The 55,481-nt window shown below is 63.8% G+C and carries 53 protein-coding genes and 1 tRNA gene (1 of these 54 only partly in view); 32 read left to right on the top strand and 22 right to left on the bottom strand.

Translation table 11 applies throughout. The features are described from left to right. The 7 genes from lgt to ACEN8I_RS10835 form a co-directional block, all read left to right on the top strand. On the top strand, positions 1-466 hold the 3' portion of the coding sequence (gene lgt / locus ACEN8I_RS10805) for a prolipoprotein diacylglyceryl transferase (protein WP_413328420.1). Its footprint begins 350 nt before the window's first position; 466 of the gene's 816 nt are visible here — the last part of the coding sequence; the start codon falls outside the window, past its left edge; its stop codon occupies positions 464-466. 283 nt (positions 467-749) lie between these two features. Continuing rightward, positions 750-1,418, top strand: a complete 669-nt coding sequence (locus ACEN8I_RS10810; protein WP_007870686.1) for a GntR family transcriptional regulator — start codon at positions 750-752, stop codon at positions 1,416-1,418. Continuing rightward, a complete protein-coding gene (locus ACEN8I_RS10815; RefSeq protein ID WP_413328421.1) occupies positions 1,415-2,881 on the top strand; it encodes a malonyl-CoA decarboxylase domain-containing protein in 1,467 nt (488 codons plus the stop codon). The genes ACEN8I_RS10810 and ACEN8I_RS10815 overlap by 4 nt, the downstream gene beginning before the upstream one ends. A gap of 39 nt (positions 2,882-2,920) precedes the next feature. Further along, complete coding sequence (locus tag ACEN8I_RS10820) at positions 2,921-5,047, top strand: alpha/beta hydrolase domain-containing protein (RefSeq protein WP_413328422.1); 2,127 nt, start codon at positions 2,921-2,923, stop codon at positions 5,045-5,047. A 55-nt stretch (positions 5,048-5,102) separates the two neighbouring features. Then, positions 5,103-6,086, top strand: a complete 984-nt coding sequence (locus ACEN8I_RS10825) for a Bug family tripartite tricarboxylate transporter substrate binding protein (protein WP_413328423.1) — start codon at positions 5,103-5,105, stop codon at positions 6,084-6,086. A gap of 7 nt (positions 6,087-6,093) precedes the next feature. Beyond that, complete coding sequence (locus tag ACEN8I_RS10830; RefSeq protein ID WP_413328424.1) at positions 6,094-6,924, top strand: enoyl-CoA hydratase/isomerase family protein; 831 nt, start codon at positions 6,094-6,096, stop codon at positions 6,922-6,924. Continuing rightward, positions 6,911-8,431, top strand: a complete 1,521-nt coding sequence (locus tag ACEN8I_RS10835) for a malonate--CoA ligase (protein ID WP_413328425.1) — start codon at positions 6,911-6,913, stop codon at positions 8,429-8,431. The genes ACEN8I_RS10830 and ACEN8I_RS10835 overlap by 14 nt, the downstream gene beginning before the upstream one ends. An 18-nt stretch (positions 8,432-8,449) precedes the next feature. Here the strand turns inward: ACEN8I_RS10835 and ACEN8I_RS10840 are convergent, their stop codons facing one another. After that, the gene (locus ACEN8I_RS10840; protein WP_413328428.1) at positions 8,450-10,585 is read right to left on the bottom strand and encodes an acyl-CoA dehydrogenase; all 2,136 of its coding nucleotides are present in this window, start codon (positions 10,583-10,585) and stop codon (positions 8,450-8,452) included. A 253-nt stretch (positions 10,586-10,838) separates the two neighbouring features. Between ACEN8I_RS10840 and ACEN8I_RS10845 the strand changes: the two genes are divergently transcribed. From ACEN8I_RS10845 to ACEN8I_RS10860, 4 genes are all read left to right on the top strand, one after another. Further along, positions 10,839-12,002, top strand: coding sequence for an extracellular solute-binding protein (locus ACEN8I_RS10845; protein WP_413328429.1), 1,164 nt, complete (start codon positions 10,839-10,841; stop codon positions 12,000-12,002). Positions 12,003-12,112: 110 nt separating this feature from the next. Then, positions 12,113-13,219 carry an ABC transporter ATP-binding protein gene (locus ACEN8I_RS10850; RefSeq protein ID WP_413328430.1) on the top strand — a complete coding sequence of 369 codons (1,107 nt, stop codon included), beginning with the start codon at positions 12,113-12,115 and terminating at the stop codon, positions 13,217-13,219. 37 nt (positions 13,220-13,256) lie between these two features. After that, the gene (locus tag ACEN8I_RS10855; protein ID WP_413328431.1) at positions 13,257-14,201 is read left to right on the top strand and encodes an ABC transporter permease; all 945 of its coding nucleotides are present in this window, start codon (positions 13,257-13,259) and stop codon (positions 14,199-14,201) included. 1 nt (position 14,202) lies between these two features. Beyond that, a complete protein-coding gene (locus ACEN8I_RS10860) occupies positions 14,203-15,093 on the top strand; it encodes an ABC transporter permease (protein WP_413328432.1) in 891 nt (296 codons plus the stop codon). Here the strand turns inward: ACEN8I_RS10860 and ACEN8I_RS10865 are convergent. After that, positions 15,038-15,985 (bottom strand): DMT family transporter, encoded by a 948-nt coding sequence (locus tag ACEN8I_RS10865; protein WP_413328433.1) that lies wholly within the window; start codon positions 15,983-15,985, stop codon positions 15,038-15,040. The genes ACEN8I_RS10860 and ACEN8I_RS10865 overlap by 56 nt on opposite strands. Positions 15,986-16,125: 140 nt before the next feature. Here ACEN8I_RS10865 and ACEN8I_RS10870 point away from each other — a divergent pair, with 140 nt between their 5' ends. The 12 genes from ACEN8I_RS10870 to ACEN8I_RS10925 all read left to right on the top strand — a co-directional run bounded on the left by ACEN8I_RS10870 (position 16,126) and on the right by ACEN8I_RS10925 (position 27,159). Continuing rightward, on the top strand, positions 16,126-16,539 hold the full coding sequence (locus ACEN8I_RS10870; RefSeq protein WP_413328434.1) for a gamma-glutamylcyclotransferase: 414 nt from the start codon (positions 16,126-16,128) through the stop codon (positions 16,537-16,539). A gap of 352 nt (positions 16,540-16,891) precedes the next feature. Then, complete coding sequence (gene aceA / locus ACEN8I_RS10875; protein WP_413328435.1) at positions 16,892-18,211, top strand: isocitrate lyase; 1,320 nt, start codon at positions 16,892-16,894, stop codon at positions 18,209-18,211. A gap of 168 nt (positions 18,212-18,379) precedes the next feature. Beyond that, a complete protein-coding gene (locus ACEN8I_RS10880; RefSeq protein ID WP_153976329.1) occupies positions 18,380-18,559 on the top strand; it encodes a hypothetical protein in 180 nt (59 codons plus the stop codon). Between the two features lie 282 nt (positions 18,560-18,841). Then, positions 18,842-20,749: a threonine--tRNA ligase gene (thrS, locus tag ACEN8I_RS10885; protein ID WP_413328437.1), complete on the top strand. Its 1,908-nt coding sequence runs from the start codon at positions 18,842-18,844 to the stop codon at positions 20,747-20,749. A 95-nt stretch (positions 20,750-20,844) separates the two neighbouring features. After that, positions 20,845-21,450: a translation initiation factor IF-3 gene (infC, locus tag ACEN8I_RS10890; RefSeq protein WP_413328527.1), complete on the top strand. Its 606-nt coding sequence runs from the start codon at positions 20,845-20,847 to the stop codon at positions 21,448-21,450. 261 nt (positions 21,451-21,711) lie between these two features. Further along, positions 21,712-21,915 carry a 50S ribosomal protein L35 gene (gene rpmI / locus ACEN8I_RS10895; protein WP_007870723.1) on the top strand — a complete coding sequence of 68 codons (204 nt, stop codon included), beginning with the start codon at positions 21,712-21,714 and terminating at the stop codon, positions 21,913-21,915. Positions 21,916-21,940: 25 nt separating this feature from the next. Next, positions 21,941-22,300: a 50S ribosomal protein L20 gene (gene rplT / locus ACEN8I_RS10900; protein WP_007870727.1), complete on the top strand. Its 360-nt coding sequence runs from the start codon at positions 21,941-21,943 to the stop codon at positions 22,298-22,300. A 181-nt stretch (positions 22,301-22,481) separates the two neighbouring features. Then, positions 22,482-23,546: a phenylalanine--tRNA ligase subunit alpha gene (pheS, locus tag ACEN8I_RS10905; protein WP_413328439.1), complete on the top strand. Its 1,065-nt coding sequence runs from the start codon at positions 22,482-22,484 to the stop codon at positions 23,544-23,546. 31 nt (positions 23,547-23,577) lie between these two features. Then, positions 23,578-26,004: a phenylalanine--tRNA ligase subunit beta gene (pheT, locus tag ACEN8I_RS10910; RefSeq protein ID WP_413328440.1), complete on the top strand. Its 2,427-nt coding sequence runs from the start codon at positions 23,578-23,580 to the stop codon at positions 26,002-26,004. Continuing rightward, positions 26,001-26,378: an integration host factor subunit alpha gene (locus ACEN8I_RS10915; RefSeq protein WP_256375431.1), complete on the top strand. Its 378-nt coding sequence runs from the start codon at positions 26,001-26,003 to the stop codon at positions 26,376-26,378. The genes pheT and ACEN8I_RS10915 overlap by 4 nt, the downstream gene beginning before the upstream one ends. 179 nt (positions 26,379-26,557) lie before the next feature. Then, complete coding sequence (locus ACEN8I_RS10920; RefSeq protein WP_413328441.1) at positions 26,558-27,046, top strand: MerR family transcriptional regulator; 489 nt, start codon at positions 26,558-26,560, stop codon at positions 27,044-27,046. A 36-nt stretch (positions 27,047-27,082) separates the two neighbouring features. Then, positions 27,083-27,159: transfer RNA gene (locus ACEN8I_RS10925), tRNA-Pro, on the top strand. A gap of 60 nt (positions 27,160-27,219) precedes the next feature. On the opposite strand, the gene ACEN8I_RS10930 is transcribed toward ACEN8I_RS10925, so the two are convergent. Both ACEN8I_RS10930 and ACEN8I_RS10935 read right to left on the bottom strand, forming a co-directional pair. After that, positions 27,220-27,942 (bottom strand): aspartate/glutamate racemase family protein, encoded by a 723-nt coding sequence (locus tag ACEN8I_RS10930; protein WP_413328442.1) that lies wholly within the window; start codon positions 27,940-27,942, stop codon positions 27,220-27,222. A 121-nt stretch (positions 27,943-28,063) separates the two neighbouring features. Then, positions 28,064-28,855, bottom strand: coding sequence for a LysR family transcriptional regulator (locus ACEN8I_RS10935; protein WP_413328443.1), 792 nt, complete (start codon positions 28,853-28,855; stop codon positions 28,064-28,066). Between the two features lie 52 nt (positions 28,856-28,907). Between ACEN8I_RS10935 and ACEN8I_RS10940 the strand changes: the two genes are divergently transcribed. Next, positions 28,908-29,606, top strand: coding sequence for an aldolase (locus ACEN8I_RS10940; protein WP_413328444.1), 699 nt, complete (start codon positions 28,908-28,910; stop codon positions 29,604-29,606). Here the strand turns inward: ACEN8I_RS10940 and ACEN8I_RS10945 are convergent. The 10 genes from ACEN8I_RS10945 to ACEN8I_RS10990 form a co-directional block, all read right to left on the bottom strand. Next, positions 29,603-30,583, bottom strand: coding sequence for a recombination-associated protein RdgC (locus ACEN8I_RS10945; protein ID WP_413328445.1), 981 nt, complete (start codon positions 30,581-30,583; stop codon positions 29,603-29,605). The genes ACEN8I_RS10940 and ACEN8I_RS10945 overlap by 4 nt on opposite strands. Before the next feature lie 135 nt (positions 30,584-30,718). Beyond that, positions 30,719-31,273, bottom strand: a complete 555-nt coding sequence (locus ACEN8I_RS10950) for an NUDIX hydrolase (RefSeq protein WP_413328446.1) — start codon at positions 31,271-31,273, stop codon at positions 30,719-30,721. A gap of 109 nt (positions 31,274-31,382) precedes the next feature. Then, positions 31,383-32,435, bottom strand: a complete 1,053-nt coding sequence (locus ACEN8I_RS10955) for a TRAP transporter substrate-binding protein (protein ID WP_413328447.1) — start codon at positions 32,433-32,435, stop codon at positions 31,383-31,385. Positions 32,436-32,522: 87 nt separating this feature from the next. After that, positions 32,523-33,842, bottom strand: a complete 1,320-nt coding sequence (locus ACEN8I_RS10960) for a TRAP transporter large permease (RefSeq protein ID WP_413328448.1) — start codon at positions 33,840-33,842, stop codon at positions 32,523-32,525. After that, positions 33,839-34,321, bottom strand: coding sequence for a TRAP transporter small permease (locus ACEN8I_RS10965; RefSeq protein WP_413328449.1), 483 nt, complete (start codon positions 34,319-34,321; stop codon positions 33,839-33,841). Before ACEN8I_RS10965 ends, ACEN8I_RS10960 begins: the two co-directional genes overlap by 4 nt. Before the next feature lie 243 nt (positions 34,322-34,564). Further along, the gene (locus tag ACEN8I_RS10970; protein WP_413328450.1) at positions 34,565-35,260 is read right to left on the bottom strand and encodes a fumarylacetoacetate hydrolase family protein; all 696 of its coding nucleotides are present in this window, start codon (positions 35,258-35,260) and stop codon (positions 34,565-34,567) included. Then, positions 35,257-36,354: a gentisate 1,2-dioxygenase gene (gene gtdA, locus ACEN8I_RS10975; RefSeq protein ID WP_413328451.1), complete on the bottom strand. Its 1,098-nt coding sequence runs from the start codon at positions 36,352-36,354 to the stop codon at positions 35,257-35,259. Before gtdA ends, ACEN8I_RS10970 begins: the two co-directional genes overlap by 4 nt. Before the next feature lie 19 nt (positions 36,355-36,373). Continuing rightward, the gene (locus ACEN8I_RS10980; RefSeq protein WP_413328452.1) at positions 36,374-37,738 is read right to left on the bottom strand and encodes an FAD-dependent oxidoreductase; all 1,365 of its coding nucleotides are present in this window, start codon (positions 37,736-37,738) and stop codon (positions 36,374-36,376) included. Positions 37,739-37,955: 217 nt separating this feature from the next. Further along, complete coding sequence (locus ACEN8I_RS10985) at positions 37,956-38,924, bottom strand: Bug family tripartite tricarboxylate transporter substrate binding protein (RefSeq protein WP_413328453.1); 969 nt, start codon at positions 38,922-38,924, stop codon at positions 37,956-37,958. A 24-nt stretch (positions 38,925-38,948) separates the two neighbouring features. Beyond that, positions 38,949-40,148 carry a 3-hydroxybenzoate 6-monooxygenase gene (locus ACEN8I_RS10990; protein ID WP_413328454.1) on the bottom strand — a complete coding sequence of 400 codons (1,200 nt, stop codon included), beginning with the start codon at positions 40,146-40,148 and terminating at the stop codon, positions 38,949-38,951. A gap of 134 nt (positions 40,149-40,282) precedes the next feature. Here ACEN8I_RS10990 and ACEN8I_RS10995 point away from each other — a divergent pair, with 134 nt between their 5' ends. Further along, entirely contained in the window at positions 40,283-40,726 is a 444-nt protein-coding gene (locus ACEN8I_RS10995; RefSeq protein WP_413328456.1) for a MarR family winged helix-turn-helix transcriptional regulator, read from the top strand. An 88-nt stretch (positions 40,727-40,814) separates the two neighbouring features. Here ACEN8I_RS10995 and ACEN8I_RS11000 read toward each other — a convergent pair whose 3' ends face one another. From ACEN8I_RS11000 to ACEN8I_RS11015, 4 genes are read right to left on the bottom strand one after another with little or no spacing between them, the layout of a single operon-like run. Next, complete coding sequence (locus ACEN8I_RS11000; protein ID WP_413328457.1) at positions 40,815-41,117, bottom strand: antibiotic biosynthesis monooxygenase family protein; 303 nt, start codon at positions 41,115-41,117, stop codon at positions 40,815-40,817. A gap of 28 nt (positions 41,118-41,145) precedes the next feature. Continuing rightward, positions 41,146-41,469, bottom strand: coding sequence for a 2Fe-2S iron-sulfur cluster-binding protein (locus ACEN8I_RS11005; protein WP_413328458.1), 324 nt, complete (start codon positions 41,467-41,469; stop codon positions 41,146-41,148). A gap of 17 nt (positions 41,470-41,486) precedes the next feature. Further along, positions 41,487-42,968, bottom strand: coding sequence for a glutamine synthetase family protein (locus ACEN8I_RS11010; RefSeq protein WP_413328459.1), 1,482 nt, complete (start codon positions 42,966-42,968; stop codon positions 41,487-41,489). Beyond that, positions 42,965-44,380 carry a Rieske 2Fe-2S domain-containing protein gene (locus ACEN8I_RS11015; RefSeq protein ID WP_413328461.1) on the bottom strand — a complete coding sequence of 472 codons (1,416 nt, stop codon included), beginning with the start codon at positions 44,378-44,380 and terminating at the stop codon, positions 42,965-42,967. The genes ACEN8I_RS11010 and ACEN8I_RS11015 overlap by 4 nt, the downstream gene beginning before the upstream one ends. 73 nt (positions 44,381-44,453) lie before the next feature. On the opposite strand from ACEN8I_RS11015, the gene ACEN8I_RS11020 reads away from it, so the two are divergent. Then, the gene (locus ACEN8I_RS11020) at positions 44,454-45,176 is read left to right on the top strand and encodes a GntR family transcriptional regulator (protein WP_413328462.1); all 723 of its coding nucleotides are present in this window, start codon (positions 44,454-44,456) and stop codon (positions 45,174-45,176) included. 3 nt (positions 45,177-45,179) lie between these two features. On the opposite strand, the gene ACEN8I_RS11025 is transcribed toward ACEN8I_RS11020, so the two are convergent. Together ACEN8I_RS11025 and ACEN8I_RS11030 are read right to left on the bottom strand one after the other, a co-directional pair. Beyond that, entirely contained in the window at positions 45,180-46,448 is a 1,269-nt protein-coding gene (locus ACEN8I_RS11025) for an SGNH/GDSL hydrolase family protein (protein ID WP_413328464.1), read from the bottom strand. Positions 46,449-46,459: 11 nt separating this feature from the next. Further along, positions 46,460-47,662 carry an MFS transporter gene (locus ACEN8I_RS11030; RefSeq protein ID WP_413328466.1) on the bottom strand — a complete coding sequence of 401 codons (1,203 nt, stop codon included), beginning with the start codon at positions 47,660-47,662 and terminating at the stop codon, positions 46,460-46,462. A 135-nt stretch (positions 47,663-47,797) separates the two neighbouring features. Here ACEN8I_RS11030 and ACEN8I_RS11035 point away from each other — a divergent pair, with 135 nt between their 5' ends. Both ACEN8I_RS11035 and ACEN8I_RS11040 read left to right on the top strand, forming a co-directional pair. Continuing rightward, positions 47,798-48,742, top strand: a complete 945-nt coding sequence (locus ACEN8I_RS11035; RefSeq protein WP_413328468.1) for a LysR substrate-binding domain-containing protein — start codon at positions 47,798-47,800, stop codon at positions 48,740-48,742. A gap of 126 nt (positions 48,743-48,868) precedes the next feature. Further along, positions 48,869-49,357, top strand: a complete 489-nt coding sequence (locus ACEN8I_RS11040; RefSeq protein ID WP_413328470.1) for a DUF1566 domain-containing protein — start codon at positions 48,869-48,871, stop codon at positions 49,355-49,357. Positions 49,358-49,360: 3 nt separating this feature from the next. Here ACEN8I_RS11040 and ACEN8I_RS11045 read toward each other — a convergent pair whose 3' ends face one another. Then, a complete protein-coding gene (locus ACEN8I_RS11045; RefSeq protein WP_413328471.1) occupies positions 49,361-50,395 on the bottom strand; it encodes an NADP-dependent oxidoreductase in 1,035 nt (344 codons plus the stop codon). A 250-nt stretch (positions 50,396-50,645) separates the two neighbouring features. Here ACEN8I_RS11045 and maiA point away from each other — a divergent pair, with 250 nt between their 5' ends. Both maiA and pgeF read left to right on the top strand, forming a co-directional pair. Further along, positions 50,646-51,284 carry a maleylacetoacetate isomerase gene (gene maiA, locus ACEN8I_RS11050; RefSeq protein WP_413328472.1) on the top strand — a complete coding sequence of 213 codons (639 nt, stop codon included), beginning with the start codon at positions 50,646-50,648 and terminating at the stop codon, positions 51,282-51,284. A 7-nt stretch (positions 51,285-51,291) separates the two neighbouring features. Further along, positions 51,292-52,068 carry a peptidoglycan editing factor PgeF gene (gene pgeF, locus ACEN8I_RS11055; RefSeq protein ID WP_413328474.1) on the top strand — a complete coding sequence of 259 codons (777 nt, stop codon included), beginning with the start codon at positions 51,292-51,294 and terminating at the stop codon, positions 52,066-52,068. A 10-nt stretch (positions 52,069-52,078) separates the two neighbouring features. Here the strand turns inward: pgeF and ACEN8I_RS11060 are convergent, their stop codons facing one another. After that, the gene (locus tag ACEN8I_RS11060; RefSeq protein ID WP_413328476.1) at positions 52,079-52,366 is read right to left on the bottom strand and encodes a hypothetical protein; all 288 of its coding nucleotides are present in this window, start codon (positions 52,364-52,366) and stop codon (positions 52,079-52,081) included. Between the two features lie 106 nt (positions 52,367-52,472). Between ACEN8I_RS11060 and phaC the strand changes: the two genes are divergently transcribed. Beyond that, positions 52,473-54,221 carry a class I poly(R)-hydroxyalkanoic acid synthase gene (phaC, locus tag ACEN8I_RS11065; RefSeq protein ID WP_413328477.1) on the top strand — a complete coding sequence of 583 codons (1,749 nt, stop codon included), beginning with the start codon at positions 52,473-52,475 and terminating at the stop codon, positions 54,219-54,221. A 70-nt stretch (positions 54,222-54,291) separates the two neighbouring features. After that, positions 54,292-55,470 carry an acetyl-CoA C-acetyltransferase gene (locus ACEN8I_RS11070; protein ID WP_413328479.1) on the top strand — a complete coding sequence of 393 codons (1,179 nt, stop codon included), beginning with the start codon at positions 54,292-54,294 and terminating at the stop codon, positions 55,468-55,470. The last annotated feature ends 11 nt before the right edge of the window (positions 55,471-55,481 follow it).

Raw genomic sequence — 55,481 nt, forward strand, 5'->3', positions numbered from 1 at the left:
GTGGTTTGCCCGCTCGCGCCAGCGGCCCTGGCTGCAGGTGATGGATTTTGTGGCGCCTTGTGTGCCCACGGGGCTGGCGGCGGGGCGCGTCGGCAACTTCATCAACGGGGAGCTGTGGGGACGTTTCAGCGACCCGGCTCTGCCCTGGGGCATGGTGTTTCCGGGCAGCGGTTCCCCGCTGCCGCGCCATCCCTCGCAGGTCTACCAGTTCCTGCTCGAAGGCCTGCTGCTGTTCGTGCTGCTGTGGCTATACGCGCGCAAGCCGCGCAAGACGGGCCAAGTCTCCGGCGCCTTCCTGCTGGGCTACGGCGTGTTTCGCTTTATCGCCGAGTTTTTCCGGGAGCCGGACGAGTTCCTCGGCATCCTGGCTCTGGGCATGAGCATGGGCCAGTGGCTTTGCGTTCCCATGATCATCGGTGGTGCCTGGCTCTGGGTGTGGGCGACAAAACGCACTGAGCCGGCCTGAGGCCCGGCAAGACCGCTACAGGGGCGTCGCCAAGTGGGCGGCGCGTGCTGCTCGTGTCCACGACCCGCAACCCGCAACCCGCAACCCGCAACCCCAAGTCTCCGCTAGGGTTTTTCCCTGTCGTTTTCAGGCACAGCCTCTTGATTCAGTTTGGGTTATTTTTCATAATTACACGTAATTATTTGAAATTACCGCTGGGCTGAACGTTAAGGGCCAGGGGCAAAACGGGTGTTCAGCAGGGGTTCGCCGTGCCGGCGGGCCGGGTCAGTCAAAGGGTCATGCCATGCGTCTTGTCCAGAATTCACTGCATCAGGAGGTCGCCGATACCCTGCGCGAGCAAATTTTCGCGGGCCAACTGGCGCCCGGGAGCTTTTTGGACGAGGTTGCGTTGTGTGAGCGGCTGGAAATCTCGCGCACGCCGTTGCGCGAAGCGCTCAAGGTGCTGACTTCGGAGGGGTTGCTGCGCCATGAGCCCCGGCGCGGCTGCTTCGTCAACGAAGTGACCGAAAAGGACCTGGACGACATCTTCCCGGTGATCGCGCTGCTGGAAGGGCGCTGCGCCTACGAAGCGGCCCGCAATGCGACCGACGCCGACCTCGCGGCGCTCACCACCCTGCACGAGCGCCTCAACAGCCATGCGGCGGCCGGCCGCATCAACGACTACTACGCCACCAACTTCGCGATCCACGAAGCGATCATCCTGCTGGCCGACAACCGCTGGCTCGCGCAGGCCATTGCCGACCTGCGCAAGATCCTCAAGCTCGCGCGGCTGCAGCAGCTTCACGCGCCGGGCCGGCTGGCGCAAAGCCTGTCGGAGCACATGACGGTGTTCGCCGCCCTCAAGAGCCGCGACAGCGAAGGCGCCGAGGCCGCCATGCGCACCCACCTGACGCGCCAGCGCGAAGCGCTGCGCGAACTGGCCCGCAACCAGCGCTCCAGGGTGGCAGCATGAGCGCCGCCGAGTGGCTCAGCCGCAACGTCTCGCGCTTTACCAGCGACAAGGGGGGCGCGGGGAATGCGGCGGCGCAAGCCGCCCCTGCGGCGGCCAAAAAACCGGCGCCCGGCGCAAGCCTGCCCGTGCGCAGCACACATGAGCGCCTGCAGGCGACCCTGAGCCAGAAAGACGAGGCGCTGTCGCCGCGCGTGCTGCGCCGCACCTTGCAGGAACTGCAGGCCATCATCGACCCGCGCGTGAGCGAGGTCGAGGGCGGCCGCCGCGCCATGGCCATCGCGGCCTGGTACGAAGGCGCCACGCCAGCGCGCCGGCGCGACCTGTGGATGCTCATGAGCGAGCAGTTCGTCGCCAACCCGCAAAAGGTCAAGGCCGCGCAGGCGCAGTTCGCGGCCGCGGTGGGCACGCCCGAGGAGGCGGTGGCCGAGGTCCGCTACCGGCGCGCCACGGTGTCGCCGCGCCGGCGCCTGCTGCAGCGCTTCAGCGTCTACCCAGGCGGCATCCAGTTCCTGGTCGACATGCGGGCCGAGATGCAGCCCAGCCTCAAGTCCGACAAGCGCCTGCTGGCGCTGGACGTGGAAATGGAATACATGTTTTCCACCTGGTTCGACGTGGGCTTTCTTGACCTGCGTCGCATCACCTGGGATTCGCCGGCCTCGCTGATCGAGAAACTCATCAAGTACGAGGCGGTGCATGACATCAAGGGCTGGGCCGACGTGAAGAACCGGCTCGACAGCGACAGGCGCTGCTACGGCTTTTTCCACCCGCGCCTGCCCGAGGTGCCGCTGATCTTCGTGGAAGTCGCCATGGTCGAGCAGATCGCGGGCGACATCATGCCGCTGCTCGACGAACTGGCCGCGCCTTCGGACCTGAGCCGGGCCACCACGGCCATCTTTTATTCGATCAGCAACACCCAGGCCGGGCTGCGCGGCGTGAGTTTCGGCGACTCCCTGATCAAGCGCGTGGTTGAGACGCTGAAGGATGAGTTTCCCAAGCTCAAGACCTTTGCCACGCTTTCGCCGATTCCGGGTTTTCGCAACTGGCTGGGCAAGAACGCCAGCGCCATGCTTGAAAAGCTGGGCGAAAAGGAACTCACGGCGCTGGGCCGGGCCGTGGGCTTCGAGCCGCCTGGCGCCGGGCACTTGCTCACGGCCGCCGAGAACCCGCTCGCGCTCGGCGAAAAATCGCCGGTGCGCAAAATGCTGCTGCACTGCGCCGCCCATTACCTGGGACGGACCCTGGAAGAGGGCAAACCGCTCGACCCGGTGGCGCGCTTTCACCTGGGCAATGGCGCGCGCATAGAACGCATCAACTGGGCGGGCGATCCGACGCCCAAAGGGCTCAAGCAGTCCTACGGTCTCATGGTGAATTACCTCTATGACCTCAAGCGCCTGGACAAGCATCGCGCCATGCTGGCGGAAGGAAAGGTGGCTGTTTCCAGCGATATTGAATCGCTTTGGTAGTTGTGGCGAGCAGAAGATATCAAAAACGAAGGAGACAACATGAGACCCGTTCATCTGCTGGGGAGGCTGGCGCTTGCGCCGCTGGCCGCCGTGTTTCTGCTGGGGCATTCGGCCCAGGCCCGTGTCACGCGGATCGTGATTGATGAGACCCTTCCGTTGGCGGCAGCCCTTTCTGGTGGGGTGGCCTTTGAACAGCTTGCCGGCCGCGCGTTCGGCGAGCTGGACCCCAAGGCGTCCGGCAATGCCATCATCCAGGACATCGAACTGGGCAAAGAGGCCGATGGCAAGGTGCGTTATGTCGCCACCTTTGTGTTGACCAAGCCGGTTGATCCGGCCAAGGCCAGCGGCCTGATGTGGCATGAGGCGCCCAACCGGGGCCTGCGCCGGCCCAATGTGGTTCGGGAACGTGCGTTGGGTGACATCGACCTGACCAGCGCCTGGCAGGGCGACAACGCCGGCGCCACCAAGCTGCGGGCCACTGCCGCAGTCGAGTTTCCACACTGGCTCAAGGTGCCGGTGGCACGGAATGTCGATGGCTCACCCGTCACCGGCGAGGTGTTTGGCCGCATCGTCAATCGTACCGGCCCAGGGTCGCAGCCGCTGGTCGTGCAAACCAACCCAGTTCCGTACAAGCCGGTGAGCCTGGATACGCGCCAATCGCGCATGATGTCCCGCGTGGCGGAGTCCACCCGCGGTGATGTGACCGGCGAGACGGTGATTCCTTCCACTGACTGGGCTTGGGCCAGGTGCGATGCGGCCAACCCTTTTCCGGGCGTGCCCGATGCAACGCAGATATGCCTGAAGAACGGCTTTGATGCCGGCAAGCTGTACCTGGTGGCATTCAAGGCCGCAGACCCCTACTTGCTGGGCGTGGGCTTTGCCGCCTGGCGCGATATGGGTGTGTTTTTCAAGACGGCCAGGACTGATGACGCCGGTACACCGAATCCGGTTGCTGGCGTGGTGACCCACAGCATCGGCCGGGGCGTCTCGCAGTCCGGCAACTTCCTGCGCGGCTGGTTGCATCTGGGCTTTAACCAGGACGAAGCCGGGCGCCAGGTGCATGACGGCCTCTGGCCCATCATCGCGGGCCGGCGCATTGCGCTGAATTTCCGGTGGGCTCAGCCCGATGGCGTGCTGGAGCTGTACCAGGCCGGCAGTGAAGGACCGCAGTGGTGGGCGCGCGCGGCCGACCCGGTGCGCGGTGGGCCGGCCGGCGGCATTCTTGATCGTTGCGACGCCAGCAAGACCTGCCCGAAGATCATCGAGCACTTTGGCTCGGCCGAGGTCTGGGCCCTGAAACTCACGCCCGAATGGGTGGGCACCGATGCCAGGGCAGACCTGCCTTTGCCTGCCAACGTGCGGCGCTATTACATTGCCAGTTCCAGCCACGGCGGCGGGGCAGGCGGCTTTGATACCAGCCTGCCAGGCGTAGGTCTGCCCACGGCAGGAGCCAGTTGCCCGGGCAACAATTTCGGTACAGGCATATTGCCTGCCAATCCGGTGCCGCATACCGAAACCGTGAACGCACTGCGCATGCACTTTCGCAGCTGGGTGATGCGCGGCACCGAGCCGCCGCCCAGCCGCTGGCCCACCCTGGCGCCGCGTGCGGGCGAGCCGCGCGGCACGCTGGCGCTGGCCACCAAGGAAGGCATCGGCTTTCCCACGCTGCCGCAGCTGCGTCCTACCGTACCCGAGCCGGACTTCATCATGCCGGTGCTCGACTATGACTGGGGCCCCGCGTTCAACCCTGCCGATGGTTCGGGCGTGGCATCCAATGCGCCGCCGCCCATCCGCCAGGTGCTGCCCATGCTGGCGCCACGGGTGGATGCTGACGGCAATGAGCTGGGCGGCGTGCCGGTAGTTTTGCTGGAAGCGCCGCTGGGCACTTACCTGGGCTGGAACATCACGGCTGGCGGCGACCGGCCGTTCCACCAGGGACAGATATGCAATTACGTGGGGGGCATGGTGCCCTTTGCCCGCACGGCGCAGGAGCGCGGCGCCAACGGCGATCCGCGCTTGTCGCTGCAAGAGCGCTACGGCTCGCACGACGGCTATGTGGCCGCCGTGCGCAAGGCGGCCGGAAACGCTCAGGCCCAAGGCTTCCTGCTGGCCGAAGATGCTGCAGGCCTGATCAAGGCTGCCGAAGCCAGCGCGGTGCTGCGATGAAGACAATTTTTACCGAATATCATCCCGTAGTAAAACCCATCAAAGGAGACAAACCATGAGTTCAGTTAACCGGCGCGACGTCCTGCGCATCGCTGCGGCCGGTGTCGCGGCCGCGTCACCCCTGCTGCATGCCCAGTCAGCCTGGCCTACCAAGCCGGTGACGATGATCGTGCCGTTTCCAGCCGGCGGCGGCACTGACGCGTTCGCCCGCCCCCTGTCCGCCCAGTTCGCCAAGCTGACCGGCAAGCAACTCATCATCGACAACCGCGGCGGTGCCGGCGGTACCCTGGGTGCCAGCATCGCCGCCAGGGCGCAGCCCGACGGCTACACGCTGTTCATGGGCGCGGTGCACCACACCATCGCGCCTTCGATGTACCCCAAGCTCGACTACGACATCGAGAAAGATTTCGTGCCGCTGGCCCTGATGGCCAACGTGCCGCAGGTGCTGGTGGTCAACCCCCGCAACATGCCGTTCGCCGATTTCAAGGCCTACATTGAAGCTGTGCGCAAGGCGCCGGGCAAGTACAACTACGGCTCGGCCGGCGCGGGCACTTCGCACCACCTGGCAGGGGAGCTGTTCAAGTTGCAGACCAAGACCTTCATCACCCACATTCCCTATCGCGGCGCCGGCCCGGCCCTGCAGGATTTGATCTCGGGCAACGTCGACATGATGTTTGACGGCCTGGGTTCCTCGGCCAACCACATCAAGGGCGGGCGCATCAAGGCGCTGATGGTGGCCGGCGCCAAGCGCAACCCGGCTTTCCCGGACGTTCCCTGCGCCGGCGAACTGGGCCTGCCCGACTACACGGTGACCACCTGGTACGGCATGTGGACGCCCAAGGGCACGCCGGCCGATGTGCAGGCGCGCATCGTCGAGGACCTGCGCAAGGCCGCCACTACCGATGAACTCAAGGCGATCTGGGCCAATAACGGTGCGGACTTCGGCAACCTCACACCGCAGCAGTTCGGTGCTTTCGTGAGCAGCGAGGTCAAGCGCTGGGCGGCGGTGGTGAAGGCCTCAGGCGCCAAACTCGAATGACCGATTGATGGCTGGAGCTGTTTTACTCGAGGTGAAGGGCTCCCTGGCCTTTGTGACCCTTTCCCATCCGGGCAAGTTCAATGCCATGAGCCGCGCCATGTGGCGCGAGCTGCGCGCGGCCTTCGAACGGCTTCAGCAGGCTGGCGACGTGCGCTGTGTGCTGCTGCGCGGCGAGGGCGGGCATTTTTGCGCGGGAGGCGACATTTCCGAGTACGCCGGCTTCCGGTTTGAAGAATCCGCCCTGCGTGATTTTCACGAACGCGATGTGTGGGGCGGCTTGCGGGCCATGCTCGATTGCGATGTGCCCATGGTCGCGCAGATCGACGGCAACTGCATGGGCGCCGGCCTGGAGATTGCCAGCTGCTGCGATATCCGCATCGCGGGCGACAGCGCGAAGTTCGGCGCGCCCATCGCCAGGCTCGGCTTTCCGATGGCGCCGCGCGAAGCCGCGCTGGTGCTGCGCGCGGCGGGCGAGCTGACCGCGCGCGAAATGCTGCTGTCGGCCGCCGTGCTGGACGCAGCCGAGATGAAGCGGCGCGGCTTCCTCAACCAGGTGCTGCCCGCTGATGAAGCGGGCGCCGCGGCCATGGCCTGCGTGGAGCGCTGCGCCGTCCTGGCACCCGGCGCCGCCAGGCTGAACAAGCAGGCTTTGCGGGCGCTGGCCCAGGCCGGCAGCGAGCAAGCCGTGATGGACCTGGCAGCGAGCGCTTACCGCTACGCTGCGTCGCCCGAACACCGGGAAGGCGTGACGGCCTTTACCGAAAAACGCCAGCCCCGGTTTGACGGCCGGGCCGCTGAATCTATGACCACTGACAGCCTGAGCCATGAAAAACCATAACCTGTTCGCGGCACTGCGAGCCGCCTTTCCTTCCTCGCTGGACGACGTTGCCGTCGAAACCGACAACGGCCTGAACTATTCATGGCGCGACCTCGAACGCGGCACCGCGATGATGGCCAACCTGCTGGCCTCGCTGGGCCTGCCCGCGGGGGCCAGGGTGGCGGTGCAGGTCGAAAAGTCGGTGGAAGCCATGATGCTGTACCTGGCGACCTTGCGCGCCGGTTATGTGTTCCTGCCGCTCAACACCGCCTACCAAAGCGCCGAGATCGAGTACTTCATCGGCAATGCCGAGCCCTCGGTGATGGTGTGCAGCAGCAAGAATTTCGGCTGGGTCAGCAAGATTGCCTTCAAGGCCGGCACGCGCAACGTCTTCACGCTGGACGACGACCGCACGGGCTCGCTGCTGGACCGTGCCGCGCATTGCAGCGACCGGCATGAACCCGTGCAGCGGCAGGCCGACGACCTGGCCGCCATCCTTTACACCAGCGGCACCACGGGCCGCAGCAAGGGCGCCATGCTGACGCACGGCAACATGCTGAGCAACGCGCTGGTGCTCAAGGACTACTGGGGCTGGAAGAAGGGTGACGTGCTGATCCACGCCTTGCCGATTTTTCATGTGCACGGCCTGTTTGTCGCCATCCACGGTGCGCTGATCAACGGCGGCAAGATGATCTGGCTTGCGAAGTTCGACCCCAAGCTGGTGGTCAGCAAGATGCCCGAGGCCACGGTGTTCATGGGCGTGCCCACGCTCTATGTGCGCTTGCTGGCCGAGGCGGGGCTTACGCGTGAGGCCTGCCGCAACATGCGGCTTTTCGTCGCGGGATCGGCCCCCTTGCTGATCGAAACCTTCAACGAATGGAAGGAGCGCACCGGTCACACGATTCTGGAGCGCTACGGCATGTCCGAAACCGTGATGCTGACCTCCAATCCCTACCAGGGCGCCGAGCGGCGCGGCGGCACCGTGGGCTTTGCGCTGCCGGGCGTCAGCCTGCGCGTGCAGGGCGATGACGGGCAGCCCCTGCCGGCCGGCGAGATAGGCGGCATCCAGGTCAAGGGGCCGAATGTCTTCAAGGGCTACTGGCGCATGCCGGAAAAAACCAAAGAAGAGTTCACCGCAGACGGCTATTTCAAGACGGGCGACGTCGGCAAGATTGACGAGCGCGGCTACATCGTCATCGTGGGCCGCAGCAAGGACCTGATCATCAGCGGCGGCTACAACGTCTATCCGGCTGAGATCGAGGGCTATATCAACGACATGCCGGGCGTGGCCGAAAGCGCCCTGGTCGGCGTGCCGCACCCGGATTTTGGAGAGGTGGGCGTGGCCGTCGTGATTGCCAAGCCGGGTGCTTCGCTGGAGGCCGGCCGGATCGTGGGCGAGCTCAAATCGAAGCTGGCCAACTTCAAGATTCCCAAGCAATGTTTTGTGGTCAGCGAGCTGCCGCGCAACACCATGGGCAAGGTACAAAAGAATTTGCTGCGCGAGCAGTACAAGGGCCTGTTCGCCTGAATGTTCGTCAGGGAGGATTCAGGGCGCGAAGTCGTCGACCTGGATCACCTTGTCGGCTGCGCGCAGGTAGGCCAGCGCCAGCTCGGGCCGGCTTGAGGCTTGCGCGGCGTGCTCCATCGATTCGCTGCGGCGCACCGCCTTGTTGAGCGCCACGGTTTCTTCCCCTAGCTGCTCGGCCAGGGCCAGCGCATCCATCAGGTCCCGCAAGCCGCCGCCGGCCGGCGTTGCCAGGTCGGGGCACAGGCGCCGCATGAGCGCATGGTGGGTGCGCAGCAGCCTGGCCAGGTCCAGCAGCTGGACATCCCGCAGCGGTGCCAGCCGCGTGCTGCGGTTGAGCACCAGCGCGCCCACCACACGGCGCAGTGGTGAAGGGAAGTTGGCATAAAGCGCTTCCAGCGCATTGCCGGCCTGGTCAAGCTGCATGCGAATCGCGGCCCTTGCCACCGGCAACATGTCGCCGTCCTTTTCCATCGCATAGCGCCAGGCGCAGGCGCTGGCCATGTAAAGATGGGCCAGCACGTCGCCCAGCCGGGCCGACAGCAATTCCATGCGCTTGAGCTTGCCGCCCAGCAGGCCCATGGCCAGGTCGCAGGTAAGCGCGTACTGGCTGCTCAGGCGGGCGATCAGCCGGGCTTCTTTTTCCAGGCCAGCGGGCGGCGTTCCCAGCAGCGGCGCACCCGCGATGCTGTGCCAGAAGTTGCGCAGCACGTGTCCGCCATGGCCGATCAACGCCTCGCCCAGCGCCTGGGCATCGTCGTCCCGCACCGCCTGCATCTCCTTCATCACGTAAGGGTGGCAGCGCACCGCGCCCTGGCCGAAGATGATCAGCGAGCGGGTCAGGATGTTGGCGCCTTCCACGGTGATGGCAATCGGCGCGCCGCGGTAGGCCACGGACAGCAGGTTGGACGGGCCCTGGATGATGCCCTTGCCGCCCAGGATGTCCATGCCGTGATTGACGGCGCGCCTACCCGCTTCGGTCAAATGCACCTTCAGGATGGCGCTTGCGACGCTGGGCTGTTCGCCGTGGTCCAGCACGGCGGCGGTGTAGCGGCGCGCGGCGTCCGTTGCATAAAGCTCGCAGGCCATGCCGGCGATCACGCCGGCAATCGCGTCGAAGCGCCCGATCGGGAGCCCGAACTGCTCGCGCACCTGGCCGTAGCCATTGGCGACAAAGAGCGCGGTCTGCTGCATGGCCGAGCCCAGTGCCGGTAGCGAAATGGCTCGCCCGGCCGCCAGGCATTCCATGAGCATGCGCCAGCCCTGGCCGACCTGGGCTTCGCCGCCTATGACCCAGTCCATGGGGATGAAGACTTCGCGGCCTTCGATAGGGCCGTTCATGAAAGCCGCGTCCATCGGCCGGTGCCGCCGGCCTATGTCCATGCCGGGCTGCGGCACCGGGATCAGCGCGCAGGTGATGCCCAGCTCGCGCTGGCCTTCGGGCAGGCTTTCGTCGATGGCGTTGAAGGCCAGGCCCACAACGGTGGCCACCGGCGCCAGGGTGATGTAGCGCTTGGAGAAGTTCAGGCTGAAGCCGCGCACCACCCGGCCTTCAAACTCCCGCTCCACTAACAGGCCGCTGTCAGGGATGGAAGCCGCGTCGGAGCCCGCATAGGGCGAGGTCAGCCCGAAGCAGGGCAGGTCGCGGCCGTCGGCCAGGCGCGGCAGGTAGTGCTGCTTCTGGGCATCCGTGCCGTAGCGCAGCAGCAGTTCGGCCGGCCCCAGGGAGTTGGGCACCATGACGGTCACGGCCGCGGAGATATTCAGCGTGGCGATGCGCGTGACCACGGTGGCATGGGCGTGGTGGCTGAAGCCCAGCCCGCCATGTGCCTCGGGAATGATCATGCCGAAGAAGCGGTGTTCGCGCAGGTAAGCCCAGACCCCGGCGGGCAGGTCGCCGGCCTGGTCGATGGCGAAGTCGTCCAGCATGGCACACAGGGTGGTGACTTCTTTGTCCAGAAAGGCTTGTTCCGCAGTGCTGAGCACATTGGGTCCGGCGGCCAGCAGGGCGTCGAAATCGGGCCGGCCGGAGAACAGCCGGCCTTCAAAGCCGACTGTGCCCGCTTCGAGCGCGGCACGCTCTGTGTTGCCCATCACAGGCAATGCCCGGGCAAAGGGTTTCATGGCGGCCCGGCCCAGCCAGCGGGAAAATCCCATGGGATATCTTTCGGAAGGGAAGTGAAAGCTTGTCCCAAAAGCGTACGCGGGGAGGGGAAAGGTACCTAGCGCCTTCGGCCCGTCCTGCTGTAGGCGAATTTGCCGGGCGGCCGGCGGCAAGCTCTGATGCAAAGGCCGCATAAGAGAAAGGTTCCCGTGCTCGCGGCCCTCTTATACAATTGCTCCGGTCTGATTTTTGCTAGTGTTTCCTGGTTTTTACTTCCAAGTTTTTATAAGAGGAGTTGAGGACATTATGAAAAAGCATCTTGGGTATTGGGCGTTTTCGGCCATGCTGGTGGCGGCACTGACCGCCTGCGGTAAAAAAGACGAAGCGCCTGCCGCTGCCGCCCCGGCCGCCGCCGCGAGCGCACCGGCCCCCGTGGCCGCCGAGGAAAAGGTACTCAATGTCTACAACTGGCCCGACTACGTCGCCAAAGACATGGTGGCCAACTTCGAGAAGGAAACCGGCATCAAGGTCAACTACCAGACCTTCGAGAACAACGAGGCCCTGCACGCCAAGCTGGTCGCCGGCAACACCGGTTATGACATCGTCGTGCCCGGCGCCGTGTTCGCCAAGCCGCAGATCGACGGCGGCCTGCTCGCCAAGCTCGACAAAACCAAGATCGCCAACTACGGCAACCTGGACCCGGCCATCATGGAAAAGCTGGGCACCATTGACCCAGGCAATGCCTACCTCGTGCCCTGGGCCTGGAGCTTCACCACGGTTGGCATCAACAAGGCCAAGGTCACCAAGGCCCTGGGTTCCACGCCCATGCCGGAAAACGCCTGGGACCTGGTGTTCAACCCGGTCTACACCGCCAAGCTCAAGTCCTGCGGTATCGCCTACCTCGACTCGCCCACCGAAGTGCTGCCGCCGGCCATGCACTACCTGGGCAAGAACGCATACTCCAACGACCCGGCCGACCACAAGGCGGCGGCCGAGATGCTGGCCAAGGTGCGCCCGCACATCCGCATGTTCTCCAGCACCATGATTGACGACCTGGCCGGCGGCAAGGCCTGCGTGGCCCTGGCCTGGGCCGGCGACATCAACATCGCCCGTGGCCGCGCACTCGAAAACAAGAGCGGCAATGAAGTCGAGGCCCTGCTGCCCAGCACCGGCGGCCTGATCTTCTTTGACACCCTGGCCATTCCCAAGGATGCCAAGCACCCCAACAATGCGCTGGCTTTCATCAACTACTCGCTGCGCCCTGAAGTGTCCGCCTCCCTGACCAACGAGCTGGGCTACGCCACCGCCAACAAGGCCAGCCTGGCCAACGTCAAGCCCGAAATCGCCAAGGACAAGGCGGTGTTCCCCGATCCCGACAACCTGAAGAAAATGGTGTCACCGGCCAGCTTCAGCAATGAAGCCCGCGAATCCATGAGCAATGTGTTCACCGCCTTCAAAAAAGGCAAGTGACGTTTTACTGATCTCTGGCAAGCGCTGATTTCAGTGTGAACCCGGCTGTGCATGCAATGCGTTGTGTGCACAGCTTTTTTTCATTTTGATGAAGGCAGGAAATCCTGTTCATGAATCTACCTCTCTCGGCCGGCGACGGGTTTTTGCGGACCGATCAGCTGGTCAAGCGCTTTGATGGCGTGGCAGCGGTCGATGATGTCTCGCTGTCCATCCACAAGGGTGAAATCTTCGCACTGCTGGGCAGCTCAGGCTGCGGCAAGTCGACCCTGCTGCGCATGCTCGCGGGTTTTGAAAAACCGACCTCCGGCGCGGTCTTCCTGGATGGCGTGGACATCGCGTCCTTCCCGCCCTACGAGCGGCCCATCAACATGATGTTCCAGTCGTATGCGCTGTTTCCGCACCTGACGGTCTGGGACAACATCGCCTTCGGCCTCAAGCGCGAAGGCATGCCCAAACCCGAAATCGAAGCACGCGTGCAGGAGATGCTCAAGCTGGTCCAGCTCGAGGCCTTCGCCAAACGCAAGCCGCACCAGCTCTCGGGCGGCCAGCAGCAGCGTGTGGCCCTGGCGCGCAGCCTGGCCAAACGACCCCAGTTGCTTTTGCTTGACGAACCCCTGGGCGCGCTGGACAAAAAGCTGCGCGAACGCACGCAGTTCGAACTCGTCAACATTCTTGAATCGGTGGGCGTGACCTGCGTCATGGTCACGCACGACCAGGAGGAAGCCATGGCCATGGCTTCCCGCATCGCCGTGATGAGCCACGGCCGCGTGCTGCAGGTCGGCACACCCAAGGAAATCTACGAGCATCCCAATTGCCGCTTTGTGGCCGACTTCATCGGCAACGTCAACATGCTGGAAGGCGAGCTCACGCTGGACGAGGCCGACCGCTGCGAGGTCACCACCGACCAGGGTGTGGTGAGCGTGGGGCACGGCATCAGCGGCACGCTGGGCATGGCGGTGGCCATCGCGGTGCGGCCCGAGAAGATCCATATCGCCAAGGCCCGCCCGTCTGGGGTCAGCAGCAACCTGTTCACCGGCAAGGTGCGCGAGATTGCCTATTTCGGCAGCTACAACACCTTCATCGTGGAAGCGGCCGGAGGGCGTACCCTCAAGATCACCGAGACCAACACCACGCGCCACGACAGCGACACGATCACCTGGGACGACCAGGTCTTCTTCTGGTGGGACGGCTCCGCGCCGGTGGTGCTGACACAGTAGGCGCAGCCCACAGGCCTCAACGATTCAATTCCCGGCGATGAACAACATCCCCTCCTGGCTTCAGCTCAACCTTGGGCGGCGCTTCGTGATTGCCGTGCCTTATGTCTGGCTGCTGCTGTTTTTTGTGCTGCCTTTCCTGATCCTGCTGCGCATCAGCGTGACGGACATGGGAGGCGGCGTCGATCCCTTCGCGCCGCTGATAGAGACGGTGAAGGGCTCCTGGCACGTCCTGCTGCGCTACAACAACTACGCGTCCATCTTTATCGACAACGCGCAGGACGCCGTGGGCGGCTTCGGCAACACCATCTACATGGAGGCCTACAAAACCTCGCTGAAGTACGCCTTGCTGACCACGCTGTCCTGCCTGGTCATAGGCTATCCCTTTGCGTACTTCATCGCGCGCTCGCGGCCCTCGATACGCCCGGCCTTGCTGATGCTGGTGATGCTGCCGTTCTGGACCTCCTTCCTGCTGCGTGTCTATGCCTGGAAGGGCATACTGGCCGACCAGGGTGTGCTCAACAACCTGCTGCTGTCGCTGGGCATCATCCAGGAGCCCATGGTGATGCTTTACACCGACGTCTCCATGCTGGTGGGCATGACCTATGTGTACTGCCCTTTCATGATCCTGCCGCTCTATGCCAACCTGGTGAAGATGGATTTTCGCCTGCTGGAAGCCGCGCACGACCTGGGCGCCAGCGCCTGGAAGGCCTTCTGGCTGATCACCGTGCCGCTCAGCAAGTCGGGCATCGTGGCCGGCTCCATGCTGGTGTTCATTCCCAGCGTCGGCGAGTTCGTGATCCCCTCGCTGCTGGGCGGCGCCGAAAACATCATGATCGGCCGCGTGGTCTGGGACGAGATGTTCAGCAGCAACAACTGGCCGCGTGCGTCGGCGCTCGCGGTGGTGATGATTTTGCTGATCCTGGTGCCGCTGGCTTTTTATTACCGCTCCAGCAGTGATCGCGATGCGCGGGGAGGGCGCTGAAATGAAGCTCAGCCTGAGGGGTTTTTCGCGCTTGGTGGAAAACAATGTGGGCAGGCTCTGGATGGGGGTGGTTTACCTCTTTCTTTACATCCCGCTGTTTTTCCTCATCGTCTTTTCTTTCAACAGCACGCGGCAGGACGGCGTTTTCACCGGCTTTTCCACGCGCTGGTATGAAGCACTACTGGCGGACTCGCGGCTGGTTGAAGGTTTCTTCCTGTCGCTCAAGGTAGCGCTGATCACCGGCACGCTGTCGGTGGTGCTGGGAACCTTTGCAGCCTTTGTGCTGGTGCGTTACCTGCGCTTTACCGGGCGCACGCTGTTTTACGGGCTGGTCAACGCGCCCCTGGTCATGCCCGAGGTCATCATCGGGCTGTCCTTGCTGCTGCTGATGGTGGCGGTGCAACGCGCCGTGGGCTGGCCTGACCGAGGCTTCATCACCATCGTGACCGGCCACACCTTGCTGGGCATGGCCTACGCAACCGTGGTGGTCCAGTCGCGCCTGAGCGAAATGGACCGCACCCTCGAGGAGGCCGCCATGGACCTGGGCTGCCGGCCCATGCAGGTGTTTTTCCTGGTGACCCTGCCCAACATCGCGCCGGCTCTGGTGTCAGCCTGGCTGTTGACCTTCACGCTCTCGTTTGACGACGTAGTGATTTCGGAGTTTTTGTCGGGCCCCGGCGTGACGACCCTGCCGCAGGTGATCTTCAGCTACGCCCGCCGCGGCGTGAACCCGTCGATTTACGCGGCGGCAACGATCCTGATCACGGTGGTGTCGCTGGGCATCATCAGCTACAGCATTTATGTGATGCGCCGGCAAAAGCGCCTGGACCGCGAGATCAGCGCGGCGGCTCGACCGGAGCAGGCTTTTCCAGACCCCGTCCCGGCAAAGTAGCCAGCACCACGCCGGCCAGCGCGATGCCGAAGGCGCCGATCTGGGTGGGGTTCAGTGTTTCGCCCAGCACCATGACACCGACCGCGGCGGCGCTGATGGGCAGCAGCACGGCAAACACGCCGGCCTCGTTGGCCGGAATAGTTTTGAGGCCTGTCATCCACAGCCACACCGTCCAGACACTGGCGGCCAGCGAATAAAACACCAGCAACAGCCAGAGGGAGGGCGCGACCCCGCTGAAGTCAAAACGCCAGGCCGCCCACAGGCCCAGCGGCGTGACGAGCGCAAAACCCCAGAGGTTGATCAGGGCCGAAATGCGTTTGGGGCTCAGCACGCCGGTCAGCTTCTTGCCAATCACTGCATAGAAGGCCTCGCACAGGACCGCGCCCACCAGCAGCAGGTTGCCCAGCCAGGCGTAGCTTGGCGCCAGCTCGGTTTGCGGCGCCGCGGCGGCGTGCCCCGCTGATGGATTCTTGGCCAGCGACACCAGCGCGATGCCGACCACGGCACAGGCGACCGCGCCCCATACCCGCAGGCTGATGCGCTCGCGCAGGAAAAGCCAGCTCATGAGCGCGACGGCGGCCGGAATGGAGGCCATGATCACGCCGGCCGCGACGGCGCTGGTCATGCTCACGCCGAACAGCATGCAGAGGGAAAACAGGAAGTTGCCCAGGAAGGACTCCAGGAACAGCAGGCGAGCGGTTTGCCGGCTCATGGGAGCCTCTCCAGCCGGTTTTTTGAGCCAGCGCAGCATGGCCGCGCCCCCTATGCCAAAACGCAGCCAGGCGAGCAAAAAGACGGGCAGGGCGGCGACCAGGGGTTTGGACAGCGCGACATAGCTGCCCACCAAAGACATGCTGAGCCCGAGACAGGTGTAAGCCACAATGCGGTTCATTAAACTGGGAGTTCCTGTTGCAGCGGCCCTGCGGCCCGTCGGTTGCATGGGCCGGCAGGGGATGTCGGCGCAGGCCGGAATCATGCCTTAGTTTTTCCGGACCGGATCTCCTCACCTTCCGATACCCAGGGTTCCACGCGATGACAACTCTCGACACTCGCCATGTTTTTGTCTACGGCACCCTGCGCAAAGGGGAAGAGCGTGACATCAACCGCTTGCGGCCCGCGCCGCAGTGGGTGGGGCGGGCCCAGGTGGCCGGCGTCATGCATCATCTGGGAAGCTACCCAGGCCTGGTGCTAGGCGGGACGGATGTCGTGCGCGGCGAGGTCTATGCCGTGAGCCCCGAGTTGGAGCGGGTGCTCGATGAGATCGAGGAGGTCTGGCCGCAGCAAACCGGTGAATACACCAAGCGCGAAGTGGTGGTGCAGCTGGACAGCACGCCCCCGCGCGAACTGCTGTGCGTGCTCTATGAAATTTCGCCGGAGCGCACCCGGGGCAAGCCCGTCATTGCCGGCGGCGACTGGGTGCTGCACCGCACCGGCCGCCAGGCCTGAATTCCAGGGCGCCTGCTGCAAGCGCGCCAGGTCCCTCTTTGCTCCTGGCTCAACCGCGCTGCTGCTGCGCCGTTTCTGCCCTGCGCGGAGCCGTGCCGCATATTTCACGATCCAATAAATTAATTTCACAATGCAAAAATCATAAATGCTGCGCTGCAGAAATATTTCTCAATCCGAGAAATATCATTTTGTATTGCGATATTTTATTGGTAGTCCATTGATTTTATTGAATTTTATTCTTATCTTATATAAGACATAAGAGCTTCACAAAGTCTTGTAGAAGACTTAAAGTGAGTCCATCGCAGTCACCACTTTTTCTCTTCTTCAATTCTTTCAACTCAAGGAGCCCACCATGCCACAAACCCTGACTGAACAACTGAGCCGCGACCAGCAGATTTCCGCCCTCGAAAAAGAATGGGCCACCAACCCCCGCTGGAAGGGCATCAAGCGCGGTTACAGCGCGGCCGACGTGGTCCGCCTGCGCGGCTCCTTTCCGATTGAACACACGCTGGCACGCCGCGGTGCCGAAAAGCTCTGGGACCTGGTCAACAACGAGCCTTACGTGAACTGCCTGGGTGCGCTCACGGGCGGCCAGGCCATGCAGCAGGTCAAGGCCGGCGTCAAAGCGATTTACCTCTCGGGCTGGCAAGTCGCCGCCGACAACAACAGCTACGCCTCCATGTACCCCGACCAGTCGCTGTACCCGGTCGACTCCGTGCCCACCGTGGTTGAGCGCATCAACAACACCTTCCGCCGCGCCGACGAGATCCAGCATTCCAAGGGCATAGACGCCGGCGACAAGGGCTATATCGACAACTTCGCGCCCATCGTGGCTGATGCCGAAGCCGGTTTCGGCGGCGTGCTCAATGCCTTCGAACTGATGAAGGCCATGATCAAGGCGGGCGCCGCCGGCGTGCACTGGGAAGACCAGCTCGCCTCGGTCAAGAAATGCGGCCACATGGGCGGCAAGGTGCTGGTGCCTACAGCTGAAGCCGTGCAAAAACTGGTGGCAGCCCGCATGGCCGCCGACGTTTGCGGTGTGCCCACGCTGGTGATTGCCCGCACCGACGCCGAGGCGGCCGACTTGCTGACCAGCGACTACGACGAAAACGACAAGCCTTTCATCACCGGCGAGCGCACGTCCGAAGGCTTCTACAAGACGAAAAAAGGCATTGACCAGGCCATCAGCCGCGCCATCGCCTACGCCCACTACGCCGACCTGGTGTGGTGCGAAACCGGCACGCCCGACCTGGAGTTCGCCAGGAAATTTGCCGAGGCCGTGCACAAGGTGCACCCCGGCAAACTGCTGGCCTACAACTGCTCGCCGTCCTTCAACTGGAAGAAAAACCTCGACGACGCGACCATTGCCAAGTTCCAGAAAGAGCTGGGCGCGATGGGCTACAAATACCAGTTCATCACCCTGGCCGGCATCCACTCGATGTGGTTCAACATGTTCGATTTGGCCCAGGACTACGTCAAACGCGGCATGTCGGCCTATGTCGAGAAGGTGCAGGAGCCTGAATTCGCGGCACGCGATCGCGGCTACACCTTTGTGTCGCACCAGCAGGAAGTCGGTACCGGCTACTTCGACGAAGTCACCACGGTGATCCAGGGCGGCAAGTCCAGCGTGACCGCGCTGACCGGTTCCACCGAAGAAGAGCAGTTCCACTGAACTGGTTTCATTCCAACGATTACCCAGACGCTGGAGCCTTCGCGGGCGCAGCTTTCAGCCCGGACAGGACCTTAGGGCCTGTCCGGGCTTTTTTGCGGGTGCTTTTTGGCGTAGAGTGATGTTTGTTACATAGAACACGACTTTGAACATCAACTGGAGGAGGCTGCCGTGTCGGACTTAACCGTGGGTTTCAAGCGTATTTCCTGTCCCGATTGCGAGGGTTCCGGTGAGCTGCGCATCGAGAGCGAAAACATCAACGAACACTTCGAGGTCGAGAAGCAGACCGTTATCACCGAATGCCCGCGTTGCCTGGGCCTGGGCTTTTTGCCGCCGGGCTCGCCGCAATAGCGCCTCGCGCAACGCTGAACCGGCACCGCGGACTGGGTTTTGCCAACCTGCCGTAAAATACGCTCATGCAATCAATCAAGCTGGAAACAGGAAGGATCGCTCGGGTTATGACACCGCGAACTACGACCTCGTTCGTTTTCTGGAGTCATCCAGGGCGCTAGTCCGCACCCCTCGGTGATTGTTAGCTACATAATTCATAGCTTAAATCCAAATCCCCCTCCATCAAAGCGCGGCATGTTCCGCGCTTTTTTGTTTTCCCATTTTTCCTGAAAAATTCATCCCATGATCCAGATCACGCTCCCCGATGCCTCCAAGCGCGAATACCCGCAAGCCGTCACGGTTGCCGAAGTTGCCGCCTCGATAGGCGCAGGCCTGGCCAAAGCCGCCTTGGGCGGTAAGGTCGACGGCAAGGTGGTGGACACAAGCTACCTGATCGCCAAGGACAGCGCAGTTTCCATCATCACAGCCAAGGATGCTGACGGGTTGGAGATGATCCGCCACTCCACGGCCCACTTGCTGGCCTATGCCGTGAAGGAGTTGTTTCCGGATGCGCAGGTCACGATTGGCCCGGTGATTGAAAACGGCTTTTTCTACGATTTTTCGTACAAGCGCCCGTTCACGCCGGAAGACCTGGTCGCGATCGAAAAGCGCATGACGGAACTCGCAGCCAAGGACGAGCCGGTCACGCGCCGCGTGCTGCCGCGCGACGAGGCCGTGGCGCACTTCAAGAGCATAGGCGAGCACTACAAGGCCGAGATCATCGCCAGCATTCCCGCCAACGAAGACGTCTCGCTCTACCGCGAGGGCGCCTTCGAAGACCTTTGCCGCGGCCCTCACGTGCCCAGCACGGGCAAGCTGAAATTTTTCAAGCTCATGAAAGTGGCCGGCGCCTACTGGCGCGGCGACCACCGCAATGAAATGCTCCAGCGCGTCTACGGCACGGCCTGGGCCACCAAGGATGAACTCCAGCAATACCTGACGATGCTGGAGGAGGCCGAAAAGCGCGACCACCGCAAGCTCGGCAAGGAGCTGGACCTGTTCCATATCGACGACCATGCGCCCGGCCTGGTGTTCTGGCACCCCAAGGGCTGGACGGTCTGGCAAGGCGTGGAACAGTACATGCGCAAGGTCTACCAGGACAACGGCTACCAGGAGGTCAAGGGCCCGCAAATCATCGACAAGACGCTGTGGGAAAAGACCGGCCACTGGGACAAGTACCGCGACAACATGTTCACGACCGAGAGCGAAAAGCGCGAATACGCGCTCAAACCCATGAACTGCCCCGGCCACATCCTGATTTTCAAACAGGGCATCAAGAGCTACCGCGACCTGCCGCTGCGCTACGGCGAGTTCGGCCAGTGCCACCGCAACGAGCCTTCTGGCGGGTTGCACGGCATCATGCGTGTGCGTGGTTTCACGCAGGACGACGGCCATATCTTCTGCACCGAGGATCAGATCCTCAAGGAATGCGTGGACTACACCACTCTGCTGCAAAAGGTGTACGCCGATTTCGGCTTCAAGAACATCATCTACAAGGTCGCTACCCGCCCCGAGGCGCGAATCGGTTCGGACGAGAGCTGGGACAGGGCCGAGCACGCACTGATGGAAAGCCTGCGCGCGTCCGGCTGTGAGTTTGAAATCGCCCCCGGCGATGGCGCGTTTTACGGCCCCAAGATCGAATACACGCTGAAAGACGCGATAGGCCGCCAGTGGCAGTGCGGCACCATGCAAGTCGATTTTTCGATGCCGGAGCGCCTGGATGCCGAATACGTCGGCGAGGACGGCAACCGCCACCGGCCGGTAATGCTGCACCGCGCGATTGTGGGTAGCCTGGAGCGTTTTATCGGGATTTTGATCGAGGAACACGCCGGCGCGCTGCCGACCTGGCTGGCCCCAGAGCAGGTTTCAGTCCTCAATATCACCGATTCGCAGGCCGAATATGCCCGGGAAGTTGCCAAAACGCTGCAAAATCAAGGGCTTAGGGTCAACCTGGACCTGCGCAATGAGAAAATTACGTATAAAATACGGGAGCACTCGATGAAAAAGCTGCCTTACATCCTGGTCGTGGGTGACAAGGAGAAGGAAGCCGGATCCGTTGCAGTGCGCGCCCGGGGTAACAAAGACCTTGGAGTGATGCCTCTTGAAGCCTTCGCTGAAACGATTGCTTCCGACATCGCCAAAAAAGCCTGATTTTTGACAAAATTGTTGATGAATTTGGCCTGTCGTCCTTACAGGACGGGTGCGAGCCGCTATAGCTTTTATAGCAAGAGTTAAAGGATAGAACCATCGCTACTGAATTTCGTGACCGCCGTCACCGTGAAGAACGCAAGCACCGCTTGAACCGTGAAATCATGGCCCCCGAAGTGCGTCTGACCGGGCCGGACAATGAGCCTTTAGGCATTGTCAGCATCGCGGAGGCCTTGCGCCTGGCAGGTGAAGCCGACGTTGACCTTGTTGAAATCTCCCCCACGGCGGTTCCGCCCGTGTGCAGGTTGATGGATTACGGCAAGTTCAAGTACGCCGAGCAGAAGAAGGCGGCGGAAGCGAAGTCCAAGCAAAAAGTGATCGAGATCAAGGAAGTCAAATTCCGGCCCGGCACTGACGATGGGGACTACAACATCAAATTGCGCAACATCAAGCGCTTTTTGGAAGAGGGCGACAAGTGCAAGATCACCTTGCGCTTTCGCGGCCGCGAAATCACGCACCAGGAACTGGGCTTGGCCCTGCTGGCGCGGATTCGCGATGAATTGGCGGATTTGATTGTGGTGGAGCAGTTCCCCAAGCTTGAAGGCAGGCAGATGGTCATGATGATCGCGCCGGGCCGCAAGAAGCCCGGCGGCAAGCCGGCAGCGGAAACTGCGGCAGCACCGGCGCCCTCGGCCACGGCCTGAGGTTAGCCAGAAGAGATACGGGTTTGCCGGATTGGTCCGGCGGGCCGTTGAGGGGATGCCGCAAGGCGTTTCCTGTGAGGGTAGGCGACAAGCCTGCTTTCCGAAAGCGACGGGGTTAAAGCCGTCGCGACCAGCGGATGTTGCAAAACATTCGCCGGCAGTGGCAAGTGTCATCACTGGCCACTGACAAGTGGCTCGGGGCCATCAAGTCTGCGGAAGGTTCGCAGCGCCTCACGAGCACAAATGAAAAGGAGCATTTACATGCCCAAAATGAAGACCAAGAGCGGCGCTAAAAAGCGTTTCCGCGTTCGTCCGGGTGGTACCGTCAAGCGCGGCCAAGCCTTCAAACGTCACATCCTGACCAAGAAGACCACCAAAAACAAACGCCATCTGCGTGGTGCGGTGACTGTTCATGAGACCAATATGGGTCACATGGCACAGATGCTCCCAGGCCAGGGCATTTAATTAACGACGAACAAGGAGTACACACATGCCTCGCGTCAAACGTGGTGTAACGGCTCGCGCCCGCCACAAAAAAGTTTTAACCCTTGCAAAAGGTTTCCGCGGCCGCCGCGGCAATGTCTTCCGTATCGCCAAAGAAGCGGTAATGAAGGCCGGGCAATATGCCTACCGTGACCGCCGTACCAAGAAGCGCGTGTTCCGCCAGTTGTGGATCGCCCGTATCAATGCTGCAAGCCGTTCATTCGGCCTGACCTACAGCCAGTTCGCCAACGGCCTGAAGAAAGCCGGCATCGAGATCGACCGCAAGGTTCTGTCCGACATGGCCATCAATGACAGCGCTGCTTTCGGCGCCATCGTTGAACAGGTGAAAGCCAAGCTGGCCGCCTGATTTTCAGGCCAGGCAGTATTGACGCTACTCAATCGCTGCCTGCGCAAGAAAATAAGGGCTGGAGCTTGAAAAGGCTCTGGCCCTTTTTTATGGTTTTTTCCGCAGTGCTTACTCTCCGCTGGCGTGATGCGAGTGCTGCCGAAAGCGCCTTTGCCGTTTTGTATTTCGAACAAGAGAACGTATGACCCAACCTGATGCCCTCCAAGAACTGGTCAGCAGCGCCCAGGCCAGCTTTGCGCAGGCCAACACGCCCGCCGATCTGGAAAACGCCAAAGCGCAGTTTCTGGGCAAGACCGGCCGCGTAACCGAGTTGATGAAGGGCATGGCGGCCCTCAGTGTGGAAGAGAAAAAATCCCGCGGTGCCGCCATCAACCTGGCCAAGCAGGCCATTGAAGCCGCGTTGAACGCGCGCCGCCAGGCGCTGGCCGATGCCGAGCTGCAAAAGCAGCTGAAAGCAGAAGCGCTCGACGTGAGCCTGCCCGGTCGCCAGCGCGTGCAGGGCGGCCTGCATCCCGTGTCGCTGACGCTGGAACGTATCGAAGGCATTTTCGGCTCCATGGGTTTCGACGTGGCCCAGGGCCCCGAGATCGAGACCGACTGGTTCAACTTCACCGCGCTTAACACGCCTGAAGACCATCCGGCGCGGTCCATGCACGACACCTTTTACGTCGAAGGCGGCACCGAGGCCGCGCCCAACCTGCTGCGCACCCATACCAGCCCGATGCAGATCCGCTATGCGGTGCAGCATGTCAAGAAGCACCGTGCCCTGATTGATGCCGGCGGCCGCATGCCCGAGATCCGCGTCATCGCGCCGGGCCGCACCTACCGTGTCGACAGTGATGCCACCCACTCGCCCATGTTCCACCAGTGTGAAGGCCTGTGGATAGGCGAGAACGTGAGCTTCAAGGACCTCAAGTTCGTCTTCACCGATTTTTGCCGCACCTTCTTTGAAAGCGACGACCTGGTGCTGCGTTTTAGGCCCAGCTTTTTCCCCTTCACCGAGCCCAGCGCCGAGATCGACATCCAGTTCCAGACCGGTCCGCTTGCCGGCCGCTGGCTGGAAGTGGCCGGCTCCGGCCAGGTGCACCCGAACGTGGTGCGCAACATGGGCCTGGATCCCGAGAAATACATCGGCTTTGCCTTCGGCATGGGCCCGGACCGCCTGACCATGCTGCGCTATGGTGTCAACGACCTGCGCCTGTTCTTCGACGGCGACATCCGCTTCCTCTCGCAGTTCCAGTCATAAGCCACAAGAACAAGAACAACAAGGTCTCACCATGCAATTCCCAGAATCCTGGTTGCGCGAATTCTGCAACCCGCCGCTCAGTACCCAGCAGCTCGCCGACACCCTCACCATGGCCGGCCTGGAGGTCGAAGAGCTCAAGCCCGTGGCGCCGCCCTTCACCAAGATCGTCGTCGGTGAAATCAAGGAGGCCGTCCAGCATCCTGACGCCGACCGCCTGCGCGTCTGCCAGGTCGACGTGGGGCAGGGTAGCCTGCTCAACATCGTCTGCGGCGCGCCCAACGCCCGCGTCGGTATCAAGGTGCCCTGCGCCCTGGTCGGCGCCGAACTGCCGCCCGGCGAAGACGGCAAACCTTTCCTGATCAAGGTCGGCAAGCTGCGCGGCGTCGAAAGCCAGGGCATGCTGTGCTCGGCGCGCGAACTCAAGCTCTCCGAAGACCACGGCGGCCTGCTCGAACTGGCTGCCGATGCGCCGCTGGGCCAGGACATCCGCGAACACCTGCGCCTGGACGACACCCTGTTCACCCTCAAGCTCACGCCCAACCTCGCGCATTGCCTGAGCGTCTACGGCGTCGCGCGCGAAGTCGCAGCGCTCACCGGCGCGCCGCTGCACACGCCGTCCATCCCGGCCGTGGCCGCGGCCGACACGACCAAGGTGCCGGTCAAGATCAGCGCCCCCGATCTCTGCGGCCGCTTTTCGGGCCGCGTGGTGCGCAATGTCGACACCAAGGCCGCGACGCCGCAATGGATGGTGGACCGCTTGGCGCGCTGCGGCCAGCGCAGCGTGACCGCGCTGGTCGACATCTCCAACTACGTGATGTTCGAGCTCGGCCGTCCCTCGCACATCTTTGACCTCGACAAAATCCACGGCGGACTTGACGTCCGCTGGGGCAAGCCCGGCGAGACGCTCAAGCTGCTCAACGGCAATACCGTGACGGTTGATGAAAAGGTTGGCGTGATCGCCGACGATGCCCAGGTTGAGTCCCTGGCCGGCATCATGGGCGGCGATGCCACCGCGGTGTCCGACGACACCAAACATGTTTACGTGGAAGCCGCTTTCTGGTGGCCCAAGTCCATTGCCGGCCGTTCGCGCCGCTACAACTTCTCGACCGATGCGGGCCACCGTTTCGAGCGCGGCGTTGACCCCGGCCAGACCGTGGAGCACATAGAGCGCATCACCCAGCTGATCATCGACATCTGCGGCACGCCGCAAACCGCCTGCGGCCCCATGGACGACCAGCAGGTCAATGTGCCCAAGGCGGCACCTGTCACGCTGCGTGTGGCGCGTGCCGCCAAGGTCATCGGCATGCCGCTCACGCAGGCGCAATGCCTGGACGCGATCCAGCGCCTGGGCTTGCCGGTGGCGCAGGGCGAGGGCACGCTGACCGTGACGCCGCCCAGCTACCGCTTTGACCTGCAGATCGAGGAAGACCTCATCGAGGAAGTGGTGCGCATGGTGGGCTACCAGCAGTTGCCCGACACGCCGCCGCTGGCGCCCATCACGGCGCGGCTGCGTCTCGAGGCCGAGCGCAGCCCCTTTGCCGTGCGCCGCGCACTGGCTTCCTTGGGCTACCAGGAAACCATTAACTTCAGCTTTGTGGAAGAGCGCTGGGAGCACGAACTCGCCGGCAACGCTAACCCCATCAAGCTGCTCAACCCGATCGCCAGCCAGATGAGCGTCATGCGCTCCTCGCTGCTGGGCTCGCTGCTGCAGGTGCTCAAGTTCAACCTGGACCGCAAGGCTTCTCGCGTGAACGTGTTTGAGTTGGGCCGCGTCTTCCTGCGTGATGCCCAGGCCCAGAACACAGACACCACCGTAGCTGGTTTCAGCCAACCCATGCGCGTCGCCGGCCTGGCCTACGGTCCTCGGGCTGCCCTGAGTTGGAGTCAGTCCGACAAGGCAGTGGATTTCTTCGACATCAAGGGCGATGTCGAGGCTTTGCTCGCGCCGCTCCAGGCGGTCTTTGCGCCCGCCGCGCATCCCGCCATGCACCCCGGCCGCTGCGCCAGCGTGTCGGTGGGCGGCAAGGCCATAGGCTTTGTGGGCGAGCTGCATCCGCAGTGGCGCCAGGGCTATGACCTGGCCCAGGCGCCACTGCTGTTCGAGCTCGAACTGGACGCGGTCCTGCAGCGCCCGGTGCCCGAGTTCAAGCCGGTCAGCAAACTCCAGCCCGTGGAGCGCGATATCGCCGTCATCGTGCCGGAGAGTGCCACACACGCCGCGCTCATGGCGGCCATTCACGGCGCGGCCACGCAAGGCCTGCTCAAGGATGCCGCCCTGTTTGACGTCTACAGGCCGCAACAGGCCAGCGCCAGCATGCAACTGGGCGAAAAAAGCCTGGCCGTGCGCTTGGTGCTTTCGAGCGACACCGCTACACTGACCGACGAGGAGATTGAGGCGGCCGTTCAGGCGGTTCTCGCGAATCTGCAGGGTCAACTCGGGGCGCGCCTGCGTGCCTGAGGCTTCCACGAACCTTCCAAAATAAAAAACGCCAGGAGCACTGCCGCATGGAATTTTCTGTAGAAAGCCTGGAGACCCCGGCACTGACCAAGGCGCATCTTGCCGAATTGCTGTTTGAGCAGATAGGGCTCAACAAACGCGAATCGAAAGACATGATTGACGCGTTTTTCGACCTGATTTCGGACAGCCTGGTGGACGGAAATGATGTAAAAATTTCCGGTTTTGGCAATTTCCAGATCCGCACCAAGGCGCCGCGTCCCGGCCGCAACCCCCGCACTGGCGAAGCCATCCCCATCCAGGCCCGTCGCGTGGTCACTTTCCACGCCAGCCACAAGCTCAAAGACCAGATTCAGGGCGAAAACCCGGCCGAATAGCCCCCGGGCTGCGCTCGCGGGCAGCGCGGACACCGTCTTATTGCACCGCAGTGGCGAGTTGGTAACTTCGTGTTACTTGTGTGACGGAGCAACAGATTTCAAAAAAGCCAAGCAACTCTTTGCGCTAACTTTCGACTTAGAGTAGATTTGGAGGTTTCCTCCTTAGCGCATTGATTTAATTGGAGAAAACTCTTCCACCCATCCCGGCGAAACGCTATTTCACTATCGGTGAAGTCAGCGATTTGTGCGGCGTCAAACCTCACGTGCTCCGTTATTGGGAGCAAGAGTTTACGCAGCTGCGCCCGATGAAAAGGCGCGGCAACCGGCGCTACTACCAGCACCATGAGGTGCTCATGATCCGGCGCATCCGCGACCTGCTCTACGACCAGGGCTTCACAATCAGCGGCGCGCGCAACAAGCTTCAGGAAATCGTCCAGATCGAACGCGACAAGCGCCGCAACGGGGAGGTCATGCTTGACGGTGTTGAAGTGCTTGAAGGCGGCGATTCGCTGCTCGAAGACTTTGAGGACTCCACCGACCAAGCCGACTTTGAAGACAGCGAACCCGAGGGCGCCGACCTGCCCACGGGGGCTGCAGCGCAGCAAAGGTTGCTGCTGGTGCGCCGCGAGTTGTTCGAAATCCGCGATCTCCTGAGCAACAACCACTGAGAAGTGCTTTGCGGCAGGCTATAATCTAAGGCTTGTCGGTGTGTGGCGCAGCCTGGTAGCGCACTTGCATGGGGTGCAAGGGGTCGAAGGTTCGAATCCTTTCACACCGACCATTAAAACCAACAGAGAGCCGGTTAGCGTTTGCTAACCGGCTTTTTTGTTTTTGTCCGCGATTACCCGGCCGTAGTTGCGCCCTCTACCGCCCGGCGAAGCGCGGCCCGCGCCAGCAGGCGCGTCGAGTCCAGGGTCGGCAAGGGCGAGTTCGCGTCACTCATGATCAGCGGAATCTCGGTGCAGCCCAGCACCACGGCATCGCAGCCTGCGCCCTTCATGCGCGACATGACTTGCTGGAAATAGGTGATCGCCTCGGGTTTGAACACGCCGTAAACCAGCTCGTCCATGATGATGCGGTTGATCTCGTCACGTTCGGCATCGGTGGGCCGCAGGAAGTCCAGCCCGCGCGCGCGGAGCTTCTCAGGGTAGACCTCGCTGCCCACCAGCCAGCGTGTGCCGGTGATACCCAGGCGGAGAAACCCACGCTGCGCGGCTTCCGCGGCGACGACTTCGGCGATGTGCAGCCAGGGCAGCGGTGATCGCGCCTCCACGTGGGCGAAGGCCTGGTGAATCGTGTTGTCGGGGCAGATCAGGAAGTCGGCGCCCGCCGCCTTGAGCTTGTGGACCGAGGCCAGCATGATGTCGCCGACGCCGCGCCAGTCGTTCTGGTAAATGCAGGCCATGTAGTCGGAGAGCGAGGGCGTGTGCAGCGATACCTCGGGATGGGCGTGCGGGCCCAGCAGCTTGGCGCCTTCGGTGCAGATGGTCTGGTAACAAAGCGCCGCGCCTTCCGCGGAGCAGCCGACGATGCCGATGTGTTGGGGTTTGGTGCTGGGGTTCATGGGCTTGGATGGGTGTTGATGTGCGAAGGCCTGTTTGCCGGCACTTGTTGGATCAGCTAGCGCCGCTGCTGCGTGTTTTCAATCCCCCGGAAAACCCTGAGCGCGCGGCTGCCTGTTCTGTTTATTTGCCGATGGAGTCGGCAAGAAATGCGACCAGCTGGCGTTGCGCTGTGTTCAGGGGCATGGGCGACGAGACCAAGGCCAGCTCGGTGGGCGGCAACGGCGGAAACCCGTCTGCCTCGCCCAGCGCGCGATGCTCCGGCAGGACGGCCGTCGTCGGCAGCACACTGATGCCCAGGCCCGATGCGACGGCGGCCTGTATGCCGGTGAGGCTGTGGCTGCCAAATACCACGCGCCAGCGTTTGCCGATCTTGTCCAGCGCCCGGACGGCGCGCTGCCGGTAAACGCAGCCTTGCGGGAACACGGCCAGCGGCACTTCTTCGTTGTTGGGCATGGCAGTCTTTCCCGTGACCCACACGAGGGATTCGGGCCAGGATGCGATGCATTCTCCGCTGCCGGGTTCCCGCTTGACCAGCGCGATGTCGATCTCGCCCAGGTGCAGCTTGTGGTGCAGGTCTGTGCTCATGCCGCTCACGGTGTCCAGCCGTACGCCCGGATGGATGGCCAGGAAGTCCGACAGCATGGCTGACATACGCTGCGCGTTGAAGTCCTCGGGCACGCCCACGCGCACCGGCGCCAGCACCGTGGGGGCTGACAGCATGTCTTCGGCCTCCTGGGCAATCGCAAGCAGGCGGCGCGCATAGGCAGCGAGGATCTCGCCGTGCTCGGTGGGGCTGACGCGCTTGCCTGTCCTGTCACGCGTTAGCAGGGCGCGGCCGACGTTGTCTTCCAGCTTGCTGATTTGCTGGCTCACGGTGGACTGGGTGCGGTGCACGCGCTCGGCGGCACTCACGGCGAAAAGCCGGCGTCTGGACCTGTCTTCAGCCGCCGTCCGGCAGGCCCGCATGGAGCTGGCCGCCTGCTTCCAGCTCGCGGCCAGATTCGGCCTGGAAGAAGGTATCTGCAACCACTTCTCCGCGCTCGTGCCGGGCCATGAGGACCTGTTCTTCGTGAACCCCTACGGTTACGCCTTCCGGGAAATCACCGCGTCGCGCCTGCTGGTCTGTGACTTTGACGGCAATGTGCTGGACGGCGAGGGCCAGCCCGAGGCGACCGCGTTTTTCATCCATGCGCGCCTGCACCGCTTGCAGCCGCGCGTGCGCGTCGCCTTTCATACCCATATGCCCAACGCCACGGCGCTCAGCATGCTGGAAGGCCCGCCGCTGCTGTGGCTGGGCCAGACCGCGCTGAAGTTCTACGGGCGCGTCGCGGTCGACGAGCACTACAACGGCCTGGCGCTTGACAACTCCGAGGGCGACCGCATCAGCGCCACGCTGGGCGACGCCGACGTGGTGCTTCTCAAGAACCACGGCGTGATCGTGACCGGCCCCACGGTGGCCGAAGCCTGGGATGACCTGTATTACCTGGAGCGCGCCGCCGAAGTCCAGCTCAAGGCCATGAGCACGGGGCGGCCGCTGCGCGGCATTCCGCATGAGGTGGCGCAGCGCGCCTACGAGCAGATGCGGGTGGGTGACCCCGCGAGTGCGCGGGCGCACCTGGACAGCATGCTGCGCCTTCTGGAGAAAGACGGCGTGCGGTTTTAGGCCGGCTCGGGCACCGGTTCGGCCGCCGCGGCCTGCCCGGCAGCGGCCTCGCCTTCGCCCAGTTCACCGCCCAGCGCATCCAGCAGGTCGGGGATCAGCGAGGACAGCTCGCCGGTGATGATGGCTGCGTCGGTATCAAAGCCGTCGTCGTCCTTGCCGCTTTCCTGCACGCCGTCCAGCACTACGTCGAGCAGTTTGAGTTTTTTGAGTTGCGCGGTTTCAGTGAGCACAAAGGACACGCGCTCGTTCCAGGTCATGGCCAGCTGCGTGGGCAGCTTGCCGGCTGCGATGTGCTGGGCCACTTCGTCGATGTCCAGCGTATGGCGCGAATAGCGCACCGTCGCTTTCTGGTCGTCGGGCGTCTTGAGTTCGCAGTCGCGATCCACCGTGAAGTTGTAAGGTGCTTCGCGGGTCGACAGCCAGTGCGACATCGCGGCGGCGGCCGACATCTGCGTCTGTATGGGGCTGGCCTTGAGGCCGGGCAGGGCGCCGGGGATTTCGCTGAGCGCCTCCACCAGGTAGCTGATCACTTTGTCGGCGCCCGTGAGGTTGCCGGAATCGACCACCAGGAATTTGTTCACCGGGTCTATCCACAGCGTGGTGGTGGATCGTTTGGTGAAGGCCCGCGGCAGCAGGTCCAGCATGACTTCCTGCTTGAACTCTTTTTTGATCTTGGCGCCCACGCGCTCGCGGCCGGTTTCTTCCTTGTACTTCTCAATGCGTTCGTCCACCGCGGCCTTGACGGCCGAGGAGGGCACGGGCCGGCGCTCGGTGCACAGCCGCGCAATCACCGAGCGGCCTACGCTTTCGAGCAGCACGGTGCTTTTGTTGCCGCGCGGCGGTACCCAGCCGCTGGACTCCGGCTCGGTCGCGCCGCAGGGCACAAAGCGCTGGGACTGGAAAATCTCTTCCAGCGCCTCCAGGGGCGGCAACACAAAATCATCGGCAATGCGGAAAAAGATCGCGGTATTGAACATGGATTCCAGGGGGTGGGGAACGGGAAAAGAGCCTGGCCGCGGGGCCGGGTGAAAGCGAAGGCCTTGTGGGGGATTCGCGGGTATGCAGGAAATTTTACCGGGTCTGTTGGGGCGGGCTGTGCGGTCCGCCGGCGTTCATGCGATGTCGGCGGTATGGATGCCGAAGGCGCCCTTGCGCCTGTCTTCAAAATAATGTTCCAGGGTTTCCTTGACCGTCTTGAAGGCGATCTCGTCCCAGGGAATTTCGGCTTCGGTGAACAGCCGTGCCTCTATGGTTTCGTGGCCGGGATTGAACTCGGTGCTCAAAAGCCGCGCCCGGTAAAACAAATGGACCTGGCCGACGCGCACCACATTCATCACGGTGAAAAGGCCCAGCATTTCAAATTGCGCGCCGGCCTCTTCATCCGTCTCGCGGGCCGCGCCTTCAGCGGTGGTTTCGCCCAGTTCCATGAAGCCGGCGGGCAAGGTCCACTTGCCCCAGCGCGGTTCGATATTGCGTTTGCAGAGCAGCACGTGCGCGCCGTCCTCGCCCCAGGTGGGCACGGTGCCGACCACATTGAGCGGGTTTTCATAGTGGACGGTGTTGCAGGCCGGGCAGACCGCGCGCTCCTTGGTGTCGCCGTCATCCGGCAACCGGTAGGCCACGGCGGTGCCGCAGACACGGCAGTGTTTCAGGGGAGGGCGATGCATCAAATGAGTGTAGCGGCTTCGGCGTGCGGGCAGCCTGGCCGGCCCAGGCCGACCGGCATTTAAAAACCGGGCACAGGCCCGGTTTTTTGGGGGGGCACGGATCCGGGGTTCAAACCTTGGTCGTCTTGGTATGCTTTTCGATGAGGCCGCGCGCCGTGTCGAGCAGCTTCTTGCCGTCGAAGCCCTTTTTGTTCATGTCCTCCACCCACTCGACTTCCACCGTGCGCGATTTGCGGCGGAAGTCCTGGGCTTCGGCGGCGCTCACGGTGTAAATGATGTTGCCGCGGTCGCTGGCGGTCTTGCGGCCGGGTACGTCGTTGCCCTGCTGCACCTTGCCCAGCCAGGCCGAGGTGGCCATGCCGGAGTTGTTGTCGATGACCTTTTTGAGCTCGGGCGCCAGCGAGTTGTACTTGGCCTTGTTCATGGCCATCACAAAGGTGGTGGTGTAGAGGCTGCCGCCGGCGGGGTCGAACTCGGCATGGAACTTGGTGAGCTCGTTGACTTTGACCGAAGGCACGACCTCCCAGGGGATCACGCAGCCGTTGATGGTGCCCTTGCTCAGCGCGTCGGGAATCTGCGGCAGCGGCATGCCGACCGGCGTGGCGCCCAGCACGCCCATGAGCTTGGTCACCTGGCGGGTCGGCGCGCGCAGCTTGAGGCCGCGCATGTCGGCGATGGACTTGACGGGCTTGTCCACCGTATGGATCACGCCGGGGCCGTGCACCTGCAGCGCCAGCACCTGGGTGTCCTTGAACTCGTCGGGCGCGACCGTCTGCACGTATTCCCAATAGGCCTTGGAGGTGGCTTCGGCATTGGACATCATGAAGGGCAGCTCAAACACCTCGATGCGCGGAAAGCGTCCGGCCGTGTTGCCGGGCAGTGTCCAGACCACATCGACCACGCCGTCCTTGACCTGGTCGTAGAGCTGCACCGGCGTTCCGCCCAGCTGCATGGCCGGGTAGCCTTCAAATTTGATGCGCCCGCCCGATTCCTTTTCGACTTTTTCCATCCAAGGCTTGTGCATGGCCAGCCAGACATTGGAGGTCGGCGACATGAAGGTGTGGAACTTCAGGGTCACGGCCTGCTGGGCCAGGCTGGAGAGCGCCGGCGCGCCCAGGGCTGCGGCGGCGCCGGTCTTCAAAAGTGTGCGGCGGTGGATCATGGAAATCTCCATTGGTAAAGATGATTCGACCTTATACGAAACCCAGAAAGGCCGAACCGGTGAATTCCCTTGAATGCGGCGCGGAGGTCAATTCATGAACTTCACCAGCCAGAGGGCAATGCCCGGGAATGCCAGCATCAACACGATGCGGATCAGGTCGCTGACGAGGAAGGGAAGCACGCCGCGAAAGCTTTCGCTGAGCGGTACATCCCTGGCCATGCCGTTGACCACGTAAACGTTCAGCCCCATGGGCGGAACCAGGAGCCCGAAGGAGACCACCATCAGGATCAGGATGCCGAACCAGATGGCGAGCGACTCCTTGGGCATGCCGAAATCCAGGCCCATCACGACCGGGAAAAAGATCGGGATGGTCAGCAGGATGATGGAAAGCTCCTCGGTCACCATGCCTAGCAGGAGATGCAGCGCCACGATGGCGACCATGACCCAGATCGGCGCCAGGTTCCAGCTGGCTATCAGCCCGACCAGCTGGTGCTGTATCTGTGTCAGCGCCAGTGTCGAGTTCATGATGTCGGCGCCGATGAAGATCAGGAAAATCATGGCTGAACTGGTAGCGGTGCCGTAAAAGCAATGCTTGAACTTCTCCCAGCTCATCTCACCCTTGGCCAGCGCCGCCAGGAAGGCTGTGGCCGCACCCACGGCCGCGCCTTCGGTTGGCGAGAAGAAGCCGCCGTAAATGCCGCCAAAAACGAGTGTGAACACGGCGGCAATCGGTGCCAGCCCGATGATCAATCGCGTGTTCATTTTCGGCGGGTTCTTCAATACCTCCGGCGCATGGCCCGGCACCACACGCACGTAGACCGCGATCACCAGCATGTAGCCGAGCATCGCCAGGATGCCGGGGATGGTGGCGGCGAGAAACAGCTTGGCGATGTTTTGCTCGGTCAGGATCGCGTAGATCACCAGCGGAACGGACGGAGGGATCAGTATGCCGAGCGTGCCGGCGGTGGCCAGCGTGCCGGTGGCCAGGCGTCCTGAATAGCCGTGGCGTTTCATTTCAGGCAAGGCCACACCCGTGATGGTGGCCGCGGTGGCGACGGAAGATCCGCAAATCGCGCCGAAAGCCGCGCTGGCCATCACGGCGGCCATGGCCAGCCCGCCCTTGAGCCGGCCGGTGATGGCTGCGGTGAACTCGAACAGGGACTTGCTGATGCCGCCTTGCGTGGCGAACTGGCCCATCAGGATAAAGAGCGGGATCACCGACAGGTCATAACTGGCAAAGCGCGCGAACGCCATGCTGTTCATGAAGTTGGCAAACGGGCCCCAGCCGGTCTGCATGACGTAGCCCACGGAGCCTGCCAGGAACATGCTGATGGCGATCGGCGTGCGCAGTGCCATCAGCACGAACATCAGAACGAGGACGAAGCCCGCGATGGAAAGGCCGCTCATGCCGGACTCTCCGGCTCGACCCGGAAACCAAAGACCGCCTGATGCAAGGCAATCACCGCAGTCAGCAAAAAGCCCGGAACCATGGTGACGTAGGCATACCACTCCGGAACGCCCAGCAGCATGGTGCTGGAATTGGTCTGCCACGAGTTCAGGCCACCGAGCCCGGCGCGCCAGGCCAGCAGCACAAAGCACAGGCCGAGGAGCAGGGCTCCCAGCCGGTCCAGTTGCCTATTGACGCGATGCGGCACGCGTGCGGTAAAAAAGTCGACGATGATGTTGCCGTGTTGCAATTGGCACAGGGGCATGAACAGCCCCACGGCCGCGCCGGTGGCCAGGCCGACCAGCTCAAAGTCGCCCGGAACGGTTTTGCCCAGGGTTTCGCGGCCGATGATGCTGACACAGGTCAGCAGCGTGATCGCCGTCATCAACAACCCGGCCAGGATGGCGCTCAGCTTTGACAGGTTTTCAAGGATTTTCAAGAAAGGTCTCCGAAAAGCAGAACGTGGTTTCGAGGTGGCCCCCGGACCGCATGGGCCGATTATCAGAATTGCGGCCTCATCCGGGCAGGCGGCTTACCCGAAGAGGCCGGGGTATTTGCGCGGTGATTAAAGCAGATGCGCGTTCATCGCGCAAACCACCCGCCATGAAAAACGGCCGCGCGAGGCGGCCGTTCATGCTTGTCGCCGCCGCCTGCGGTGTGGGCGCGGACATGGGTAAAGGTGTTACGCGACCTTGATGGTCAACGTGCCCAGGCCGGCCACGCTGCCGACCATGGTGTCGCCGGAGACCACCGCCCCCACACCTTCTGGCGTGCCGGTATAAATCAAATCGCCGGGCTGCAGTTCCCAGGCCGTCGACAGGTGTTCAATGGTTTCGGCGATGTTCCAGATCAGTTTGGACACATTGCTGCGCTGGCGGTCCGTGCCGTTGACCTGGATGTACAGCTCGGCATGGTTCACGTCGCCGGCCTGGGCCGCGGGCGTGATCGGGCCTATGGGCGCGGAGTGGTCGTAAGCCTTGCCTATGCACCAGGGGCGGCCCTGTTTTTTCATCTCGCCCTGCAGGTCGCGGCGCGTCATGTCCAGGCCCACTGCGTAGCCGTAGATATGCTTGTGCGCGTCGGCGGCCTTGATGTTTTTGCCGCCCGTGCCTATGGCCACGACCAGCTCGATCTCATGGTGCAGGTTTTTGGTGAGGCTCGGGTAGGGAATGGTGCCGGTGCTGCCGCCGTCCACCGCGACAATGGCGTCGGCCGGTTTCAGGAAGAAGAAGGGCGGCTCGCGGCCGGTAAAACCCATTTCCTTGGCGTGCTCTTCGTAGTTGCGGCCCACGCAGTAAATGCGGTGCACGGGAAACCGCTCTTTGCTGCCGACGACGGGGACGGACACCGTGGCCGGTGGGGTGATGACAAAACTCATGACAACCTTTCTTCTCTGTGTATGCCCAGGGCCTGGTGCACCGGGCGGTCTGAAAAACTGAACAGCACACAAGATTGCGCCGAACGCAATTGCGCAGTGTGCCACGACGGAATCACAAAATGGTCGCGCGGGCCGAATTCAAAGGTACGGGTTTCGCCACCCTGCGTGATGTCGACCGAACCCGAGCCTTCGACCACGCTGAACACGGCGCCGTCGGTCTGGCGCCAGGGCTTGCCGGCAAAGCCCGCGGGCAGGCGCTGCATAAAGGTCGCCATGGTGGGCATGGGCGAGCCGCCCGTGGCCGGGTTCACATAGCGCAGCTTCACGCCGTCCCAGGCGTCGATGTCGGCATGGGCTTCCAGTTGATGCAGGGTCTCGCGCGTGCGTTCGTAAGGGTAGCTGAAGATGGGCGAGGTCTGGCCGAAAGGTGCGTCGTAGCGCATCGGCAGCATGTTGGCGCCGTAGCGGTGGCTGCTGATGCCCAGGGGCTTGGTGACTTCCTGCTGTTTGGCGCCGCCGTTCTCGGCAAAACCCGCGTCGAAAAAACGCAGCATGGGAATGTCCAGGCCGTCCAGCCAGACCACCGGCGCGTCGGATTCGACGCGGCCTTCAAGGCCGTGGTCGTGCCAGGTCCAGCTGGGCGTGATGATGAAGTCGCCGGGCTTCATCAGCGTGCGCTCGCCGTCGACGGCGGTGAAAGCGCCGTGGCCTTCAACGACAAAACGCAGCGCGCTTTGCGTGTGGCGGTGGCTGGGTGCGATTTCACCGGGCAGGATGACCTGCAGGCCGGCGTAGAGCGACTGCGTGATGCAAGACTGCCCGCGCAGGCCGGGGTTTTCCAGGATCAGCACGCGACGCACCGCCTCTTCGGCGGTGATCAGTTCGCCCGACTGCATCAGGAAGGGACGCACGTCGGCATATTTCCACAACGCCGGCTGGCAGGGCGTGTTCGGCGACTGCGGCACCAGGGCGTGCAGCACTTCCCAGAGCGGCGTCATGCTGTGCGCCGAAATGGCCTCATAAAAAGCCTTGCGCGCGGCGCCGTTGGGCACGGCGCACTGGCCGTGGGCGGGGGGAGGGGGCGTCATGTCCATGAGGGGTGTCCTTCTTTGGTTAGAGATCGCCGTCGTTGTCGAAATACACGCCGTCCCGCGTGAGCAGCTGCTGCAGCTGCTTCACGTCGGTCTCGGCAAAACTCCGGCCCGCGCCGGGCATGGCCGCCGCCGTGCCGGCCGCTTGGCCCATCACAAAGCAGCCGCCGCTGGCGCGTGCGGCCGACTGGCCCTCATGCGTCATCGAGGCGCAGCGCCCGGCCACCAGCAGGTTGGCCACGCCCTGGGGCACCAGCATGCGCCAGGGCAGCTCGTTGTAGGTGCGGCCTTCAGCGGCGTCGACGTTGCGCGGAAACTGCCAGTCGATGCGGCCGTCGGCATGCAGCTCCATGGGCCAGGCGTTGATGCCGATGGCGTCTTCAAAACGGGCCGAGGAAAGGATGTCTTCGCCGCTCAGTGCGTACAGGCCTTTGATGCGGCGCGTCTCGCGTATGCCCACCTGGGGTGCGATGTCGACGATGGCGGAATCCGCGAAACCCGGCACTTCATTGCGCAGGAAGCGGAAGTATTCGGTGATCTGGCGCCGGCCCTCGAGTTCGCCCTCGCTCAGTTGCCGCGCGTCGGTGGCGTCCATGGCCGTGCCCTGGGCGTTGCGGATTTGCGTGACGTTGGCGCGCCATTCGGCCGGGTTCTTTTGCGGCCTGAGGATGGCGCCCTCGCGCGGAAACTTGTAGCGGCCCGGCTCACGTGCCTGGCTTTCGGCCATCAGCGTGTTGATGGCCTTGAACTCGCCGACGGCCGCCAGCGCGCGCGACGCGTCGACATGGCCGACACGGAACATGGTCGAGGGAAACAGCGCACTGCCGTGGCCGTCGCCGAGCTCAAACGGCACACCCGCGAAGTTCGCCACATCGGCATCGCCCGAGCAATCGATAAAACGTGTGGCGCGTATCGCCTGGCGGCCCGACTTGGTTTCCACCACCAGGGCGCCGATTTGGTCACCCTCCATCACCACGGCCGCGGCCCAGGCATGAAAGAGGATGTGCACGCCGGCGGCCACCAGCAGCTGGTCGGCCGCGCATTTATAGGCCGACACGTCATAGGAGCGCACGCGTATGCGGCCCTGCATGCCGTCCTGCGGCGCATTGAGGCCGCCCAGCGCGTCAATGCGCTGCAACAGGTCGTCGGCGACGCCGCGCACCACCTGCCGCATTTCGCCGTTCTTGCGGCCGTACAGGCCCGCGAAATTGGTGACGCCACCAGCCGTACCCATGCCGCCCAGGAAACCGTAGCGCTCCACCAGCAAGGTGCGCGCGCCATGCCGCGCGGCACTGACGCTGGCAGCCAGGCCGGCGGGGCCGCCGCCAATCACAACGACGTCAAATTCGCCGTAGATAGGTAGACTGCGCGCGGGTTCGGTGATCAAGTTGCACCCCCGTCCAGGCTCACTGCGTGTAGCCTGTTCCCCCCTTGAGGGGGCGGCGCCTGCGGCCTGGCAAAGCCGGTTCCGCGGCCCCCACTGGTTGTGCTCCCAGAACTCTTAAGCCCAGCATGAGCCGCGGAACCGGCTTTGCCGGGCCGCAGGCGGGCGGCCTCCTCGGGGGGCAGAGAGCTACACGCAGTGAGCGAACGTGGGGGCATCATTACTCCAGCTTGATGCCGCGCGACTGGATGATGCCGCCCAGGATGGCGGCTTCGTCCTTCACGCGGCTTTTGAGGCCATCGGGCGAAGTGCCCACGGCCTGCCAGCCCTGGTTAAACAGTTTTTGCCGGGTGTCGGCGTCGCGGATGATGCGCGGCACTTCCTGCGCCAGCCGTGCCTGGGCAGCTTTGGAGAGGTTTGCCGGGCCTATCAGCGCCGTCCACACCTCGAGGTTGACCTTGCTCACGCCGGCGTCGGCCAGCGGCGGCACCTCGGGCACCAGCGAGGAGCGCCCGCCGGCCAGGCCTATGGCCTTGAGCTTGCCGGCGCGCACATGCGGCATGGCCACGCCCGGCGGAATCAGCGCCATCTGGATCTGGCCGCCCAGCATGGCGGTGACCACCTGCGGGTTGCCGGCAAAGGGCACGTGCACCGGCGTAAGGCCGGGCACGCGGCTTTTGAGCAGTTCCATGCCCAGGTGGGCGACCGAGCCGTTGCCGACCGAGCCGTAGTTCCATTGGGCGCCGCCCTGGCGCGCGGCGGTGAAGAAGTCGGCCCCGCCGGGCTCGTTCGCGGGCGCCACCAGCACCAGCGGCGCGGTGGCCAGCAGCGAGATGGGCGTGAAATCTTTGGCTGGGTCGTAAGGCAGCTTGGGATACAGCAGCTTGGCCGAGGTCAGGTTGCCGTTGATGACGACACCCAGCGTGTGGTCGTCGGTGGCCTTGGCGACCTGGTCGGCCGCGATATTGCCCGATGCGCCGGGCTTGTTGTCGATGACCACCGGCTGGCCGAGCGCGCGGCTCAGCGGCTCGGCCAGGGTGCGGGCCGCCATGTCGGGTGTGGAGCCGCCTGGAAATCCCACGATGATGCGCACCGGTTTTGTCGGCCAGGCGGTGGGGGCCGCCGCTGCGGCTGGTTGCGCGCAGGCGGCGAAAAATACGGTGGAAAACAAGGCGAAAAAAGGCTTCATCACGGTCCCTGAGGCTTTAAAGCTTTATTGGAACAGTTTTGACGGCTCGATCCCGTCGTACATCCACTTCAGGCCGGCGAAGCCCGCGCTTTCGGTGCCGCTCTGGAACATCTGGTTGCGAAGTTCGCGCTGCACGCCGGCCGCATGGTAAATATCGCCATAAAAACGAGCGGTCAGCTGCACGCGACCGGTGCGCAGGTAGCGCTTTTGCTGGTACTTCTGGAACGCTTTTTCCACGTCGCCGCGGGTATGACGCAGCGCTTCGCGCAGGACTACAGCGTCTTCGATGGCCTGGCCTGCGCCCTGGGCCAGGTACTGCAGCATGGGGTGGGCCGCGTCGCCCAGCAAGGTCACGCGCCTGTCTGTCCAGTTCTTCACCGGTTCGCGGTCGCACAGCACCCACATCTTCCAGGTCTCTATCTTGCCCAGCAGTTCCTTGACCTGCGGGCATGCCCCGGCGAAACGCTCGTTGAGCTCGGCCGTGTCGCCAAAGGTGTTCCAGCCTTCGTCGTATTTATTGCTGTGGAAGACCGCGACCAGGTTGAAGAGTTCGCCGCGGCGCAGCGGGTAGTGCACCAGGTGGGTTTTTTCGCCGCCCCAGAGCAGCACGTCGTCGCTCCACAAATGGGCCGGAACATCCTCGCGCTTGAGCACCGCGCGGTAGGCGATGTGGCCGGACACGCGGGGCTTGCCGTCGCCGACCACGGCCTCGCGGATGCGGCTCCACATGCCGTCGGCACCTATCAGCGCGCTGCCTTCAACGACTTCACCGCCTTCAAGTTTCACAGTCACGCCGTCGGCCGACTGGTCATAGGACTCCACCTTGGCATGCGTGCGCAGGGTGATGTTGGGCTGGGCGCGGCAGGCGTCCAGGAAGACCTGGTGCAGGTCGGCGCGGTAAATCACGCCGTAGGGGAAGCCGTAAGTCGCTCGGGCCAGGTCGCCCAGCGGCACGCGCACGACTTTCTCGCCGGTGCGCACGTCGTTCATGCCCAGGCCGGTGGGGAAGAAGGCCACGCGGTTGATGGCCTCGGTCAGGCCCAGGTAGTCGAACATGCGGAAGATGTTGGGGCTCAGCTGGATGCCGGCACCGATCTCGCCGAAGCTCGCCGCCTGCTCGAACAGGGTCACACGGTGACCGTCCTGGGCCAGCACCATGGCCGCGGCCAGCCCGCCAATGCCGCCGCCCGAGACGAGGAGAGGAAGTGCGGATGTTTGTGCCATAGGTGAGAGATGGGTAAAGGCTGGGCCAGGGAGGGCTTGGGTCGGATGCCTTTATGATAAGTATACTTATTAATAGGGTGCTCGGTACCTTGGTAGTTACCCTGAATTGCAAAGCGGGCCGTTAAACTCCGCACATGGCAAAAACATTTAATTTCAGTGAAGCTCCCGGGCACCTGATCCGCCGTGCGCAACAGCTCGCGGTGGCGATTTTCATGGAGGAGACGGCCGGTTTCGATGCCACACCGGTGCAGTTTGCCATCCTGAATGCTTTGATGGACGACCCCGGCGAAGACCAGATCACGCTGTCGGGCCGGGTGGCCTTCGATCCGGCCACCTTCGGCTCGGTGATAGGGCGGCTGGAAGCCAAGGGCTGGGTCAAGCGCGAGGCCGACCCCTCCGACAAGCGCCGCAAACTGCTGTGGACCACGCCCGAGGGCGAAAAAATCGCGCTGCAGATGAAGCGCGCCGTCGGCAAGACCCAGCAGCGCATCCTGGCCCCGCTGGACGAGAACGAGCGGGTCCAGTTCAACCAGTTGCTGGCCAAGCTGGTCACCGGCCACGAGAATGACGGCCGTTAGGCCGACACGTCAACAAACAATAAAAAACAAAAACGGGGCTTTTTAGCCCCGTTTTTTTATTGGATCCGGCGAAGCCTCACGCCATACTTCAGGCCGACTTGGCGAGCAGGTCGAAATGCTCCACTGTGGGCGGGCCGGCAAAAAACGGCCCGACGATGGCGCGCCAGTCGGCAAAAGCCGGCGACTGGCGGAAGTCGACGGTGTGGTTTTCCAGCGTATCCCAGAAAATCTGCAGGATGTAGCGCTCGGGGCTTTCAATGCCCTTGTTGACCTTGAAACCCTGGAAGCCCTTGGCCTTGGAAATCACCTCCCGCAGGCCGCGCTGTATGGCTTCGTCAAAGGCGGCCTGCTGGCCGGGGTGGATGCGGATGTCGGCGAGTTCGAGAATCATGAAAAAAACACTCCTTTGCTTCGATGTCTCAGTATTGGGTTGCCGGTAACTGTACCGTCAATCCGTCCAGTGCCGGCGTGAGCTTGATCTGGCAGCTCAGGCGGCTGGCGGCAGTGCGCGGCGCGGCGGTGAATTCCAGCATGCCCAGTTCCTCGCCATCGGGCGGCGGCAGGCTGGACGCGAAGGGCTCCTGGACATGCACATGGCAGGTGGCGCAGGTCAGCAGCCCGCCGCAGTCGGCCGCGATGCCGTCAATGCCGGCCGCCACGGCTGCCTCCATCAGGCTTTTGCCGGGCTTGCCTTGTACCGAAGTGGCGCGGCCGTCGGCTGCGATGAAATGAAGGGTGATCATGAAGTGGGGCGGTTTCGTCAAATGCGGCTGAAGTATTCGCGGCGCTGCCAGTCGTCCTTGTCTTCGGCATCGGCATGGCGCTTGATTTCGGCTTGTTTGATGTGTGTGAAGCAGTTGATGAAAGTGTCGCCCAAGCCTGCCACCAGCGTGGCGTCGGCTTTGAGCGCCTCCAGCGCCTCGCCCAGGCTGGTGGGGATTTTCTCGGCGCTGCCGCCATAGGGCGCGTCGGTGGCTGGCGGGGCCTTGAGGCGGCGCGTGATGCCGTCCAGCCCGGCATGGATTTGCGAGGCGATGTAGAGATAAGGATTGGCGGCGGGCTCGCCCAGGCGGTTTTCGATGCGCGTGCTGTTGTCATTGCACTGGCCGATTACGCGCAGCATGGCGCCGCGGTTGTCGCGGCCCCACAGGATGGACTGCGGTGCCAGCGCGTTGGGCCGGAATCGCCCGAAGCCGTTGATGGTGGGCGTGCAAAAAGCCGTCATGCCGTGCGCATGCGCCAGCAGCCCGGCCAGGTAGTGCTCGCCGGTTTCCGAGAGCGTGAATTGCGCATCCGTCGGCGTGCTGCCGGCGGCCGGGCTGGCGCGCTTGAACAGGTTGGTGCCGGTTGTCAGGTCCACCAGCGATTGGTGCAGATGCCAGCCGCTGGACATGATGTTGGGAAAGGGCGGGCGGCACATAAACGTCGCGTGGTAGCCGGCGCGCCGCAGCGCCTGTTTCACCGCGCTGCGAAACAGCACCATGTTGTCGGCCGCCGCCAGCGCGTCAGTGGCTTCGAATACCGCCTCGACCTGGCTGGGGCCAAGCTCGATTTCCAGCGACAGCAGCGGCAGGCCCAGCGCCTGCGCCGTGCGCTGCACGATGCGCAGCGGCTCCTCGGCCATGTCCGCCCACTGTTCGGACAGCAGCTGGTAGCCGGGGTGGATCATGCTCACCTGCGGCGGCAGGCCGGGCCAGCCGGCCAGTTCGGGGTCCAGTTGAGGATGCGGCCCGCCTTCGTTGACGCGGTAGATATGGAATTCGATTTCCAGCCCGCACTTCATGCCGTAGCCGGCCTCGGCCAGCTTGGCCAGCGCGTCTTGCAGCACGCGGCGCGTGTCGAGTGCCACCGGCTTGCCGTCGGGAAACCAGGGCTGGCATTGCAGCCAGCCGGTTTTCTCTGCCCACGGCAATTCTTTCAAGCTGGCCGGGTCGGCCAGCAGCATCACATTGCCGCCGAATTCAAAACCGGGCAGGCCCGCGGCGCCGCCGGCCTCGAACACCTTGTAGGCGGTGCGGTCGGCCGTGTCCTTGAGCAGCAGCGTGCTGACCATGCCCACGCCGTCGGCCATGGCCTGCGCTGCGGCGGCCGCCACCAGCGTCTTGCCGCGCAGCATGCCGTGCAGGTCGCACCAGGCAAAACGCAGCAGCTCCAGGCCGCTGGCCTCGATGCGCCGCAGCGCCTCGGCCTGGGCGGCTTGCCGCGCGGCGTCGTGCACGCCGCATTGCGCCGCGAAGCTCATGATTGCGTGGCGGTGTCGGCCGAAGCGGGCGAGGGGGCTTTGGCGTCCAGCCAGGGCGCGCCCTCGCGTTTGGCGCGTGCGTTTTGCTGCCACCACTGGGCCCATTCGCCGGCCGGGGCGATGCCGTCCACCGTATCCGGGCCAGTGATCATTGCGGCCTGCGCGGGGTCGGCGATGCCGGGTGCCACGCCGCCGTTCTGCACGGTCTCAATTGCCTTGAGCAGCACGCGCCGGTTCGCCATGATGACCTTGTCGGAGGTGGCCAGGTGTTCGCGCGTGCGGTCCTGGATGGCACCCATGCTTTCCACCGCCCACTGGTCGTGCACATTGATGTCTTCCTCGCCCATGCCCAGGTAGGTGGTGCTCATCTGCTCCTCAGCATTAAAGCCCCAGTCGTTGTGGCGGCCGGCCTTGGGGATGTAGTCGGGCAGGGCGATGAACTGCTGGCGCTGCGCGCGCATGCTTTCGCGGTCCAGCGGGCCGGCAAAGCTCGTGAAGAAGGTGTACCAATAGGTGTGGGTGTCGTCCACCGGCACATGCATCTGCGTGATGGTCATGGTCTCCGACAGCGGGATCACAAAGGTGGCCGGGAAGATGGCGTTGGTCACGCGCACGTGGGTGAGCTTGTCGGTCATGGCGCGCAGCGCGGTCAGCTGCATGCCCCAGGGCTTGTTCTCGAAGCTGATGTCGGGCTGGGCGAACTCGCGCATGATGCGTGTCATTGGCCACTGCTCGCCGTCCTTGCTGCCGGCGCTGGCGCTGCGAAACTGCTTGCCGGCCGGGTTCTCGCCGATTTGCTCCAGCGGGTCGTCCTGCAAAAAGCGGTGCAAAAAGGACGGGTGCGCCGGGTCTATGCCCACTTCAAAGGACTGCAGCCAGTTGGCGTTCCACAAACCCTTGAAGGCAAAGCTGTGCGTGGCCGGCGCGGTAAAGCAGTCAAAAGCCGGGAAGGGCGGCGGCGTGCTGCCCTCGTCGCCCAGCCAGGCGAACAGTACGCCGGCCTTTTCACTCACGGGGTAGCTGCGCTGGCGTATGCGCTCGCACAGCTTGCTGCCGGTGGGTTCGGCCGGTGTTTCCAGGCAGCGGCCATCGGTCGCGAACTTCCAGCCGTGAAAAGGGCAGCGCAGGCCGCCACCCTGTTCCAGGCTTTCGCGCCGGCCGAAGGACAGGTCGGCGCCGCGGTGGGCGCAATCGCGGTCCAGCAGGCCCCAGGCGCCGGAGGCGTCCTTGAACAGTACCAGGTCCTGGCCGAAGAGTTTCAGCGCCTTGACCGGGCGGATGGCCATGCGCGGGTCCAGCGCCGGGTTGAACTCATCGACCAGCGCCGCAGGCTGCCAGTACCGGCGCAGCAGCTTGCCGCAGGGCGTGCCCGCGGTGATGCGGGTCAGCAGTTGGTTTTGTTCAGCGTTCATGGCGAGGCCTTGTCGTGCAGGGTAAACCTAAAAACGGTATCCCAAATTTAAAATTCAGTGTACATTCGCAGTCATGAACTTGCAAGAAACCGTGTTGATGCAGTTGCGCGATCTGATTCTGCGCGGCGAGTTCGAGCCCGGCCAGCGGCTGGCCGAGCAGCAACTGGCCGAGCGCCTGGGCGCCTCGCGCACACCGGTGCGGGCCGCGCTGGTCACGCTGGAGCAGGAGGGGCTGGTCGAGGCCAACGACACCGGCAAATACCTGGTGCGCCAGTTCACGCCGCGCGAGGTGTCCGACGCGATTGCGGTGCGCGGCCACCTTGAGGGCATGGCGGCGCGCCTGGTGGCCGAGCACGGCGTGTCGCGCCAGCTGCAGCTTGATCTGCAGTCTTGCCTGGACGAAGGCGACAGGGCGCTGGCGGCCAACCCGCTGGGCTATGAGAACTACGCAGCCTATGCCGCCATGAACGACCGCTTCCACGCGCTGATCCTGGAGGCCAGCGGCAACCGCGCCTTGCAGCGCGCGATCCAGCTCAACGACAAACTGCCTTTCGCATCAGCCTCGGCCATGCTGCCCATGCAGTCCACGCTGGAGCAGGATCGCGACTGGATGCATTACGCGCACCGCCAGCACCATATGCTGTTCGCCGCGCTCAAGGCCGGCGAGGGCGCGCGCGCCCAGGCCCTGGCCGTGGAACACACCGAGGTGGCGCAAATGAATATGCGCATGGCGCTGGAGCGGCGCGCCGAAACCGAAAGCGTGCTGCCGGGCTTGCGTCTCGTCGTCGGTCGTTAAACCTTAGCGCTCGCCCAGCAGCAGCTTCAAGTCAATCGAATCGGCAACGGCCTTGTTGCCGGCATCACCCAGGTGCAGGTGGTCGCCCGAGTCGTAGGCTGGCCGTATGCGCAGCGGGTTTTGCGGGTCGCGCACCACCGCATCAAAGTCCAGCACCGCGTCGAATTCGCCGCTGTGGCGTATCCACTCATTGATGCGCTGGCGCAGCGCGTCTTTCTCGGGGCTGTAGTAATTCGCGATCGGTGAGCCTGGCATGGTCAGCGCGCCTTCAAAAGGCGTCAGCGTGGCACCGGCGATGCGCACTCCGCGGCTGCGGGCGCGGGTGATCAACTGCCGGTAGCCGGCTATCAAGGCATCGGCCTGCGTGGCCGGCTCGCCGGGTTCAAAGGTACTGCCGGGCCAGCTGATGTCGTTGATGCCCATGAGCAGCACCACACCGGCCACGCCGGGTTGGCCCAGCACGTCGCGCTCAAAGCGCGCCAGCGCATTCGGACCCATGTGGTTTTTGAGCATCCGCCCGCCCGAGATCCCGGCATTGAGCACGGCCACCTTTTGCCCGGCCAGGCGGCGCGCGAGGAAATCGGGCCATCGGCTGTCCGTGCCCGGCGTGGAGGCCGCGCCGTCGGTGATGGAGTCACCAAAGGCCACCACGCTGCGCGTGCCGGGCACGGCCTCCACCAGCACTGCGCTCAGGAAGAGGCGGCTGTTCACCACGCTGTCGGCTTTTACGGTGGTCGCGCCAGCCACATTGCCCGACGCGATCTGCGCGGGCTGCAGGCCGTCCCAGTGGATGGTCGTGAGGGCTGTTGTTTGCGGAAAGTACAGGCTGACAGTCAGGCGCTGCAGCGGTGCGACCTCCATCGCGACCGGGTCGCTCACGATGGGCGCGCCCGCCGGCACGGTGGCCGTGGTTTGGCCGCCGAAGGTCAGGGCCAGGCTGGGCCCGCCGGTGCTGCCCGCGTTGTCGCCGGCCGCCGCGATGCTTGCCGCGCCTATCTGCAAAGGCTGCGTGCCGTATTCGTTGGACAGCACAATGCGCACGCGCGAGCCGCCCACATCGGCGCGCACGACCTGGCGCACGGTCTGGTCCTGCAGGCTGGGCGGAAGGCCCAGGGGCAAAACAAAGCCGTCGGCCCAGACGGGCTGGGGGCTGGCCGTCCAGCCCGGAACCCAGTTGCTATCGGCCGCTTGCGCCTGCGGAAGAAAAGCGGCGCATAGCAGCGCGATAGAGAGGGCTGACTTAAGCGCGCGGAGTTTGACCAAGGTATTCATGGCGATGTTGTTCAGCAGGTGGCGGGAATGGCTTGCAGCTCGGTCTTGTCGCGCGACAGGCTGTACAGCGTGACGGCGATGCCCGCCACAGTGATCAGCGCGGCCAGCCAGCTCAAACCCCCCAGGCCGAAGGAGCTGCTCACGACCAGGCCGCCCAGCCAGGCGCCCAGCGCATTACCTACATTGAACGCGCCTATGTTGAGGCTGGCCGCAAGGTTCTGGCCGGCGCCATGCGCCTGCTGCAGCACGCGCATTTGCAGCGGCGCGACGGTGGCGAAAGAGGCTATGCCCAGCAGCCCGACGAAGAGCACCGTGGCCACCGGTGAGTGCAGCACAAAACCCATCGCGCCCAGCACCAGCGCCGTCGCGCCCAGGGTGACAAGCAGGGACATACGCAGGCCGCGGTCGGCCAGGCGTCCGCCCAGCAGGTTGCCGATAAAGATGCCGCCGCCGAACACCAGCAGGATGGGCGACACCGCGGCTTCGCTAAAGCCGGTGAGCCGGGTCAGGATGGGCTGGATGTAGGTAAAGATCGCGAACACGCCGGCAAAACCGAACACCGTCATCAACAGGCCCAGCATGACTTGCGGGCGGGCCAGCCCGGCCAGTTCCTGGCGGATGGAACCATTGCCGTTTTCTGCGGCGCTGCGCGGCACAAAGACCGCCAGCACCAGGAAGGCCAGCAGGCCTATCAGCGCCACCCCCCAGAAGGTGGCGCGCCAGCCGTAGTGCAGGCCCAGCCAGGCACCCGCCGGCACACCGAGCAGGGTGGCGAGCGACAGGCCGCTGAACATGATGGCAATCGCCGAGGCCTTGCGTTCGGGCGCAACCAGGCCTGTGGCGACGATGGAGCCCACGCCGAAGAAAGTGCCGTGCGCCAGCGAGGTGATCACGCGCGCCGCCATCAGGCTGGCGTAGTCGGGCGCCAGCGCGCAGGCCAGGTTGCCCAGTGTGAAGATGGCCATCAGCGCCAGTAGCACGGTTTTGCGCGGCAGCTTGCGCGTGGCCAGCGTCAGCACCGGCGCGCCCACCGCCACGCCCAACGCATAACCTGAAATCAGCAGCCCGGCCGAAGCGATGCTGACGCCCAGGTCTGCCGAGACCTGCAGCAGCAGGCCCATGATGACGAACTCGGTCGTGCCTATGCCGAAGGAGCCGGCGGTGAGGGCTAGCAGGCCCAAAGGGAGTGAAGGGGGTGGTTTTTGCGCAGCCATGGAAGTCGCCTGTGAAAAAAGGAAGATAAGGAAGATGCGACTAGTGTGGAGACGAAGCGGTATCTTGACTAGAATGGCCTGAAGACAATCATTTGTGAATTCAATTCATAATAATCCGGCCAAAATAGCTCCACCATGCCCCGCATAGACGTCAACCGCTCCGGCGAAATGGAAGCCTTTGTCCAGGTGGTGGACAAGGGCGGGTTTTCGGCCGCCGCGCGCCAGTTGTGCATGACGCCTTCGGCCGTCAGCAAGCTGGTCACCCGGCTGGAGGCGCGGCTGGGCACGCGCCTGGTCAACCGCTCCACCCGCAAGCTGCAGCTCACGCCCGAGGGCACGACGTTTTACGAACAAAGCACGCGTGTGCTGGCCGACATGGACGAAGCCGAGCGCGGCGCGGCTGCCGGCGCCATGCCGCGCGGGCGCGTCAGCATCAACGCCAGCATGCCGACCGCGCACTGCCTGCTGCTACCGCTGGTGCCGGCCTTTCACGAGCGCTATCCCGACATCTCGCTGGACATCACGCTGACCGACCGCGTGGTCGACCTGCTGGACGAACGCACCGATGTGGCGATACGCTGGGGCGCGCTCGCCTCGTCCCAGCTGGTGGCGCGGCACCTGGGCGATACGGCGCAGCACATCGTCGGCAGTCCGGCCTACCTGGCGCGCCACGGCACGCCGCGAACCCTGCAAGACCTGGAGGCGCACCAGCGCCTGGCCCACACCTTCAAACGCAATATGCATTACTGGCCGGTGCGCGTGGACGGCCAGATCCAGCAATTGCCGATTACCGGCTACGCGCGCGCCAGCGACGGCGAGGCCTTGCGCCACCTGGTGCTGGCGGGCGCGGGCCTGGCCCGCATGTCCCTGTTCCATATACGCCGCGACCTGGACGCGGGCCGGCTGGTGGCCGTGGCCGAAGACCTCAACCCGGGCGAGCGCGAACCCATCCATGCGGTGTTTGTCGGCCGCGGCGGCCGCCTGCCGGCGCGTGTGCGCGTGCTGCTGGATTTCCTGGTGGAGCAGGTCACGCAGGAAGTGCTCGATGCCGGCGGGGTGGGGCCGGATTACCTGCCCTGACGGTCCCGGCGACTGGTAGCCGGCACTACTAGGTACAAGCCACTAGATAGCTTTCCCTATGGTTGCCTGCCCTGGACCTGCCCTAGCATTCCCGTATGGGGCCGCTCCCGGCCATGGAGAATTACTATGCACCGCCTTTCGTTTCGCACCCTGGGATTTGCCTTGTTGCTGCTGTCATCGGCCGGTATCAGCCTGGCGCAGGATCGCTTCACGCCCTCAGCCGACGGCCAGGAAGTCACCGACAGCCGGACCGGCCTGATCTGGAAGCGTTGCGCCGAAGGCATGGTCTTCAAGGGCAAAACCTGCACCGGTCAGGCGGTTTTCATGAACCATCCCGATGCGGCCGCGCGCGCCAAGGCGGCTTCGGCGCCGGATGCCGAATGGCGCATGCCCATCCTCAAGGAACTCTCCAGCATTGTGTCGGCGCGTGAGGCCGAGGAAAACAAGGCCGCGATAGACCCCAATGCCTTTCCCGCCACGCCGGTGGCCCGCTTCTGGACTTCCAGCAGCACCGGCCCGGGCTATTTCACCTTTGTGGGTTTCAGCGATGGCAGCGCCGGCGAAGCTCCGCGCGCCACGTCCGCCGCGGTGCGCCTGGTGCGCGGCGGGAAGTAAGAACTACTCTTTCGCGACCTGTAACACCAGCTTGCCGAAGTTCTCGCCGTTGAAGAGCTTGAGCAGGGTTTCGGGGAAGGTGTCCAGGCCGACGACGATGTCTTCCTTGCTTTTCATGGTGCCGGCCTTGAGGTAGCCCGCCATCTCGGCCACACCGACGTGGTAGCGGTCGGCATAGTCGAACACCACGATGCCTTCCATGCGGGCGCGATTCACCAGCAGCGACAGGTAGTTGGCCGGGCCCTTCACGGGCGTGGTGTTGTTGTACTGGCTGATCGCGCCGCAGATGATGATGCGGGCCCCGCGCGCCAGGCGCGCCAGCACCATGTCCAGGATTTCCCCGCCCACGTTGTCGAAGTAGATGTCTATGCCCTTGGGGCAGTATTCCTTGAGCCCGGCGCGCACGTCGCCATTTTTGTAGTCGATGCAGGCATCAAAACCCAGTTCATTGACCACCCAGTCGCACTTGGACTTGCCGCCGGCGATGCCCACTACGCGGCAGCCCTTGAGCTTGGCGATCTGGCCCACGGTCTGGCCTACGGCGCCGGCCGCGCCAGACACCACCACGGTTTCGCCCGCCTTGGGCAGGCCCACTTCCAGCAAGCCGAAGTAGCCGGTCATGCCGGGCAGGCCCAGCACATTGAGCCAGGACGTCAGGCCCAGGCGCGGGTCTATCTTGAACATGCCGCTGCGCTTGATCTGGTCGGCCGGGATCAGGCAGTACTCCTGCACGTCGAGCGCGGCGTTCACATAGTCGCCCACGGCAAAAGCCGGGTTCTGCGAGGCGATCACCTTGCCCACGCCGCCGGCGCGCATCACGGCGCCGATTTCCACCGGCGGGATGTAGCTCTTGGCGTCGTTCATCCAGCCGCGCATGGCCGGGTCCAGCGACAGGTACAGGGTTTTGACAAGCACGCCACCCGGGCCGGGTTCGGCCACGGGTTCGGTGGTGAAGCTCCAGTTGTCGCGCGTGGGCAGGCCGACGGGGCGGCTGGCCAGGCGAATCTGGTGGTTGCTCAGGCTGGTGATGGCGCTCATGGGTGTCTCCGGGAGTGGCGAGTGGGCAAAACGGCCATGGTAGTGGCGGACTGCCCGCGCGTCAGTCGCCCACGCGATTGCCCTGCCACATGGTGGGCGCGACGGCGGGATGTATTTAACCCAGCCGGGGCCGCGGAACCGGCTTTGCCGGGCCGCAGGCGCAGCGGCCCCCTTTCGTGATGAAAGGGGCAGGGAGATGCCGCAGGCTCACGAAGTGCGCGACCGTGGGGCCATGGTTTATGCTTTAGAGATGAAACTCCACAACTATTTCCGCTCGTCCGCATCGTTTCGTGTACGCATCGCGATGGAACTCAAGGGTCTGAGCTACGACTACATCCCCGTGCACATCGCCAAGGGCGAACACAAGCTGCCGCCCTATGCCGGCCTGTCCGCCGACACCCTGGTGCCGCTGCTTGAAGTCGATGGCGAAAAACTTTCGCAGTCCATGGCCATCATCGAATACCTGGACGAAAAACACCCCACACCGGCCCTGCTGCCGGCCGATGCGCTGGGTCGCGCCAAGGTGCGCGCGCTGGCCCAGTCGATTGCCTGTGAAATCCACCCTGTCAACAACCTGCGCATCCTCAAATACCTGGTCAAGGAGCTCAAGCTCGATGAGGCCGCCAAAAACGCCTGGTATGTCCACTGGTGCCGCGAAGGGCTGGAGGCCTTTGAACGTCAACTGGCGCAACTGCCGGCATCCACCTATTGCTACGGCAATACGCCCACGCTGGCCGACTGCTGCCTGGTGCCGCAGATATTCAATGCCAAGCGCTTCAATGTGAGCTTTGACGGCCTGCCGCGCACCATGGCCGCGTTTGACGCCTGCATGGCGCTGCCGGCCTTCCAGAAGGCCCAGCCTTCGGCCTGCCCCGACAACGAGGCTTGAGCTGCTTGTGCATGCGGATTGGCTGATTCCCGACTGGCCGGCACCGGCCGGCGTGCGGGCCGTGTTCACTACCCGGGCCGGCGGCCTGTCGGCCGTGCCTTATGACAGCCTGAACCTGGGCGACCACGTCGGCGACCTGCCGGCCAGCGTCGCAGCCAACCGCGCCCTGCTGCGCCAGGCCCTGGGCCGCCGCGCGGTTTTTCTGCAGCAGGTGCACGGCAGCGAGGTGATGGCGCTGGACGCCGGCACGGAAGACGGGATGCAGGCTGATGCCTGCATGACAAAAGAGGCCGGTGTAGCCTGCACCATCATGGTGGCCGACTGCCTGCCGGTGCTGCTGGCGACGGATGACGGTGCCGTGGTGGCTGCGGCGCACGCGGGCTGGCGCGGACTGGCGGGGCAGGGCGGGCAAGGCGTGCTGGAAGCGACTCACGCAGCCATGAAGGCAGATACCCGCACCCTTGCATGGCTGGGGCCTTGCATTGGGCCTTCGGCCTTCGAGGTCGGCGCCGAAGTCAAGGCCGCTTTCGAAGCCGCCCAGCCTGAAGCTGCCCGCCTGTTTGCCCCTACCGGCGCCGGCAAATACCTGGCCGACCTGCCGGGCCTGGCGCGACTGCGTTTGCAGGCGCTGGGCATTACCCGCATCTATGGCAATGACGGCAGCGATGCCTGGTGCACCGTGCGCAATCCCGTGCGATTTTTCTCGCACAGGCGTGACGCCGGGCCGGCGGGCAACGGCTTTGGCACTACGGGGCGCATGGCAGCCTGCATCTGGCGCGCCTGAGGCGCGGCGGTCAGGGGCTATTGGGGGTTTCTTCCGCGGCGGGCGGGTGGGCTTGCGCGTTTTTCGCGCGGGCCGCGTCGGCATCTGCAGTTTGCTGCAGGAGTTCCTGCGCCGCGCGCTTTTTGAGGGCCTTGCTGCGCGCGGGCGCGCCCATCAGGTAAACCACCAATGCCACAGGCCCCAGTCCATAGAGTACAAAGGTAAACACCGCCCCGAGAACCGTGCCGTTGCTGTTAGTCGCTTCGGCAACGCTCATCATGAGTACAACGTAAATCCAGGCGATGACAACCAAATACATAAATACTTGAAACTGTGCGTGCGGTCAGAAATTTTTAAAGCAAATCCTACGATACTGGTGGTGTGCTCAAAAGAGTCACCGAGACTCAATATGATCGGGGAGATAAATGGATTCTGACGCAAACCGGGCCCAGGCGGCCCGTCAGATGCAAGAGACCTTTGCTGCGGGCCTGCAGCAGGCCATGGGGGCCATGACAAGCGGCATGCCGCCAGGCTTTGGCTTTCCCAACGGCGTGAGTGGTGCGAATGGCGTCCAGGGCCAGCCCCTGCTTCAGTTTGACCCGGCCAAGCTCCAGGAACTGCAGCAGCGCTACATCGCGGATGCCTCAGCCCTTTGGAACCAGGGCCTGCAGGAAGGTGCCGACACCTTGGTCGCTTCGGACCGCCGCTTTTCCAACGAAGCCTGGAAAACCAACCCGGTCTCGAAATTTTCCGCTTCTACCTATTTGCTCAATGCCCGCACCCTGATGGAACTGGCCGACGCCGTGCAGGCCGATGCCAAGACGCGCGCACGCGTGCGTTTTGCGGTCGAGCAATGGATGGCGGCCACGGCGCCCAGCAATTTCCTGGCGCTCAATGCCGAGGCCCAGCAAAAAGCCATCCAGAGTCAGGGTGAAAGCATCGCCCAGGGCATCACCAACCTGTTGCACGACATGAAGCAGGGCCATGTCTCCATGACCGACGAGCGCGTGTTCGAAGTCGGCAAGAACGTCGCCACCACCGAAGGCGCGGTGGTGTTTGAAAACGAATTCTTCCAGCTGCTCGAATACAAACCGCTCACGGCCAAGGTCTATGAAAAGCCCTTTTTGCTGGTGCCGCCCTGCATCAACAAGTTCTACATCCTGGACCTGCAACCCGAGAACTCGCTGATCCGCTATGCGGTCAGCCAAGGCCACCGCACCTTTGTGGTCAGCTGGCGCAACCCCGACGAGTCCATGGCCGGCAAGACCTGGGACGACTACATCGAACACGCCGCCATCAAGGCCATCGAAGTGGTGCAGGAAATCACGGGTGCGAAAACGCTGAACGCCCTGGGCTTTTGCGTGGGCGGCACCATCCTGGGCACGGCGCTGTCGGTGCTGGCCGCGCGCGGCAAAAAACCGGTGGCCAGCGCCACCTTGCTGACCTCCTTCCTGGACTTCAGCGATACCGGCATCCTGGACATCTTCATCGACGAGACCTCGGTCAAGTACCGCGAGGCCGAGATGGGGCAGGGCGGTTTGCTCAAGGGTCAGGACCTGGCTTCCACCTTCAGCTTTTTGCGGCCCAACGACCTGGTCTGGAATTACGTGGTGGGCAACTACCTCAAGGGCGAGACACCGCCGCCCTTCGACCTGCTCTACTGGAACAGCGACTCCACCAACCTGCCCGGGCCTTTTTACGCCTGGTATCTGCGCAACACCTATTTCGAGAACAACCTCGTCAAGCCCGGCAAGGCCGTGGTCTGCGGACAGAAGGTCGACCTGCGCAAAGTCGACATCCCGGTCTACCTCTACGGCTCGCGCGAAGACCACATCGTGCCCATAGGCGGCGCCTACGCCTCCACCCAGCACCTGCCGGGCCCCAAGCGTTTTGTCATGGGAGCCTCGGGCCACATCGCCGGCGTGATCAACCCACCAGCCAAGAAAAAACGCAGCTACTGGACCCGCGACAAGCTGCCGCAGGGCAAATTCCCGGCCACCCATGCCGAATGGCTCAAGGGCGCTACCGAGCATCCCGGCAGCTGGTGGACGGACTGGTCGGACTGGCTCAAGGGCCATGCCGGCAAGCAGGTCTCCGCGCCCAAGGCCTACGGCAGCCGCAAATACCCGGTCATAGAGCCCGCGCCGGGCCGCTACGTCAAGGCCAAGGCCTGAGCACCGGCACGCGCGGCCCTGTCATCATTTTTTAAAAACCACTCCAGAAACTTCAAAAAGGGAACACACCATGGAAGACATCGTTATCGTTGCAGCCGGCCGCACCGCGGTGGGCAAATTCGGCGGCTCGCTGGCCAAGATCCCCGCGACCGAACTCGGCGCGGCCGTTATCAAAGGCGTGCTGGAGCGCTCCGGCCTGAGCGCCGACCAGCTGGGCGAAGTCATCATGGGCCAGGTGCTCACGGCCGGTGTCGGCCAGAACCCGGCGCGCCAGGCTGTCATCAAGGCCGGTTTTCCCAATGGCATCCCGGGCCTGACGATCAACGCGGTCTGCGGCTCGGGCCTCAAATCGGTCATGCTCGCGGCCCAGGCCGTGGCCACGGGCGACAGCGAAATCGTGATTGCCGGCGGCCAGGAAAACATGAGCGCCGCGCCGCACGTGCTCAACGGCTCGCGCGACGGCCAGCGCATGGGCGACTGGAAGATGGTCGACTCCATGATCGTCGACGGCCTGTGGGACGTCTACAACCAGTACCACATGGGCATCACCGCCGAGAACGTCGCCAAAAAATACGGCATTGACCGCGCCGCGCAGGACGCGCTGGCCCTGGCCAGCCAGACCAAGGCGGCCGCCGCCCAGGACGCCGGCAAGTTCAAGGACGAAATCATCCCCGTCACGATTCCCCAGAAGAAGGGCGACCCGGTGGTGTTCGCCGCCGACGAGTTCATCAACCGCAAGACCAGCGCCGAAGGCCTGGCCGGCTTGCGCCCGGCCTTCGACAAGGCCGGCGGCGTGACGGCGGGCAATGCCTCGGGCCTGAACGACGGCGCCGCCGCGGTGATGGTCATGACGGCCAAGAAGGCCGCCGCGCTGGGCCTGAAGCCGCTGGCGCGCATCGCCAGCTATGCCACCACCGGCCTGGACCCGGCCTATATGGGCATGGGCCCGGTGCCGGCCTCGACCAAGGCGCTGCAGCGCGCGGGCTGGAAGGCCCAGGACCTGGATCTGCTTGAGATCAACGAAGCCTTCGCGGCCCAGGCCTGTGCGGTCAACAAGGAAATGGGCTGGGACACCAGCAAGGTCAACGTCAACGGCGGCGCCATCGCCATCGGCCACCCGATTGGTGCGTCCGGTTGCCGCATTCTGGTGACGCTGCTGCACGAGATGGCGCGTCGCGACGCGAAAAAAGGCATCGCCAGCCTGTGCATAGGCGGCGGCATGGGGGTAGCCCTTACCCTGGAGCGCTGAACCAGGGATCA

Source organism: Polaromonas sp. CT11-55, from assembly GCF_047303325.1.
GTDB lineage: Bacteria > Pseudomonadota > Gammaproteobacteria > Burkholderiales > Burkholderiaceae_C > Polaromonas.

What these genes read in the sequence shown, in the direction of transcription:
- ACEN8I_RS10810 (WP_007870686.1), top strand. Translation starts at nt 750, where the DNA reads ATGCGTCTTGTCCAGAATTCACTGCATCAGGAGGTCGCCGATACCCTG.
- ACEN8I_RS10815 (WP_413328421.1), top strand. Translation starts at nt 1,415, where the DNA reads ATGAGCGCCGCCGAGTGGCTCAGCCGCAACGTCTCGCGCTTTACCAGC.
- ACEN8I_RS10820 (WP_413328422.1), top strand. Translation starts at nt 2,921, where the DNA reads ATGAGACCCGTTCATCTGCTGGGGAGGCTGGCGCTTGCGCCGCTGGCC.
- ACEN8I_RS10825 (WP_413328423.1), top strand. Translation starts at nt 5,103, where the DNA reads ATGAGTTCAGTTAACCGGCGCGACGTCCTGCGCATCGCTGCGGCCGGT.
- ACEN8I_RS10830 (WP_413328424.1), top strand. Translation starts at nt 6,094, where the DNA reads ATGGCTGGAGCTGTTTTACTCGAGGTGAAGGGCTCCCTGGCCTTTGTG.
- ACEN8I_RS10835 (WP_413328425.1), top strand. Translation starts at nt 6,911, where the DNA reads ATGAAAAACCATAACCTGTTCGCGGCACTGCGAGCCGCCTTTCCTTCC.
- ACEN8I_RS10840 (WP_413328428.1), bottom strand. Translation starts at nt 10,585, where the DNA reads ATGGGATTTTCCCGCTGGCTGGGCCGGGCCGCCATGAAACCCTTTGCC.
- ACEN8I_RS10845 (WP_413328429.1), top strand. Translation starts at nt 10,839, where the DNA reads ATGAAAAAGCATCTTGGGTATTGGGCGTTTTCGGCCATGCTGGTGGCG.
- ACEN8I_RS10850 (WP_413328430.1), top strand. Translation starts at nt 12,113, where the DNA reads ATGAATCTACCTCTCTCGGCCGGCGACGGGTTTTTGCGGACCGATCAG.
- ACEN8I_RS10855 (WP_413328431.1), top strand. Translation starts at nt 13,257, where the DNA reads ATGAACAACATCCCCTCCTGGCTTCAGCTCAACCTTGGGCGGCGCTTC.
- ACEN8I_RS10860 (WP_413328432.1), top strand. Translation starts at nt 14,203, where the DNA reads ATGAAGCTCAGCCTGAGGGGTTTTTCGCGCTTGGTGGAAAACAATGTG.
- ACEN8I_RS10865 (WP_413328433.1), bottom strand. Translation starts at nt 15,985, where the DNA reads ATGAACCGCATTGTGGCTTACACCTGTCTCGGGCTCAGCATGTCTTTG.
- ACEN8I_RS10870 (WP_413328434.1), top strand. Translation starts at nt 16,126, where the DNA reads ATGACAACTCTCGACACTCGCCATGTTTTTGTCTACGGCACCCTGCGC.
- aceA (WP_413328435.1), top strand. Translation starts at nt 16,892, where the DNA reads ATGCCACAAACCCTGACTGAACAACTGAGCCGCGACCAGCAGATTTCC.
- thrS (WP_413328437.1), top strand. Translation starts at nt 18,842, where the DNA reads ATGATCCAGATCACGCTCCCCGATGCCTCCAAGCGCGAATACCCGCAA.
- rpmI (WP_007870723.1), top strand. Translation starts at nt 21,712, where the DNA reads ATGCCCAAAATGAAGACCAAGAGCGGCGCTAAAAAGCGTTTCCGCGTT.
- rplT (WP_007870727.1), top strand. Translation starts at nt 21,941, where the DNA reads ATGCCTCGCGTCAAACGTGGTGTAACGGCTCGCGCCCGCCACAAAAAA.
- pheS (WP_413328439.1), top strand. Translation starts at nt 22,482, where the DNA reads ATGACCCAACCTGATGCCCTCCAAGAACTGGTCAGCAGCGCCCAGGCC.
- pheT (WP_413328440.1), top strand. Translation starts at nt 23,578, where the DNA reads ATGCAATTCCCAGAATCCTGGTTGCGCGAATTCTGCAACCCGCCGCTC.
- ACEN8I_RS10930 (WP_413328442.1), bottom strand. Translation starts at nt 27,942, where the DNA reads ATGAACCCCAGCACCAAACCCCAACACATCGGCATCGTCGGCTGCTCC.
- ACEN8I_RS10940 (WP_413328444.1), top strand. Translation starts at nt 28,908, where the DNA reads ATGGAGCTGGCCGCCTGCTTCCAGCTCGCGGCCAGATTCGGCCTGGAA.
- ACEN8I_RS10945 (WP_413328445.1), bottom strand. Translation starts at nt 30,583, where the DNA reads ATGTTCAATACCGCGATCTTTTTCCGCATTGCCGATGATTTTGTGTTG.
- ACEN8I_RS10950 (WP_413328446.1), bottom strand. Translation starts at nt 31,273, where the DNA reads ATGCATCGCCCTCCCCTGAAACACTGCCGTGTCTGCGGCACCGCCGTG.
- ACEN8I_RS10955 (WP_413328447.1), bottom strand. Translation starts at nt 32,435, where the DNA reads ATGATCCACCGCCGCACACTTTTGAAGACCGGCGCCGCCGCAGCCCTG.
- ACEN8I_RS10960 (WP_413328448.1), bottom strand. Translation starts at nt 33,842, where the DNA reads ATGAGCGGCCTTTCCATCGCGGGCTTCGTCCTCGTTCTGATGTTCGTG.
- ACEN8I_RS10970 (WP_413328450.1), bottom strand. Translation starts at nt 35,260, where the DNA reads ATGAGTTTTGTCATCACCCCACCGGCCACGGTGTCCGTCCCCGTCGTC.
- gtdA (WP_413328451.1), bottom strand. Translation starts at nt 36,354, where the DNA reads ATGGACATGACGCCCCCTCCCCCCGCCCACGGCCAGTGCGCCGTGCCC.
- ACEN8I_RS10985 (WP_413328453.1), bottom strand. Translation starts at nt 38,924, where the DNA reads ATGAAGCCTTTTTTCGCCTTGTTTTCCACCGTATTTTTCGCCGCCTGC.
- ACEN8I_RS10990 (WP_413328454.1), bottom strand. Translation starts at nt 40,148, where the DNA reads ATGGCACAAACATCCGCACTTCCTCTCCTCGTCTCGGGCGGCGGCATT.
- ACEN8I_RS10995 (WP_413328456.1), top strand. Translation starts at nt 40,283, where the DNA reads ATGGCAAAAACATTTAATTTCAGTGAAGCTCCCGGGCACCTGATCCGC.
- ACEN8I_RS11000 (WP_413328457.1), bottom strand. Translation starts at nt 41,117, where the DNA reads ATGATTCTCGAACTCGCCGACATCCGCATCCACCCCGGCCAGCAGGCC.
- ACEN8I_RS11005 (WP_413328458.1), bottom strand. Translation starts at nt 41,469, where the DNA reads ATGATCACCCTTCATTTCATCGCAGCCGACGGCCGCGCCACTTCGGTA.
- ACEN8I_RS11010 (WP_413328459.1), bottom strand. Translation starts at nt 42,968, where the DNA reads ATGAGCTTCGCGGCGCAATGCGGCGTGCACGACGCCGCGCGGCAAGCC.
- ACEN8I_RS11015 (WP_413328461.1), bottom strand. Translation starts at nt 44,380, where the DNA reads ATGAACGCTGAACAAAACCAACTGCTGACCCGCATCACCGCGGGCACG.
- ACEN8I_RS11020 (WP_413328462.1), top strand. Translation starts at nt 44,454, where the DNA reads ATGAACTTGCAAGAAACCGTGTTGATGCAGTTGCGCGATCTGATTCTG.
- ACEN8I_RS11025 (WP_413328464.1), bottom strand. Translation starts at nt 46,448, where the DNA reads ATGAATACCTTGGTCAAACTCCGCGCGCTTAAGTCAGCCCTCTCTATC.
- ACEN8I_RS11030 (WP_413328466.1), bottom strand. Translation starts at nt 47,662, where the DNA reads ATGGCTGCGCAAAAACCACCCCCTTCACTCCCTTTGGGCCTGCTAGCC.
- ACEN8I_RS11035 (WP_413328468.1), top strand. Translation starts at nt 47,798, where the DNA reads ATGCCCCGCATAGACGTCAACCGCTCCGGCGAAATGGAAGCCTTTGTC.
- ACEN8I_RS11040 (WP_413328470.1), top strand. Translation starts at nt 48,869, where the DNA reads ATGCACCGCCTTTCGTTTCGCACCCTGGGATTTGCCTTGTTGCTGCTG.
- ACEN8I_RS11045 (WP_413328471.1), bottom strand. Translation starts at nt 50,395, where the DNA reads ATGAGCGCCATCACCAGCCTGAGCAACCACCAGATTCGCCTGGCCAGC.
- maiA (WP_413328472.1), top strand. Translation starts at nt 50,646, where the DNA reads ATGAAACTCCACAACTATTTCCGCTCGTCCGCATCGTTTCGTGTACGC.
- ACEN8I_RS11060 (WP_413328476.1), bottom strand. Translation starts at nt 52,366, where the DNA reads ATGTATTTGGTTGTCATCGCCTGGATTTACGTTGTACTCATGATGAGC.
- phaC (WP_413328477.1), top strand. Translation starts at nt 52,473, where the DNA reads ATGGATTCTGACGCAAACCGGGCCCAGGCGGCCCGTCAGATGCAAGAG.
- ACEN8I_RS11070 (WP_413328479.1), top strand. Translation starts at nt 54,292, where the DNA reads ATGGAAGACATCGTTATCGTTGCAGCCGGCCGCACCGCGGTGGGCAAA.